A 53,774-nucleotide genomic window follows, 5' to 3' on the forward strand; every position below is an offset into this window, starting at 1 on the left:
CGGGGAATGTGCATTCCACTTGAATGTCTTTGATCATGTCAGGTACACCTTCCATGACTTGATCTGCACTGAGCACCGTTCTGCCTTCGCTCATCAGTTGAGCAACTGTTTTGCCGTCACGTGCGCCTTCCATAATGGCGCAGCTTATTAGGGCAACGGCTTCAGGGTAGTTCAGTTTTAACCCACGGGCTAAGCGTCTTTCAGCGACAAGGCCTGCGGTAAAAAGCAATAACTTATCTTTTTCTCTTGGGGTGAGTTCCATTTTTGCTCCTAAAACGAAAAATTTATGTTGCCCAAATACGGGGAGGTTCTGGGCAATAACCTAGCCAATACTGCCGAGTGGTTTGCCAAATATGGGCAAAACACGCCATCATTGGCTCAGTTTGCGTGCCTAATAATCGAAAAACTAAAATGCCATCCACATCTGTTAACCCATACTCAATAGGGCTATCCGCTGGGGATACAAAATCACGTAAATACTGTTGAATTTTTTCTTTTAATTCATCATTGGCAGGGTAAATGTACATCGACCCCATCATGGGATATTCGCGCATGACGGCAGACTGTTTTTGTGTGCCATCGATAAACAGGGATTCAGTCAGCGTGAGGGTGTCATCAATATAAAAATTAAAGCGCCCACGCACATCGCCATTTTCAAACCATTCCCCTAAAACAGGGCGGCCTAAACATTGGATTTCCCAGCCGATAAATTTTGATGACGCGGTGACGTGGATATGGGTTTCGAGTCGAACCTGCGCATCAGGAAAGAAAATATTTTCCTGCGGTAGCCACTCTAAAAAACCATCAGCGGCAACGGTTAAATTCTGTACTTGACGGGCAACACCACCTGCGCTGCGATAAAATTTGGTCGCACCCGGGGTGGTCAGCAGCGAATGAGCGTGTGGCTGCACGTCAATGTTAATCAGGAGTTTATCTCCACCGACCACACCACCAGGGGGATGGAGTAAATAGGTGTGGGCAACCCCTTGTTCGGGGTAAAATGGCCTTTGCACCATTAAAGGGCCGATATGTTGTTTATCGGTCAGGCGTGTTGCACCCCGTTTGAGTTCATAGCGTAAAAAAATCTCAGCTAACCAACCTGATCCTGAAAACTCAGACATACTTTCTCCTGCAAATCAGGCAATGAACAATACGCGAACATGTTTAGTTATACCCCTCACCGAATGGTTGGGTTCTAGGCTGTATAAGCTAATGCAAGTAGGGTAGGATGTGTATGAACACGAAAAATAATTATCTATAATGATGCGTTATAGGCTCGCATTCATCTGCCGCGCGATTTTACACCTTATATCGAAAATTGCCTTTCAATTAAATAGCAATTTATTTAGAAAAACTCACAATACGTAAAATAACAGTAAAAAATGAGCGGATCTCTATATTGCGATTTTAGCCTAACAGGACTATATTCTGAGCCGCATTCTAGCGAAGTAGCAGAAGCCATCAACTAGCGTAATTATTTGCTATTTATCTGAATGGCTGAATTTCTGTCTGCCCATCAAGCTGCTTTTTCTAGCAGATGATTTCTGACTTTGACCAAAGTTTATTGAGATTATGGAATATAAATATTTTCTTTCATCAAGCCAAATGGTGTTAAAAGCGTTTTATATTGAAAGCGCGATGATTGCCATGCTGCAAGGTGCAAAAGGGAATGTGGTGATTAATGGCCAATCCATTGATGTTCAAGCTAATTTGACGCTCATTATTCCAAAATACAGCCAAGTCTCCTGCAATATTGAGTGCGTATCTAATCAATCAATTGAGTTGCATACATTGTCGATTACGGACTCAGAGTTAGAATCGGTCTTTTTATTATTAAAGACCTTAATGAAGTCTGGTGCGCCGCTGACGAGCCATGTGCCTGCTTTTCAGGTATTAACCCCCGAAACGGTTAGTGATAATTTCAGTTTGCTCAAACAATGTTTGCCATTAAAAAAACAGAGCCAATCCCAAGAAGCATTGTTAATGAAGCAAAGCCTGTACTTTATTTTATTGGCGATATACCAAGCGGGTGTCGATATTCTCAACATTTTCCGCTTTAATTATGATGAGCCGAAAAACCAAGCTATTACCCATTTAATTACCCAAGAACCCCAGAAAAAATGGCATTTAGAGGATGTGGCGAAGGCATTATTCACCACGCCATCGACGTTGCGCAGGCACCTTAATCGAGAGGGGGTATCATTCCGCCAATTATTATTGGATGTGCGAATGGGCATGGCATTAAATTATTTAACCTTCTCAAATTATTCTGTATTTCAAATTAGTCATCGCTGTGGGTTTGGTAGTAATGCCTATTTTTGTGATGTTTTTAAGAAAAAATACGCCATGACACCCTCGCAATTTCGGTTGCAATCAAGGCAGTCGAATGACCCGTCTTTTATTACCGATTTATCGTTAAATTCAGCGCCTATTGAATTTGATAAAGACGTGGAAGCGTAAAATTTACTCTTTGATTTATTAAGGTAAATCAAAGAGGGGCTCAGTTTTTGCGAATTATTCATTAAATTCGAAGTTCTATTGATATAGAACGTAGAAAGCGTGGTTTAAAATTTAATATAACTAAACATTGCTACTCTACGCACAGTGAATATCTCACCAATAGCGGCTATTAATGGTCACCAATATCATTAACTGCCTGATGATGTTTCATTTTTATTTAGTGATAAAAATAAAACCAAACTATCGAGGGATGTATGATTAAAAATATCGTTGCGGCTATGTGTTTAATGGGGCTGACGCTACCATCACACGCCGCAGAACCGGCTCATTCACAAACATTACGCTTAGCCATTGGCGCAGAACCGACCGAAGGTTTTGACCCGATGCTAGGATGGAGCCACGGTAGCTACCTTCTGTTACACAGCCCATTACTCAAACAAAAAGCCGACCTTTCATGGCACAGCTATATGCTGGAAAACTATCAACACAATGCCGATGGGAAAGAGTGGACATTAACGCTAAAAAAAGGCTTAAAATTTTCAGATGGCTCGCCGTTAACTGCCAAAGATGTGGTATTTACCTACAATAATGCCGCTGCAAGCGGTGGCAAAGTGGATATGGGTAACTTTGCCAAAGCTGAGGAGATTGACCCATTAACCGTCAAAATCACTTTATCTTCCCCGCAAAGTACTTTTATCAATGTATTAGGCTCCCTTGGAATTGTCTGCGCCGATAAATACGATGCAAAAACCTATGCGCATAACCCAATTGGTGCGGGCCCATACCGCTTAGTGACTTTCCAGCCGGGGCAGCAATTAATTGTTGAGCAAAACCCGTATTATGCTGGGCCAAAAAACGATTTCAATAAAATGGTTTTCGTCTTCCTTGATGAAGATGCAGCATTTGCTGCGGCACAAAGTAACCAACTGGAAATTGTCCGTATTCCCGCTGCGGTGGCAACCAATGCTAATGACGTCAAAAACATGAAACTGGTAGAGCGTTATAGCGTGGAAAACCGCGGTATTTCGTTCCCAATTCCACCAGCGGGTGGAAAAGATGCACAGGGTAATCCTGTGGGGAATGATATCACTTCTGATATTGCGGTGCGTAAGGCGATTAATTACGCTTTTGACCGTAAATTATTAGCTGCGTCTGTCCTCGAAGGTTTTGCGGTTCCCGCTTATACTGGTGTGGCAGGGTTACCGTGGAATAGCCCTGATTCCGCCTTTAAAGATGGCGACACGGAAAAAGCTAAAGCCATTTTAGAAGAGGCTGGTTGGAAGCTGAATAAAGATGGCCTGCGTGAAAAAGACGGTAAAGTGGCAAAACTGACGCTCTGGTACGCCAGTGGTGATACCACACGCCGTGATTTAGCCCAAGCTATCCGTTCAAGTTTAAAACCTATCGGCATTGAGATGGATTTAAAATCAGGCAGTTGGGAAACCGTTGAGCGCCATATGCACGCCAACCCAACCTTATTTGGCTGGGGCAGCTTAGACCCGATGGAAATTGTTCATAACTACAGCAGTAAAGCCGCAGGCGTTGGTTTCTATAATCCAGGTTATTATAAAAATGCAGCAGTTGATGAGTTAATTGAAGAAGCGCTGCGCCAGCCTGACCAAAATGCGGCAATTCCATTATGGCAAAAAGTGGACTGGAATGGTACAACGGGCGTGGGCATTAAAGGGGATGCCGCTTGGGCTTGGTTGATGAACTTACAACATATTTATTTACTGAATAATTGTGTGGATTTAGGCACCAGCGCACCTGAAATTCATGGCTCTTGGTCAGTGTTAAATAACGTTGATGAATGGGCATGGACCTGCCAGTAATGCGAACGACTCTTGGGCTTTTATTGCGTTTTATCTGTTTATTGACCGTGACGGCGGCGGGTATCTTTATCCTGCTAAGCTATTCGCCTATCGACCCAATAAAAGCCTATATCGGTAATGATTTATTGCATGTCCCCCCCGAGCAATATGCCTTAATCGCAGCTCGTTGGGGGCTTGACCAGCCGCTATGGGTACAATTTTGGCGCTGGTTTTCTCAAATGTTACAAGGGGATATGGGCTATTCCATGTTGTACAATACGCCCGTTGTGCAAGTGATAGCGGACCGCCTTGTTCCCTCGTTAGCGCTACTTATCTGTGCTTGGCTTTTTTCGGGTATCGTTGGCTTTGCGTTAGGCTTAGTGGCGGGGCGGTATCTTAACCGCTGGCCCGATAAACTGATTTCAACGCTCAGCTACCTTTTAGCGTCTATCCCAGTATTTTGGGTGGGTTTACTGCTGCTTTCGCTGTTTGCTGTGTCATTGCAATGGGCGCCGATTTGCTGCGCATGGCCCATTGGCTTAGATGAAGAAACGGCGACATTTGGCCAAAAACTTCATCACCTCGTTTTGCCTGTAATTGCGTTAGGGATGCTGGGTGTCGGGAATATAGCTCTGCATACCCGCGCAAAAGTGATGGAAGTGATGAACAGCGAGTTTATTCATTACGCCCAAGCGCAAGGGGATAAAGGCTGGTCAATGATAGGTTTTCATGTACTTAAACATGCTATCACGCCAGCCATTTGTTTGCAGTTCGCGTCTGTGGGCGAGTTACTCAGTGGGGCGCTTCTTGCAGAGAAAGTGTTTGCGTATCCAGGGTTGGGGCAAGCGACCATCGATGCGGGTTTGAGGGGGGATATCCCCTTGTTGATGGGGATTGTGATGTTGTGTGCCACTTTGATTTTTTTCAGTAATACGGTTGCCGATGTCTTATTGAAAAAAGTGAATAAGGGAGTGATGAGGGACGCATGACCTACAATCCGAATCGAGCGCTATTTAAATTAATTATTTCGCTAACGTTACTGGTTATTTTAGCGAGCTATGCAGTCTGGTTGTCATCAACCGACATTGAAATGAACCTGTTGGATAGGCGGCTTGCTCCCTCTTGGGCACACTTATTCGGTACAGATAATTTAGGCCGAGACCTTTTCGAAAGAACATTCCAAGGCGTCGCGACCAGCTTACAAATTGGTTTTATTGCGGCGGTATCCAGTGGGTTTATTGCCTTGGTGATGGCTGGGCTGTCTTCTGTGAGCAAGGTGATGGATTACGTGGTGCGTGGTGTGATTGATGCACTATTAGCATTGCCGCATCTTTTGTTACTCGTACTAATTTGCTTTACCTTGGGCGGTGGAAAAATGGGTGTGATCTGGGCTGTTGCCCTTACGCACTGGCCTAAACTCACCCTAATTTTGCGTTCCGAGTTATTGCGAGTAAAGCAAGCGGATTACATCATGCTATCCCAGCGTATTGGCAACAGCGCCGTTTACCGTTGGCGTTACCATTATTTGCCGATGATTTTACCGCAGTGGATGGTTGGTACATTGTTGATGTTCCCACATGCCGTACTTCATAGTGCGGCACTGAGTTTTCTTGGCTTTGGGCTATCGCCCCATGAACCGTCATTGGGCATTTTATTGTCCGATGCATTACGTTATCTCAGTACAGGGGCATGGTGGCTGGTGGTGTTTCCCGGTGTTGCTTTGATGGGACTTGTGTTGTTATTTGACCAGTTTGCAAAAGCCGCGGCGCAGCTATGGCTGAAGGGGGCAACATGTTAAGCTTAGATAAGCTGACTATCGATGTCGCAAAATTTCGCTGGTTAGGTCGTAAGCAATGGTCGCCATTACTGCAAGATATCACCCTCGATATTCAACCTGGAGAAATGGTGGCATTGGTTGGTGGCAGCGGTGAAGGGAAAAGCCTGTTATTACAAAGCGTTCTTGGCCTACTGCCGGATAATATGCGTTGCCAAGGAAACATCAGTTTGAATGGAAGCGCATTGACGGAGAAAAATAAGCCGCAGCACCGTGGTAATTCCTTGTGCTATATTCCTCAAGGCGTTAGCGCACTGAACCCCTTGATTCAAATTGGCCCCCAACTTGAACGGGCGGCAGTACTGAGTGGTCAACACATTAAAATACATGATGTAGCGCGTCATCTTCAGCAATATAACTTGCAAGAAAGTTTGGTGAATAGCTATCCAAGCCAGTTATCGGGTGGGATGGCGAAACGGGTACTGGCAAGCAGTGCAACATTATCCCGTGCACAATATATCCTTGCAGATGAAATTTCGTCTTGGTTGGATGATGAACATGCGCTGCAACTGCTTGAAAATATGAAATCTCTTTGCCGTAATGGGCGAGGAATTTTATGGGTGACTCATGATTTATCCATGGCAGTACGTTTTGCTGACCGTATTGCGTTACTGCGCAATGGGGCACTAGAAGATGTGTTAAGTAGCCAAACCTTAAAACAAGGCGGTGGCGGAAAATGGCTGCAATCCTTGTGGAATGCATTACCAGAACATCAATTTATGGCAATGAAATGAAGGATATTGAACCCATTTTAGCTGTTAAAAACTTGCGTATTGATCAAGGGGGAAAAGCCCTTTGGCGGGACTTTAGTTTTTCCCTTGCGCCAAATGAACGCCTTGGTATCTCTGCGCCCAGTGGTTTTGGTAAAACAACGCTGGGTCGTGTTTTAGCACAGTGGCAAGCACCTTCTAACGGTTCGATTCTATTCGCAGGAAAACCGCTTTCTAAACAAGGTTACTGCCCCATTCAACTGGTTCCACAACACCCTGAAAAAAGCTTTAACCCATATCGTACGGTAGGCGCGAGTTTACGTGATGCATGGCAACCTGACTCAGACTGGCTTGAACGTTTCTCCATCCAACCACAATGGTTAGAGAGGCGGCCTAATGAGTTATCTGGGGGCGAGCTAGCGCGGATTGCATTGTTACGGGCTCTTGACCCGCGAACCCAAATTTTAATTGCGGATGAAATTACTGCGCAGTTAGATGCGCACTTACAAAAAGAGATTTGGCAGTTTTTAATTCAGCTTTCAGAAGAACGCCCTTTAGGAATGATTATTTTTAGCCATAACAAGGCGTTGCTTGAAAAGGTTTGCACATCCGTCTTAACCCTTGAAGGGGGAAATGCCGCCACGTGATAGACGGCGGCTTGAGAATATGAAAGCTACGCGCTTTCGGGTAAATCTGACTCGCGGATGATGCTATCAACAACATCCAACAAATAATCCACATTTGGGCGATAGCCAATACCGTGTGCGACTCCTTCGGCATAATCTGATGCACAAATAACGGTGCGCATTTGCCATGGGGATAAAATCGCCCCTTGTTTTTTTGCATGATCTTGAATTAATGCTAATGCGCCTGAGCATAGCGGTGTTGCGCTTGATGTACCTGAATAATCACGCGAATAATTGCGATTATTACCCGGTAGTTTTTGCAGTGAGCTATAACCAGTTGTCGTCACGCTCCAGTCTCCCCAAGAGTTCACAAAAGCAACATCGCGGTTGTAGTTCGAAAAATAGGCTCGAGCGCCATTATGGTGGTTGCAGGCACCCACTAAAATACCACCGCTATCACCGAAATCTTGCATTACGTCTGGTTGACTTAAATCTAACCCACCATTGCCCGCTGCAAGAATAACGGTCGCACCTTTATCCACAATGATTTTAATGCGTTCCCACCAGCCACGTATTGCGGTGGCAGGGAGCAGTTTTCCAGCAACACTAAATTGCACATCTAGGCTGACAATATCGCCAGGCTGCGCATGATTGGCGATTAAATCTAGGTCACCAGTGTCATAGAAAAAAAATAGGCAGTTATGGGCAATACCAGTGACACCAAACTCATTGTTAGTTGCCACGATACACCCTGTTGATGCTGTTCCATGATTACAGTCTTCAGTTTCAAAGCGGCTATTGACGACAACAATCTTTGAGTTAATTAAATCTTCGTGGTTGCGGTAGATGCCAAAGTCCAAGTGACGTACGACTGCTGATGAACCATCAATATTTTTCGCCCATGCATCGCGGATGTTCATTCCTTTCGGTGCATCAAGGTAAGTTTGTCTTGGCGTAAAATCAGGGGTAATAAAATCGTCACTTTCGCTTTCAATATCGTCAATTTGTTCGGGGTTTACAGGTAGTTCTGGGGCTAGATATCCCGTGGTATCTGGCATGACGGAACAATACTCGACATAATCTAAGTTCTCTATTTGTTCAGCTAGCTCAACTAAAGTTTCAAAATTATGTTCTTCGCGGAGTGTAAAATAATCGTAATGATTTAATACATCATGAATTAATGAACTTTTTAATTCTAAAGTGGGGAGCTTTGAATAAAAAGCTAGATCTTGCTTTATTTTATCTTGATTGTTCTTTTTGACTTTTATATCTAAATAATAATGAGAAATACCCGTTATTTTTTGATTGATTGTTTTTTCTTTACTGGCGGGTTTTACTTCATATTTTCTTTCGCCCTCACTGATATGGAAATAAATTTCCTTTGATTGGATGTTAGCTATACATTCTGATTTTTGACTGATTTCTACACGATAGTAACCTGATTTATCGATGAAAAACAAATGGCTTTCAGCAGCAGTTTCCACGCTTTCTATTACTTCATTATTTAAAAGTAAATGAATGGATAATAATTTATTGTCTTTATTATTAAATTCAACAAAAACGCCATTAGTATACATATCAATAAATTTAAAAATTTTAATATTCATGATTTCTCTTTTAATTAAATTAATGTTTAGAATGAACTATTTAATAATTAATAAAATATTTAAATACGAGTTCTCATTTAAAAGAAAAATAATATTTATGACAATATTAATAATTGGTTTTAATTTAATGTAAATTAATACTGATATTTTGAATAAGGCTCAATTTATTTTCGTTTTTGACAAATGTCATAGGGAAACGGTTTTTTTTCACCTATTTTATACCTTCAAATGAAAATGATAACCATTACTATTAATAAGGTGAATATATGTCTTATCCACTAAAACGGCATAAATTGGCTCATTGCATCACACTGATCTTGGGATTAGGGCCTTTAACTCACGCAGTGGCAGCGCCAACATCAACGGCGCACGATACTCTGGTTGTCACTTCAGCGTCAGGGCAGAGCCGTTTAACACCAACGGAACAACAGGAAAAAGAAAAGCTCGAAAAAGTGGCGGGGGGGACAAACTTAGTTGTGATTGAAAAAGACACGCGCCTTGCCACATTACAAGATGCGCTGGATTACCAACCGGGGCTGGTTATCCAAAACTTTTTTGGTGGCATAGACCAACCGCGCCTAAATATTCGGGGTTCGGGGGTGCAAAGTGCGCCATTAGCGCGAGGGGTTTTATTATTGCAAGATGGCTTACCCGCAACCGATGCTGATGGCAGCTTTCATATTAGTACCTTGGAAATGCGCGATGCACGGATGGTAAGTGTTCGGCGTGGGGCAAATAGCCTGAACCCACAAAGTAACAGCTTAGGTGGTGAGCTCGATGTGTTGTCTTATACAGGGCGAAATGAACAAGGGCGGTTGCGCTATGAGTATGGCTCCCATGGCCGTGAAGGATTACAAACTGCGTTCGGTGGTGTTTCAGATGACGGGGTATTTGATGGGCGGGTAAATTTCACCTATGACCATTTTGATGGTTACCGCAAGCATTCAGCTTCTCAACGAAAAACATTGCGTAGCAATTTCGGCTATGTCACAGATAACTTTGAAAATCGTACTTGGTTAAATTGGACCGATTTACGTTTTGATGTCGCAGGTCCTGTCTCTGAAGAGGTATTGAACAATAACCCAACAGATGTTTACCCCATGGTATGGCTACGTGACCCGCACCGTAATGTGGAGCAATTTCGTGTCGCAAACCGCTCTGATTGGCAGGTCGGCAACCAAGCAATTGGTGCCGGGCTATGGCATATTCGCACTCATGATAATTTCACGACGCCCGCATACTACCGCTTTAGCCGCAGCCACAGTGAAGGGTTACAGCTGACTTATAACATTGAAACCGAGCCTGTGACCTATCGCACCGCAGTGGCGTGGGATCAAATGACATTGCAAACGGAATTAATGCAAAACCGCAAAGGCACGCCCGCTGATAAGAAAAAAATTGGTAAATATGATGGGCGAGCAGAGAACGTGTATGGCAGTGTGGGCGTTGACCTGCATGTCACGCCGACAGTCACAGTAAACTTTGATGTGAAAGCGACTCATGCCCGCCGTGATGTGGAAAAACGCCAAAGTTCTGTTTCATTAGACCAAAATTGGACATTTTGGACACCGAAAGCAGGGGTTATTTGGCGGCCAACAGAAAGCCAACGTTATTTTGCCAATATCAGCTCAAGCGAAGAACCCGCTACGTTTTGGGAAATTATCAATTCAAGTGATGGCAAACTCACCAAACTTTCCCCACAAAAAGCCATCACCTATGAAATTGGTGGTGAAGGTGATGTGACTGAGGGACTCAAATGGAACCTTGCGCTATATCGCAGCCAAATTAAAGATGAATATATCACCACGTATGACAGTGCTGGCACCGTCGTTGGGGTCTTTAATTATGGTGCAAAAACTCGTCATCAAGGGCTAGAAGCTGGGCTTGCAGGGCGGATTGGTGCGGGCCCTGGTGATGTGAATTATCGTGTCTCTTGGACGTATAATGATTTTCGTTTTATGGGTGGCGAGTACAAGGGAAATTACATCGCTGGTATTCCACGTAATATTGTGGCGGCTGAGGTGCTGTATGAACTAGGAGATTGGAGCTTCGGACCTAATATTCATTGGGCACCAACAGATATGGCCGTTGATCACCAAAACAACCTTGATATTCAAAAACGTAAACATTATGCCGTATTAGGGGTAAAAGGCAGTTATAAACCGACAGACCAATGGTCAGTATATTTATCGATGGATAACTTAACGGATGAACGTTATGCAACGACATCAGTGGCTAACCAAACAGTGACCGCCAAAGACAGTACATTATTCCCCGGTATGGGCTTTAATGTGAACGGGGGAGTGACCTTTAACTTCTAATCAATAATTGGCGTATTATTTAACGGTAATGCACGAGGGGCTGTTTATCTTTGCTACTGATTTTTACAGCTAAAATAGGTCAAAAAACAATTCAAAAATAGATAAATGTGTCAATCAAGCTGGCTTATTATTTGAGTTAAGATTTGTACTTAAATGCTGCCCTACGGGTTCGATTAAAGCGCGTTTCACTCATTTAATGCTGCGTTAAGAGGCTCTTGCCTAGTTGACTAGGCGGCGAACCTCTCGCCTTGCCTAAAATGGCTTTAATTCGAATAAAAATTGACTATCAAAGATAAACAGCCCCTAGGGCTAAAAGGGGCGCTGTGCTGAAATAGAAAGTTGAGTCAGATAATTTTCGTTATAAATATGCACAGTGTCTTTTTCGATGTTAATAAACCCTTTTTGACGCCAACCTGAAACTAACCGGCTCAAGGTTTCATAACGCATTCCCAATTTTGCGGCTAACTGCCCGCGGGATAATGGCAAAATAATATTAGAGGTAAGTTGTTTGTTTTTTAAATCAAGAATATAAGCGGCAAGCCGTTGCTCTGCGGAGCTTGATGTCAGCCAATCTATATGGTTAATATTTTCATACAGCTTAGCACTAAAGCGCATGAGTAATTTTTCCATAATCTGCGGACAAGCGTGGCAAAGGCGCAAAATATCCCGTTTATCAAGAAGTAATGCATCACCCTCTGTTTTTGCTCGTAGGCTCATTGGATAACGGTTATGGGGCATAAATACCGCAGCAATGGCGACAATTTCGCCTTCTGCAAATAAACCAAAAATTTTCTCTTCACCTAAGTAAGTGTGGCGATACACCTCCATCTGGCCGTTTATCATTAAGGGGCAGTGTTTAAAAGGGTCGCCCTCATGGTTTACTATTTCACCGCTTTTAAATTGAATATAACCACAGTTTTCAAGTAATAACGCCAAGTTTTTTTCTTCAATGCCCACAAATAATGGGCACTGCTTTAGCGCGTCGATAGATTGAGTGTAGGGAAAAACGTTTTTGACAAATGTCATAGGTCATCCTCTTCGGGCACCTTAGAATAGTTTGAGTATAAATGATAATCATACACATTATCAATTAAGTTATTAGCGGAGCGTTAAATAACCCTATGATAAATAATGTTTTTAAAATTGCAGTCGCTGCGTGTACTTTGGGGATGGTAGCGAATGTGGGTGCATCCCAAGCGGTTGATTTTACGGATATGTCGGGTGATGACATTCACCTTTCCGCTCCCGCTAAACGTATAGTCGTGATCCCCATCCCTGCTGCATCCATGCTTGTGGGCATGGATGCAAGTAGCGAAAAACTAGTGGGGATGCATCCTTTTGCTAAGGTCGCCGCGAGGGAAGGGATGCTAGGAAAAATGTTCCCCTCTGTGTTGCAGGTTAATTCCAATGTTGTAGGGAATAATTTCACCCCGAATATTGAAGCATTGCTGAATGTTGAGCCTGATCTCGTGTGGCAATGGGGGCATCGTGGTGATGACATTATTTCTCCAATGCGTGATGCAGGGCTAACCGTTGCAACACTTGGCTATGGGCAGGAAAGCTATACGCAAGAGTGGATCCGCTTGATGGGAAAAACATTGGGCCATAATGAAAAAGCCAGTCAGATGATCCAATGGCGCCAACAGGTGGTGGAGGCTCTTTCTGCCTCAACGGCAAAAATTCCTGAGTCAGAGCAACCTAAAGTCCTTTATCTTTCACACTTTAATCAAAGTATTCAAACATTTGGTTCGACATCACACAATAATGCGGATTTTGCATTAGCTGGTGGGTTGAGCTTAAATCGTGATTTAACTGGGCCAAGGACACTAAATATTGAGCAAATCTTACTGTGGGATCCCGATATTATTTTACTGGGTAATTTCGAAGAGGGTCTAGCCCCTGCGGATGTGTACCGTAATCCCATGCTGAGTGATGTTACCGCGGTTAAAAACCAGCGAGTATACAAGTTGCCCATTGGTGGGTTTATTTGGGATGCGCCTAACCAAGAAACGCCATTATATTGGCAGTGGTTATCCATGGTATTTCATCCAGAAACCAGCAATATTCCTTTGCGAGAAGAAATTCGCCTGCGCTACCAGCAGCTTTATGGTTATGACGTCACAGAAGCGGAAATTGATGGCATATTGCAAATTGAACTGAACAAAAATAGCCAGCATTACCTGAAATTAATGGGGAAGCCGAATGCATAGGCCGAGTCTGCTTTGGGTTATTTTCACGGTTGGCTTAGTGCTCACGCTGTTATTGGCGTTAAGTTTCGGGCGCTACCCTGTCTCGTTTTCTTCGGTATTTCATATTCTCTATGATGCAACATTCGGGAATGACGCGGGGCTGAGTTATAGCCGTACTGAGCAAAATGTGGTGCTGAACGTACGTTTGCCGCGCGTGTTAATTGCGGGGATTGCAGGCGCAGGGCTTGCTGTCGCTGGGGCTGCGTTGCAAGGGATTTTCCGTAACCCATTAGTGGGGCCGCAAATTATTGGTGTTTCTTCTGGTGCTGCATTGGGCGGTGCCTTAGCTATTTTATTATTCTCGTCATTGCTGATAACTATCTCATTTGCTTTTATGGGGGGGGTAGTCGCGATTATTTTTGTTTTCCTACTGGGGTTGAATCGCCAAGGAAGTCAGCTACTGATGCTGATCCTCGCTGGGATGATTATTAACGCCTTTTTTGCTGCACTGATTTCGTTGATTACCTATTTTGCAGACCCAAATAATACACTGCAAACCATTGTATTTTGGTTGATGGGCAGTTTTGCCAGCGCATCCTATTTAAAGCTATCCATTGTTTTTCCTGTTGTTTTAGTCTCGGTCTTAGTGATTTTCGCGTTACGTTTTCGCATCAATGTGTTGTCTCTAGGGGAGGAAAATGCGCAGGCGTTAGGGATGAAAATTAATCGGACACGTTGGGCCGTGTTACTTAGCGTCACATTGATCACCAGCGCCACGGTGGCGGTATCAGGTACGATTGGTTGGGTCGGGTTAATTGTGCCACATATTGCGCGTATTGTTGTCGGGCACGATCACCGCATTTTACTCCCTGCCAGTGCCGTGATTGGTGGAATTTATATGATTGCCGTTGATACTTTTGCGCGCAGCATCACGAATGCAGAAATCCCCCTCAGTGTTATCACTGCATTGATTGGCGCACCTATTTTTGCGCTTCTAATTCACACGCTGAATAAAAAGGTGGCTGACTTATGATCCATGTAGAACAGCTAAATTTTTCAATCGGCCAGCGCCAGTTATTCACTGACTTAAGTTTCAGGCAGCCGAAAGGCAGCATCGGCGCTATTTTAGGGCCAAATGGGAGAGGGAAAACCACCTTGTTACGGTTATTGCTGGGGTTACAAAAAGGGGCAAAAGGGCAAGTCTCATTAAATGCTCCAGTGGCCTATGTGCCACAGCTTAGCGGTTCGCTGTTTCACTATTCTGTTCGTACGATGGTGAGCTTAGGGCGTATTCGCCATCTACCTTGGTATGCTTCTCCCAGTAAAAAAGACCAGCAAATTGTGGCGCAATGTTTGGATTACTTGGGTTTAAATCGTTTTGCTGATCAACCCTTTAACCGACTCAGTGGTGGCGAGAAGCAAATGGTCATGATTGCCAGAGCATTGGCAAGTGAGCCACAAATTTTAGTGCTTGATGAACCGACTTCTGCACTCGACTTAGCCAACCAAGACAATGTGCTCAGCGTACTGCGTGATTTAGCTCAACAACGGGAAATCACCGTGTTATTTACTAGCCATTACCCGCAGCATGCACTGCATATCGCTGACCACTCGCTGTTACTGTTTAACGAGGGGCACTATTTATTTGGCGATTCACAACAAACGTTAACCGAAGAAAACCTTGCTCAGCTTTACCAGTTGCCTGTCGCTATTACGCCAATTTGTGAACAAAGCCGCCAAACACAAGGGGTTATACCTCTGTTTAGATAATTTTTGAATTAATACATTAAACTCATCGGGTTAAGGAATATTAAATTATGAGCGATAACACCATTACGCCAGCTGAAGCGCTGAATATCAGCACATTAATTAACTATACCGAACAAGGCATTGCCAGCCGAGTACTTGCTAAGAATGGGGGCGGAAACATCACATTATTTGCCTTTGATAAAGGACAGGCGCTGTCTGAACACAGTGCCCCTTTTGATGCCATTGTGATGGTGGCAGAGGGAAGTCTGCTGCTTACCATTGATGGTAAGCCTGTAACGGCTAAACCAGGTGAAATAGTACGAATGCCAGCTAATATCCCCCATGCCGTTGATGCGCCAGAGCCTGCTAAAATGCTACTGGTGATGTTACGTGAACCAAATCATGAGTGCACCCATTAGCTCGGAGGTAATGTATGGATCAATCATTTACAGCACACGAAGCGGGGCATAAGTTTTTAGCTCGCCTTGGAAAAAAACGCTTACGCCCCGGTGGAAAAATTGCGACTCAGTGGTTATTGAACCAATCTGGTTTACATAAAGACAGTCAAGTGCTTGAAATTGCCTGTAATATGGGGACGACTGCAATCGAAATCGCTTCACAATTTCGCTGCCATATCACGGGTATTGATATGGATAAACAGGCACTGGAGAAAGCGAAAATGAATGTAGCTCAGCACGGTTTAAGCGATTTAATTACGATTCAAATGGCAGATGCTTCAAAGCTGCCTTTTGCAGATAACAGCTTTGATGTGGTAATTAACGAAGCGATGCTCACGATGTATGGCGATAAGGCCAAAGCGAAGTTATTACAGGAATATTACCGCGTACTGAAACCAGGGGGCTGCCTATTAACCCATGATATTGCATTTAAAAATGCAGAAAACCCACAAGATATTGCATCACAAATGCACGAAGCTATCCATGTTAAGGCTCAGCCACTACCCCAAGCGCAATGGATTGATTTATTTAAGCAAGCTGGCTTTCAACATGTGATGTCCAGTACAGGGCCAATGACCTTATTATCGCCAAAAGGGTTGATTTATGATGAAGGTCTATTGGGCACCATGAAAATTATTCGTAATGCATTAAAAAAAGAAAACCGCCCGCAGTTTTTACGTATGTTTCGTCATTTCAGGCAAAATCGCGGGAAACTCAACTATATTGCAGTAGCCAGCGTGAAATAAGGAAGACACATTCATATGCGCAAGGATGCGTTTAAAACGATACCTAACACAAATAACCTTTTAATTCATCATTGTAATGATAATAATTATTATATCTAACGTGATTATCAGTTACTATTGCGAATAATTTTTCTGCAACATAGTTAGCGGTGATTTAATCATGTGTTGTTATTAGTTCTGGCACTGATAACGATGGTATTAATAATTATATTTAAAGGTTTTAACTCAATGAAAATAAAACATCTTTTTATTCTCTCCCCTTGCTTGTTACCTTTTATGTCTCCCTCGGTATTGGCCGCTGATAACAAAGAAGAAAAAATTACGGTCTCTGCAACTCGTGGTTATAAATCAGTTTCAGAAATGGCACAAACCACTTGGGTGATTGATAACGCCGAAATTGAGCAGCAAGCAGAAGGTGGGAAAGAGTTAAAAGATATTTTATCACAGTTAATTCCGGGAATGAGCGTGAGTGGCCAAGGGCGTACTAACTATGGCATGAACATGCGTGGTCGTTCCATGATAGTGATGGTAGATGGTGTTCGCCTTAACTCTTCACGTAGTGATAGTCGCCAGTTAGATTCAATTGATCCGTTTAATATCAACCACATTGAAGTCATTTCTGGTGCGACGGCAATGTACGGCGGCGGCAGTAGCGGCGGTTTAATTAATATCGTGACGAAAAAAGGCCAAGAAGAAAAACAAGTTTCCCTGCAATTGGGCGGGAAAACGGGTTTTAACAACGGCAAAGATCACGATGAAAATGTCGCAGCAGCAGTGAGCGGTGGTAATGAAAATGCACATGGTCGAGTGTCAGTCGCATATCAACGTTATGGCGGTTGGTTCGATGGCAAAGGTGACGCGATTAATATTGATAATACCCAAACAGGGTTACAGTTCTCTGATCGCCTTGATGTGATGGCATCAGGCACTATCAAAATTAATGAAACACAACAATTTCAAGCGACCTATCAGCATTATAAAAGCGAGTCCGATGGGAAACACGGCCTGTATTTAGGCAAAGATTTTTCCGCGGTTAAGGGCGATGGGAAGGCCTATAACAGTGGCAAATTAAGTTCAGACCGTTTGCCGGGAACTGAGCGTAACCTGCTTAACTTACAATATTCAAATGCGGATGTGCTTGGGCAGGATTTTGTTGCTCAGGTTTACTACCGTGATGAATCACAAAAGTTTTATCCGTTCCCAACGTTGACAGGGAAAGAGGTTTCGAGCATTAGCTCCTCTGACCAACAAACCAATTTCTATGGTACTAAGCTGACATTTAATAGCCAGCCCCTTGATGAATTGACGTTAACTTATGGTGTGGATGCGGAGCATGAGCAATTTCGTGCAAACCAAATGTTTTTTGATTTGGATCGTGCGAAAGAGTCTGGGGGAATGGATCTCACCAAAGCGTTTCAAATTGGCCGCTATCCAAGTTATACCACCACAAACATGGCGACATTCTTACAAAGCAGCTATGACATCACGCCAATGTTTACCTTAAGCGGTGGTGTGCGTTACCAATATACTGAAAACAAAGTGGATGATTTTGTTGGTTATGCACAGCAAGAAGCCATTGCGAATGGCAATGGTAAATCCGCAGACGCTGTACCTGGTGGGAAAACTGATTATAACAATTTACTGTTTAATGCAGGGTTGTTGGTTAACCTAACTGAAGAGCAACAAACGTGGTTTAACTTCTCCCAAGGTTTTGAAATTCCTGATATTGCAAAATATTATGGCACGGGTGATTACGGTGAAACTCCGGATGCGAATGGCCATTGGAACCTAAATAAAAGTGTGAATATCAATGATACTAAAGTCAAAGGGATCAAAGTTAACTCCTTTGAGTTAGGTTGGCGCTATACAGGTGAGAACCTACGCACGCAAGTTGCCACTTATTATTCCTTGTCTGATAGAAGCTACGGCATTAATAAAGATGACATGACCATCTATATGAAGACTGATAAGCGCCGTATTTATGGGGTAGAAGGTGCCGTTGATTACTTCTTTGACGATTCAGACTGGAACGTGGGGAGTAATTTCAACCTGCAAAAATCAGAAACCAAAGTTAATGGTAGCTGGGAAAAATGGAGCGTGGACTTCGCTAGCCCATCAAAAATTAACGCTTATGTAGGCTGGGAGCCGAATGATTGGTCATTACGCTTACAGAGCCAGCAAACATTTAACTTAACGGATGCAGCGGGTAAAAAGCTGGATGGTTATAATACCGTTGATTTATTAGGTAGTTATATGCTGCCTGTTGGTAAAGTGAGTTTTGCCGTTGAAAACTTACTGGATAAAAACTACTCCACTATTTGGGGGCAGCGTGCACAAGGTCTGTATAGCCCTAAATACGGTGCTCCAAACCTGTATGACTATAAGGGACGCGGTAGAACCTTTGCACTTAACTACAGCGTGACGTTCTAACCTGACGTTTTAGTCGATGACAAAGCCACTTAACGGTGGCTTTATTTATTCAGAATTAATTAAATTTAAAGTAAAGGATACCCCATGAAATTATTTCTCACAGGGTTATTGTGTTTACTGAGCTTCTGGGGGCAGGCAAAAACGCCAACAGTGATCACTGACCTACAAGGCCGTGAAGTTACCGTTAATCTTCCCGTCGAAAAGTTATTTTTAGTGGATAGCCGAGATATTTTATCAGTGGATATTGCTGCGGGTAAAACGGGGATTTCCCGTATTACGGGGTGGAGTGATTCATTAACCCAGTATGCTCCTGATTTAAAAGAGGCCTATTTTAGTGTTTTACCTGAATTAGCAAAAATTCCAACACTAAAGAAAACCCGTGAAGCAGGGCTACAAGTTGAAAAGCTGATTGAGCTTGCCCCTGAGGTTATCATCATGCATAAAGCCAACTATGGTGCGATGCATGATAGCCAAATTTTACCGCAGCTTGAAGCGGCAGGTATTCAGGTTATATTTATCGATTTTCGGATGGATATCGTAAAAAATACCCCAAAAAGTATTTTGTTATTAGGGGAATTATTAGGTACTCAAGAACGGGCTACTCAGTTTGCGACGCTATACCAAGAAAAATTGGCGGCAGTAGAATCCCAACTGGTTAAGCCATTTCCTTCTGTGTTAATTGAAGCCAATGCAGGATTATTTGCAGATAATTGCTGTCAGCTCTATGGACGTTCAGGTTATGGCGTTTTAGCGTCTTTAGCGGGGGGAAATAACCTTGTGGCAGACAGTTTCCCTGCAAAAGGGGCTGAAAGCTCCATTGAGAATATTATTACATTAAACCCTGAATTTTATTTCTTAACGGGCGCGGATTGGCATAATTTCAATCGCCGTTCAATCGCCGTCAGCTTAGGATTCCGTGCAAACAAATTAAATGCACAGAAGCAACTAGCCGTATTATTAGATAGGCAAGGGATCTCTTCATTAACGTCGGTAAAAGAAAAGCGCGTAATGGCGATTTACCACAATTTTTATAATAGCCCAATGAATATATTTGCCATTGAAGCTATGGCAAAATTTATGCATCCCGAGACGTTCGGTACGTTAAACCCTGGACAAAACTTAATTGACTTCCAAACGCAATTTACTCAGTTGCGCTCAGATGGCGTGTTTTGGGTAACGCAGTAGATAAAATAAACCCCTAACTTTTTGTTGGTGTGATTAGCTAACAAAAAGTTAGGTTCAGAGCTTTATTATTTCTAGGGCTGTTGATCTTTTTAGGTTTTTTTGAACGGTATGGTGATGATGTATAATCAGTTTCGCCAAAAAGTAACCTACAAATAATCACCATGCCAAGAACAATGGTAACAGAGAAACAGTGGACTACGCTATTCCAACTTATGCGAAGTACAGGACGTGTTTATAATAAGTACGAACATAGAATGACTTTTGACGGAGTTTTATATCGCATGAGGGTGGGAGGTGGCGAGATATTCCAAAAATATTTGGTGAATGGAATACGATTTTTAAGTGGTTTAATCTGTGATCTCGAAAAGGAAGTATTCGATTAATGTTCAATAAATTATCTAGCTTCTCTGACAAAAAAATATCTCTTTATTGATGGGGCTACTGGCCGTGCTCACCAACATTCCACTAGTGTGGCAACAGAATAAAGTGAAAAATAGGAAAAAGCAGAGGAGGTAATTCAACGAAAACTCATCTTGCTATTGATAGCCATGGATACCCTGTTAATTTTGAAACTTCAGGTGGTCATCGAAATGGTATTGTTTTTGCAGAAGAACTTGTTGAAAACAGCCCAACATGTGATTTATCATTGCTAATAAGAACCATAATAGTGAAAAATTTCTAGCGCTACTTAGCGAATGTAAAAAGTTTAACACAGATGGTCTCACGACGAAAAATAAACCTGTCCAATAACTAATATGCTAGAGTCATATTAAGCCGATATAATAAGTTGGCAAAGAATGACTCATCGATGGTGGCTGTATCTCTGATTATGATGTGGTTACCAAAACACCGATGAGTGATTTTTATACAAGAGTCAACAGCCTCTAGTGATGGTGATTAATCATGGCTTACAGAGAATATGTGCTTGAACACCAAAATCTTTGCATGCGCTAATAAAAGTATTAATTAACCATATAAGCTGAATATAATGCGGCTTGCATTTTTCTCCATTAGCGAGTTTTTGGAGCTGTAATGCTAAGTCTCCTTTTTTTAGAAATGGTGTTGCGAGAATTATTTTTCTTATTGAGTTTGGATTTTGATAAATAACATCTAATGCTTTAGATAGCTCGGACCAATCTTTGGCTCCTCTTACTCTTTTTATCTTGGTATTTTCATAATTATTAACCCATTCTTTGTTATATTTATCTTGGAATAATTTTTTTCCGCTTGAGTTCGTCCAATATTTTTTAGTGCTTGAGCTACGACATCATGAAATTTACTTGCCCCAGAGGATGCTTTTTTTGTATATTTGGAATGGATAAAGGCAATAGAAGGTAATGAGCTATTGTAGTCTATAGCAATATGATCTGCCCATTCATCATTCATATCATCGCAAATGGTGATATCATAATTAGAACAGAACGTATCTTCCACTGCCCTAAAAAGTGATGTATCTGGGAATCTGATTAATTTAGGTAAGTGTGGTTTTTCTTTTTCAGAAATAACATTAGAAAAATCATATTGGTCATCAAAAATTTTCAAAATGGAATTAATGTTATTTAAAAGGTGTTTATCTTCAAAGCAAGATTTTGAATAATATGAATAATTAGGTGAATCAAAAACAGCTGAAAATGGTTTTTTTTGATTTATATAAGATTCAAGGGTAATATCCTCATGACCAGCCTCAGTAACTAATATTTCGCTTAGAATTGCATTCTTAATTGTGATTAGATTTGTAGATGTTTTTAATTTCCCTTTTAAATTAATGGCTTTGAATTTTAATGTATTATTGAATACTAATATTGGAGACTGTAAACTTTTGAATAAATAGCGAAGCTCTTTATTAGATAGATTGTTTCCGCTTACACTTTTTAAAATACATTTACCATTTTTTATTTTTTCATCTATCTCACTTAGGTCAATTAAAATTGCTGTAATTTTTATTCCTTTATTAATAATATCTTTCAAGCATATAGGGCTTGCGAAATTATTTAAAAAATCACTAGATTTATTGCTGTTTTTTATTTCATCTTTTATATCAACTATCCAATCAATTAGCCCTTCTATGTTTGATTTTTTATCTCTGTGACTAATTCGAGATGAATTTGGTGACAAAGTGTAAGAACCATTTTGAGCTTTCATTCTAAAACTACTTGGAATTGCTCTGCTAGAAGAATTTGAAGGGATAATGCCATTTAAACTTTTTGCTTCTAGTGAGCGAGATCTAATCACTGCATCAGATATGCTCATATTCTTCATAGTCATTTTTTCGTATTCAGGGTTGCTACTTCCTAAGAAATGGCAAAATTGATCATAACTAAACTCTTCAATGAAATCATTAAGTAACTTTTCAGGTGAGTCAACATGTTTTTTTGAATAACTAAAGTATCTAAACATTCAACTATAAGTAAATATGCATATTTAATTTCTTTTATAGTTGAGTTTTCAAGAAAGCTAGGCTCTTCTTCAAATTTATATGCAACAATTGAGTATTCTGTTTTTAGGCCTGATGTTGTTGTATATATTTTTTTAATTTCATTAATAAGGAAATTTCCGATTTTTTTTCGGATATGTCTGTGAATGCTTTCTTTATAGATGTTTTAGTTAGTTTTTTATTTAAAATATAAAACTGTGCATTTTTACTTAGAGTTAGCTTCATTTTATCGTCTCTTTATTTTAAATTGGATGTTTTTTGTTCTCATTCTAGTTTAGACTGTTCTAATTAAATAATACAATAAAAATTTATTTATTCTTTATTGAAAAATTTTAAACTGAAATGATTTCGAGATTTATTAATTCTATTTTTAACTCATATTGAATTTATATAGCGGGTAATGAATGCTAAGCTTTAATTTTCTAACATCATGAAATAATACCTAATCTTTCGGCTAAGTAATCAATAAAAGTACGCGTCTTCGCGGGTAAAGCGGAGGTACTTGGATAAAGCAACTGAATGTTTTGCTTGGGTAAATTGTATTCGGGAAGAACGCGGACTAAACGTTTAGCATTTAAATCCTCATTCACCAGCCAAGCAGGGCAAATAGCGATGCCTAAAGAGGCTAATACCATTTGGTGGATTACTGCCGCAGAATTTGACTCATATTGGCTTTTAATTAAGGGAAAACTAAATTTATCTCCTTGGTCATTTTGCAAAAAATATTGTGTATCTTGCCAATTTAACAGGGAATGGTTGACCCAAGGAACATGTGCAAGGTCAGAAACCTGATTAATTTGGTATTTTTGAACAAATCCGGGGCTGGCAACTAAGTAAATGTCGTAATCACCTAATTTTTTCATTTTAAGTGATGAGTTTTTTAAATTACCAAGGCGAATAGAGACATCAAGTTTTTCTGTAATTAAATCATCGAGGGATGAATTAACGGAATATTGTAACTTTAACTTAGGATAAAGGCGGCAAAATTCAGGAAGTAAGGGAAGAATAAAGCGTTGACCAAATTCACTTGTCGATGAAAAGCGTAATAAGCCTGAAATATTGGTACCTAAATTTTGGCTTTTTTCAAAGGCTTCATCAATTTGGCTCTGAATGTGCTTAAAGTCTTCGTAAAAATGTTTTCCAACCTCGGTTAGGGCAATACTGCGGGTATTTCGTGTCAGTAAGCTCACATTCAGCTCAGTTTCTAATTGCTTTATGTCTACGCTGACCATAGAGCGACTTAGCCCTAAAATATCCGCCGCTTTAGTGAAAGACCCCGAATCCACGACCTGAAGGAAACTGATAATTTTTTTAAGGTTCTTTTGCATAATGGCATTTATTGTTCTGCTTTATTAAACAATGAGTTTACTTCTCTTGTATCGACAAAGAAAGGGCTAATCCTTATTCTTTGCCGCTGGAGGGGTTGTTATGTCTTATCGATACAAAATTGCGACCGTGTTTTTACTCGGTTTTTTTATTGATTGCATTAATATTTTTATGTCTGCGATATCTTTGCCTGATATTGCATCGTCATTTTCAGCGAGCCAATCACAGGTTGCTTGGGTTGCTAATGCGTATATTTTAGGGTTAGTGTTAGTGATGCCGATTAGCCTGTGGCTAGCTGGGCGGCTGGGTAATCAAAAATTACTGTGTTATTCGATGCTACTTTTCACACTAGCAGTCTGGTTAAGTGGTTCAAGCCAGTCTATTTACAGCTTAATTTTTTGGCGTTTTGTTCAAGGGATGGCTGGAGGGTTATTAATTCCTGTTGGACAAGCTCTCGTTTTTGCATTATTTCCTAATAATGACCGCCAACGTATATCGACATTAATTATGACAGTGGCACTTATTGCACCTGCATTTTCGCCTGCAATTGGTGGCTTAATTATTGATTCGTTATCTTGGCACTGGATTTTCTATTCTAACATTCCATTTTCTTTATTAACGGCTGTACTTGCTTGGGTTTGGATAAAAAATGATGGGCAGGTATCACGGGAAAAGCCAGATATTTTCGGCCTTATATTAGTGAGTATCAGTTTACTTTGCTTATTATTGTCTTTCTCGTTGTATAACGATTATCACAGTATTGTATTGGCCCTTACCAGCTTTTTGAGCTCAGTTGTGGTGTTTGTTTTTTACCTTAACTATGCCAAAAAATGCCGTGAACCTATTTTAAATTTTCAGCTATTAAAAAATAGCAATCTGCGTAATGCCTTTATTGTTTATTACGCAGTGCCTGGCATTTTTACTGGGGTAAATTTACTGAATATTTTTAACTTGCAAATTAATTTGGGCTTTAATGCAGGGCAAACAGGATTATTTATGATTTTGTATGCCGCTGGCGCTGTTGTTTCAATGGTTTCTGGCGGGCGTCTTTATTTTCGTATAGGGAAAAAATGTTTATTTGTTCTCGGTATTGTATTGCATAGCTTGGGAATATTTTTACTTTATTGGGTATCAAGTTCAGCACAATTAAGCTTGTTGGTGATGGCATATTTATTAATGGGCATGGGGGGCGGATTAAGTGCAAACATAGCCCAAATCAGTTCATTGATAGATTTTAAAGATAAAGATTTATTGCAAGGAAGTGTGTTGTGGAATATTAATCGCCAAGTCGCTTTCAGTGTAGGTGCTGTCGTTTTGATTTCCATATATAGCCTAATGCCATTTTCGGATCAGCTATCTAACTACCAATATACTTTTTTAATTGCCTCTATTCTTGGGCTATTTTCATTAATTTCAGTCAGTAAGGAAAAATAAATGCGTGATCCAATGCAAAAGGCACTGCAAAGTGTTATCGACGTACATGTGTTAATTGAAGATGTTTTCACAGGTCGCAATAGCGATCAAAGTGTTGCGCCATTATTAGCCAGTTTTACTGAAAACTTTAAAATGGTCACCATAGGTGGGCAACGAATTGGCTTAACTGAGGTGACTGGGCTATTCAGTCAAAACGTCGGTGCAAAACCCTCATTTCTGACAGTGCCATTTGAGGTTATTCCGTTATTCGAATCCAGTGAGCGGTGTTGGGTTCAATATCAGGAACGACAAGAAAATGAAGGGATCACAACATTAAGGACATCGACAGTCTGTATTCGAGTTGTTGATAACCAATGTTATTGGGAATATCTGCATGAAACTCCCGTTCTGAATAACTAGCTTTCTCTTTTATTAATAAACAACGGCTGATTAGGCCGTTGTTTATTTTTGGTATAAAACGTTTTATTCGCTGACATACAAATAATGATATTCATTCTCATTTAAATTGACCGTCGGTCGGTCATATTTTATGATGTTGTCATAAACGAAGATGAGGTAGATGAAATGAGACGGATATTTTTGGTCCTTGCCGTGTGTTTAGGCACATTTATGGCAACATTGGATATCAGTATTGTGAATGTGGCGCTCCCTGCAATTGGTGACGATCTGGGGGCGAGCTTATCGATGTTACAGTGGATTATTGATGCGTATGCATTGTGTTTGTCGGCATTGATCCTTTCTGTCGGCCCAATCAGTGATCGCTACGGGCGTAAAAAAGTATGGCTGCTGGGGATTGTTATTTTCACTTTAGGCTCAGCGATTTGTGCATTCTCAGTGTCTTCTCAGATGTTAATTATCGGGCGTATTATCCAAGGGATAGCCGCTGCGGCATTGATCCCTGGGGCACTTTCAATCATTACCCAAGCTTTTCATAATGACATTGAACGCATTAAAATTATTGGAATTTGGTCAGCGGTGAGCGCACTTTCATTAATTATTGGCCCAATCTTGGGGGGCTTTTTGGTTGATACCTTTGACTGGGAGACTATCTTTTTAATCAATATCCCAATTGGTTTGTTGACCCTATTATTAGGGTGGATAGGGATCGATGAAAGTGCCGATCCTGATAAGGCAGCGTTTGATCCTTTGGGACAGCTATTGAGTATTGTGGCATTAGGAATCGTAACTTTCGCCTTAATTGAAGCAGGCGATAAAGGCTGGGGAAATTATTTAACACTGGGAGGATTAATCATTTTCCTCATGGCGGTTTTAGCATTTATATGGGTAGAAAAATGGGTTAAAAAACCGCTATTACCGTTTTTCCTTTTTAAAAAGAATCCTTTTTTCTTTCAATATAATATGGCCTCTTTTGCTCTTGGTTTTGCCACTTACAGCAATGTGTTTTTTATCGCCTTATTTTTGCAAAAAGGCCAAGGGTGGGGGGCCTTTGAAGCGGGTATCCGTATGGCACCAGAATTTATTGCAATGGCAATATTTTCATTTTCATTTGGCAAATTATCCCGTTTTATAAGTGTACGTAATTTAATGATTGTTGGATTTATTTTAATTGCGAGCGCTTCATTATTATTTACGCAGGTAAATTCTGAAACCCATTATCTGCCCATTGCAGTAATATTATTTATTTTAGGCGCAGGGATGGGGATGTCGACACCTGCAATTGGTGCTTTAGTGATGGCGAGTGTTGAAAAAGCCTATTCGGGGATTGCTTCAGCCATTATGAACGCGTTAAGGCAGACAGGGATGACACTAGGGATTGCCTTACTTGGCACGCTAATGACACACCGAGCTGTGAGCCAATTGCTTCATAATGATAGGTTGAATAGTGCGATGTCTACTCAAGAAATCGAACGTTTAATTCATAGTTCTGGTTCGATGCCATCGTTGCTAGTTGAGCAACTGGCGCGTTCTGCTTTTGTTTCAGGGTTTAATCTGGCGATGTTTGGCGGAGCGATCGCGATTATTGCAACGTTATGCTTAATGATGAAAAATAAAATAACAAAATGAAATAGCGCCCATAAAAAAACACCTGCCAAGGCAGGTGTTTTTGTCAATAAGAATAATTAAGTCTTATTCATCAAGGAAGCTGCGCAGAACTTCTGAGCGGCTTGGATGACGCAGTTTACGCAGTGCTTTCGCTTCAATCTGACGAATACGTTCACGGGTAACATCAAACTGCTTACCAACTTCTTCAAGAGTATGGTCAGTGTTCATGTCGATACCAAAACGCATACGCAGGACTTTCGCTTCACGTGCTGTTAAACCAGCTAAAACTTCGTGAGTTGCAGAGCGCAAGCTTTCTGACGTTGCAGAGTCTAAAGGCAGCTCTAAAGTCGTATCTTCAATGAAATCGCCTAAATGTGAATCTTCATCATCACCGATAGGGGTTTCCATTGAGATTGGCTCTTTCGCAATCTTCAGAACTTTACGTATTTTGTCTTCCGGCATCAGCATGCGTTCTGCCAGTTCTTCTGGCGATGGCTCACGGCCCATTTCTTGCAGCATTTGACGAGAGATACGGTTCAGTTTATTGATGGTTTCAATCATATGAACCGGAATACGGATAGTACGTGCTTGGTCGGCGATTGAGCGAGTGATAGCCTGACGGATCCACCATGTTGCATAAGTTGAGAACTTATAACCACGGCGATATTCAAACTTATCAACGGCTTTCATCAGGCCGATGTTACCTTCTTGAATCAGGTCAAGGAATTGCAAACCGCGGTTGGTGTATTTCTTCGCGATAGAAATAACCAGACGTAAGTTTGCTTCAACCATCTCTTTTTTCGCACGGCGCGCTTTCGCTTCACCGATAGACATACGACGGTTGATGTCTTTAACCTGTTCGATAGTCAGGCCAGTTTCTTCTTCAATTTGACGCAGTCTTTGCAGACAACGCAGAATTTCTTCTTCAACTTCAAGCAGTTTTTCAGACCAAGGCTTATTCATTGCTTTTGCAGCTGTTAACCAAGTCTCGCTGGTTTCGTTACCGCTGAATAAGGTGATGAAGTTTTTCTTCGGCATTTTGCACTGTTCAACACACAGCTTCATGATAGTACGTTCTTGCAAACGAACGCGGTCCATCATTTCACGCATGTTATTGACCAGATAGTCAAATTGCTTTGGTACTAAACGGAATTCTTTGAACACTTCGGAAAGTTGTTCAATTGCAGCGGCAGTTTTTGTATCGCTGCGTCCATATTGTTTAATATGTTGACGCGTAATTTCGTACTGCTCACGAAGATCAGAGAATTTTTGGCGCGCTAGCTCAGGATCGATGCTGTTATCGTCTTCGCTATCGTCTGCGTCTTCATCTTCTTCATCTTCATCATCGTCTTTATCTAGCTCTTCTTTTGGTAATTCAGAGCCGACGTGGGTGGCAGTAGGGGCTAAATCTTCTTCCGCGTTAGGGTCAACAAAGCCAGTAATCAAGTCAGATAGACGGCTTTCACCTGCTTCAACACGGTCGTATTGTTCAAGAAGGTAAGTGATAGCCTCAGGGTATTCAGCAACAGAACACTGAACCTGATTAATACCATCCTCGATACGTTTTGCGATGTCTATCTCACCTTCACGGGTAAGAAGTTCGACAGTCCCCATTTCACGCATATACATGCGAACAGGGTCAGTGGTACGGCCAATTTCACTTTCAACACTGGATAAAACTTGTGCAGCGGCTTCTGCTGCATCTTCATCTGTATCGGAAGTATTCTCAGCCAAAATCAAATCATCGGCATCAGGTGCTTCTTCCATGACCTGGATGCCCATGTCATTAATCATCTGAATGATATCTTCAATCTGATCTGAATCGACGATATCTTCCGGCAGATGGTCGTTGACCTCAGCATAGGTTAAGTAACCTTGCTCTTTACCCTTGGTGACGAGTAGCTTAAGCTGCGACTGCGGGTTTTGCTCCATAAGACGGTATCCACACTTCTGAGTATTTAGATTGGTGTCGGTCGGCGAAACATTCGGCCAACAAGAACATACAAAGGGAAATATTTATTATTTGCTACGCCCTTTATTTTCGCAGCATTTTACAGGCATCTGCCTTGTGTTTAGCGGCACTTAAGCCGTTTTATATACTAATTCTGTTTTGGGTTTGTATTATGTTTTTACTCGCGACAGCGTAATTAAGTGCACCTCTTCGCGCTCTTGCGGGGTCAGACTTTGTGTGCGAGCTTTCGCCATTAAATAGTCGAAACGTTCGCTGAGTGCGCTATTAAATAGATGATTTAATGCATCTATAAAGGTATTTTCCGCTATCTCCTCTATTTCTATATCGTTCCATGTTGCTAGTTTTTCAAGCTGTTTCGAAAAATTATTATCTCGATAACGCTCTAGCAACTGCCCAGTCGTCATTCCGGGGGTGGAACGGCATACATCGACCAATTCCTGAAATAGAGAAAGCCCCGGCATTTGGATATGGGCAATTCCCTCTAGCGAGGGAACAAGCTCCGAAAAGTTCGGATTTTGCACTAACAGTGCGATAAGAATTCGCATTGTTGTCGGTTTTAATTTTGGCGCCTGATAATTAACTTGCTCGGTGTTCTCTCTATCAATAATAGCAAGAACCTGAGAAATATCTGGTATACCAATAAAATTTCCTAGCTCTTGCGCCATATAAAGGCGCAAAGTCTCACCCGGTATCTGTTTAATCAAAGGGATAGCAAGCTTACTAAATTTTGCTTTCCCTTCTTGGGTGGTTAAATCAACTTGTGGTACGAGTGAATCAAATAAAAAACCTGACAGCGTTTGTGCTGTTTGCATTCGCTGCTCAAAGGCTTCTTTACCTTCTTTGCGTACCAATGAATCAGGGTCTTCACCATCAGGTAAAAACATAAAGCGTAGTTGGCGGCCATCCGTCAGATAAGGCAGGGCGGTTTCTAATGCGCGCCATGCTGCTTCGCGGCCAGCTCTATCACCATCATAACAACAGATAACAGTATCTGTTGAACGATAAAGTAACTGAATGTGTTCTGAGGTGGTTGAGGTTCCCAGTGATGCTACCGCATAGCGGATGTCATACTGAGCCAATGCCACTACATCCATATAACCTTCGACAACTAATAACTTCGCTAATTCACTGCTATTTTGTGTTGCTTCATAAAGGCCGAATAATTGGCGTCCTTTATGGAAAATATCTGTTTCTGGCGAGTTCAAATATTTGGGTAATGCATCCCCTAATACTCGCCCACCAAAGGCGATAACTCGACCTCGTCTATCCCGAATGGGAAACATAACGCGCTCTCTAAAGCGGTCATAGACACGGCCATTATCATTGGTCACTAACATGCCTGCATCATCAAGCTGTTTGCGACTGTCGGGGTTTACTGCGAATTTCTTGAGCAAATTGTCCCAGCCTGGGGGGGCGAAACCAATAGAAAAATGCTCAATAATTTCTGCGCTCAAACCACGTTGGCTTAAATAATCTTTGGCTTTATTTGCCGAGGGATGATTTAAGGCAGCGCAGTAAAATTGGTTAATTTTTTCCATCAACTGATACAAGTTTTGTCGTTGATGTAATTCTATTTGGCTTGTACCTGTTCCTTTTTCGTAGGGAACATCAAGGCCATGTAATGCAGAAAGCTCTTCAATTGCTTCGACAAAATCGAGTTTGTCGTAATTCATCAAAAAATCGATAGCGTTACCGTGGGCACCACAACCAAAACAATAATAAAACTGCCTTTCACCGTTAACGGTAAAAGATGGGGTTTTTTCGTTATGGAACGGACAGCAAGCGTGATGGTTTTTACCCTGTTTTTTTAACGGGACTTTTGCATCGACTAAATCAATGATGTCAGTTCTCGCTAACAAGTCATTGATAAATGAACGCGGAATTCGTCCAGCCATAAGCCTCTTTTTCGCCTGTTGATGAACGATAATAAGCCGCGCTTCCTTTAGGAAAGCACGGCCTTTAACTGCTTAGCTATGACTACTACAAGAAAAAAATAACTGCGAGAGTGACTCAATTCTTATATTAGCTATCGTCTGTCATGAATGCGGTTAACACCGCAATCAATTAGTACAGACGAGTACGGCGTGCGTTTTCGCGAGCCAGTTTCTTAGCGTGACGCTTAACAGCTGATGCTTTAGCGCGTTTACGTTCAGTCGTTGGTTTTTCATAGAATTCACGACGACGAACTTCAGCTAAAACACCTGCTTTTTCACAGGAACGTTTGAAACGACGCAGTGCAACGTCGAATGGCTCGTTTTCACGTACTTTAATTACCGGCATGTGCCTCTCACCTCGATAGAAATCGGTTTGTTGCTGGTTTTTGTTCACCAGCCATCATTTAAAATGGTGCGGAATTTTACTTCAATGAGTACGGGTTTGTAAAGTGCCGTATAAAATTGAATCACACAAGATCACCTGATTTGCAGCTCGTTCGATGAAAAAGCAAACAAAACCAGACGATAATGAGAATTAGCCACACGAAATTTTTATTACAGGGGGTTGATTATAGACTATACAACAAGGAAAGTCAGCCTTTTGGCAACATAAATTACGCGATAGTCCGAAAATAGTGATAGACTTGCGCCTATGAAATAAACAAGGGTAGTGCAATGCGTGTTTTAGGTATCGAAACTTCTTGCGATGAAACTGGTATCGCAATCTATGACGACGAGCTTGGCTTGCTAGCCAACCAATTATACAGCCAAATTAAAGTCCACGCTGATTACGGTGGTGTTGTGCCTGAACTGGCATCTCGCGACCATATTCGTAAAACGGTGCCATTAATTCAAGCAGCACTGAAAGAAGCCAATTTAACCCGTGAAGACATCGATGCCGTTGCGTATACTGCAGGCCCTGGTCTGGTGGGGGCATTGATGGTTGGTGCAACAGTAGGACGTTCGTTAGCATTTGCTTGGAACGTACCGGCAGTGGCTGTTCACCACATGGAAGGGCATTTATTGGCGCCTATGTTGGAAGAAAAAAGCCCCGAGTTTCCATTCGTTGCATTGCTCGTTTCAGGCGGTCACACACAATTGATTAGTGTGACAGGCATTGGCGAATATGAGCTATTAGGCGAGTCTATTGATGATGCCGCAGGGGAAGCCTTCGATAAAACGGCGAAACTGTTAGGGTTAGACTACCCCGGTGGCCCAGTTTTATCGCGTATGGCCCAGCAAGGTACCGCAGGGCGCTTTGTTTTCCCAAGGCCTATGACGGACAGACCGGGTTTAGATTTCAGTTTTTCAGGGTTAAAAACCTTCGCGGCGAATACGATCCGTGAAAATGCTGATGATGACCAAACTCGCGCTGATATCGCGCGTGCATTTGAAGATGCCGTGGTTGATACACTGGCTATCAAATGTAAGCGTGCGCTTGAGCAAACAGGTTTTAAACGTCTGGTTATGGCAGGGGGCGTTAGCGCTAACCGTACACTTCGTGCCAAAATGGAAGAGGTGCTGAAACAGCGTGGCGGTGAAGTGTTCTATGCGCGCCCTGAATTTTGCACCGACAATGGCGCGATGATTGCACTTGCAGGGCTGATTCGTCTAAAAGGTGGCACAACGACAGGCTTAGGGGTGACAGTGCGTCCACGTTGGCCGCTGGCAGAATTGCCACCGTTAGAAAAATAGCGTGCATCTATATCAACATGAAGGGCTGTTTAACCACAGCCCTTTTTTATGGTGTCAAAAATTAATGTAGAACAATCACTGCCTCTTCAAGGCGTATTGATCGGTCTTTCACCATATTGGATGTTTCTGTACTTTGTTCAACCAAGAGCGTACTTTGCTGCGTAATGGTTTCTAATTCACTGACCGCTTGAGTGATATCAGAAATACCAGCCGCTTGTTCAGATGTTGCTTGGCTAATATGCGTGATTAACTGGGTCACATTTTGTACTTGGTCAACAATGTTTTTCATTGTATTTCCTGCAGTATGCACTTGGTTTTTCCCAGAATTGACCTTTTTCTCACAGTCATTAATCAATTCACGAATATCATTGACGGCGCTTGCGCTTCGGCTTGCTAAGCTGCGAACTTCATTAGCCACCACGGCAAACCCTTTGCCTTGCTCCCCTGCGCGGGCGGCTTCCACCGCGGCATTAAGCGCTAATATATTGGTTTGGAAGGCGATGTCTTTTATGACATCAGTAATTGAGTTGATTTTATTAGTGCTATGAACAATTTCGTCCATGGTGCCAACTACGGCTTCCATCATTGCGCCACCACTCACTGCAGTTTCACTGGTCGCATTCGAAAGTTGGTCAACTTGGATGGTGTTGTCTGCATTCATTTTTACCGAAACAGCCATTTGGTTCATCGTCGCCACGGTTTGCTGCATATATCCGACTGTTCTTTGGGTATGAGTATCTAACTCACTACAGTCGGCGACTAAAGATTGGCTACCTTTTCGTACGTTATCCACTTGTTCAGAAACATCTTTTATCAACCAGCGGCACACAAGGCCAAGTTGCCCGACTGAGCGCAATAGCTGGCCAATTTCATCTGTGCGCTGCATATGATTGACGCTGTGGCGATTGCCGCGGGCGATACCGAGTGCTTGAGTCATAATGTTTTCAAGGGGAGAGGCCAAAATTCGTTCAAAGATAATATTACTAATTAGCAGCGTAGCGAAGGTGCATAAGCTCGCGATAAGTAACGGGGTGTTTTGTAACCCAGCTAAACTCGCTATCGCCATCCAAAATGCAAATAACAGACTTATGGTGAGCCGAATTCGCCAACGCGTTGAGAGGGTTGAAAGATGAAAAGGCCATTTTTTAGAAAGCACAATCCCTTTGAATATTTTTTGTTTGCTCCTATTTTCACTCATAGCTGCATAGAGGGGTTCCACAGTGGCGATCTCTTGGCGGGTAGCACGTGTCCGAATCGACATATAACCCGTAATAACACCTTTGCGCTCCATGGGAATAATATTGGCTCTCACCCAATAATGATCGCCATTTTTACGCCTATTTTTGACAATGCCAGTCCACGGTTCGCCTTTTTTCAGGGTTGCCCACATATCCGCAAATGCCTGCTTTGGCATATCAGGGTGCCGGATAATATTATGGGGGCGTGTTAATAATTCATCTAATTCATAACCACTAACTTGAACAAAGAAATCATTAGCGTGAACAATGTTTCCTTGTAGGTCGCTAGTGGTCATAAGTGTAATATCTTCATCTAAGATATGTTCGTTTTGAGTGATATAAGGGGTTCTGCTCATGATAAATACCATTATTATTGTTTAGTTTTCCTTTTATATAGTCGACAGTTTTTAAATATTCATTAGTAATAAATTTGCAATAAATTAACTTTTTTTTAAAAGTGTGCGCTAGTTATGGCTAAAATGTAACAACAGCACAAATTGCTACTGGTACAGTTTTAGGAAAGGATTAAACGCTATTGTTTTTTTGAGGTGTTTTTTTAGGAAATTTTTAGCAAGTGTTAGGGCATAAAAAAAGAGCTGATTTTCAGCTCTTAGACAGCTGACAAACCGGTTAGGTTTGGCAGCAGGTTGGATAGGTTTTGAAAATAGACGAGGAAAATCAATTCACTGATTTTCGGCTGATAACACAAAGCAGGAAAAACCACGCTTTTATCCTGCTTTGTCAACAACCTAAGAGCTGATTTTCAGCTCTTTTCAAGAAAGCGGAAATGGGGACTTAGTCGTCTAACTCTTTTTCTTTGGTTTCTTGGGCGATTTCTTTATTGGTTTTTTGCTTTTTATTTTTTAATTTCTGCCAAATACGGCTTTCTTGCCCGCGCCATAAGCGTTGAATATTGCCGTGGTGACGCACTAAGACTAAGCATGACAGCATGGCAACAGGAAAGGTAAATTCAGGCTTAAACCACCAAACGTAAAATGGTGCTAGCAGCGCACTAACAATTGCGCCTAGAGATGAATAGCCACTGAGTAGGACAGTGAGTAACCATGTTCCTGCCACTAACCCTGAAAGATCCCAGCCAATAGCGGCGATAGAACCAAATGCTGTGGCTACTCCTTTTCCGCCTTTAAAGTGAAAGAAAACAGGATAAATATGCCCAAGGCAGGCTGCAATTGCGACAAAGCCAAGATAGAATGGGGGCACATTGAGATAATAAGCCAGCCAAACGGGGATCATCCCTTTTAAAACGTCGCAAAGTAGTACGGCGGCGGCGGCGGCTTTGCCTCCAACGCGTAAGACGTTAGTTGCACCGGGGTTACCAGAGCCGTGTTGACGGGGATCGGGTAGTCTCGCTATACGGCAGATCAGTATTGCACTGGAAACTGATCCACAAAGGTAAGCGAAGATTATCATGCCAAGCGCGGTTGCACTCATAGCTAACTCCAAAACGGTTGAGGCCATATATTCACTTCAGCCTTGGATAATACGCATATTTTTGCTGAAGTGGTATTAATTCAGTACATAAACGAGAAAATGACGTGATGGATATCGTATTTATTGAACAATTATCAGTCATCACCACGATTGGTGTATATGACTGGGAACAAACTATTGAGCAGAAATTAGTGCTCGATATCGAAATGGGATGGGATAACAAACGCGCGTCTTTGAGCGATAATGTTGAACACTGCTTAGATTATGCGCAAGTCAGCCAAACCCTTATTAGCCATTTAGAAACAAACAAATTTGGTTTAGTTGAACGTGTTGCTGAAGAAGTCGCCCAACTTTTAATGACAAAATTTAATAGCCCATGGGTACGCATTAAAGTTGCTAAACCAGGCGCAGTTGCACGCGCTCACCAAGTTGGTGTTGTAATCGAAAGAGGTACAAAAACCGCGTAAAAGATGACTGGCGGCGTTTTACCGCCAGTATCATTCATATCTATAGGTTCATCTCAATAATTTGCTGCTGTTGTTGCCAGCGGACAATATGCTCAATACGCTGGCGTGTCAATTCTTGGCGTATATCAGGCCCTTTAAACCCTTGATCAATGATGGGTTTTACCGCGACAGACTGTGCGATAGCAAATGCTTCGCGTAGAAACTCGCCTTGTGGATAGGTGTGTTGTTCAAGGCCCAGTCGGCCTCTGGCATCGGCTTCGCTGATTAAACTGAGCTGCATAATACGCTCTGGCTTGCGCCAACTATCTAAGCCATCAAAAACCGCCACTAAATCACTCGCTGATAACCGATTGATGACGTGAATTTTATCGTGATACCGAGCTGCTAAGCGGGCTAAATCTCGTGCATCAGTTGGGACTCGAAGCCGATTACAAAGCTGCTCAATAAGTGGGATCCCTGCTTCTCCATGATTAGGATGACTTGGCCAAACATCAGGGGGCGTAAGCGCTTTTCCGAGATCATGGCAAAGTGCGGCAAAGCGAATGTCCACATCATTGGACAACGTGGCAATCACTTTCATCACCATCAACGTGTGAACCCCTGTGTCGATTTCAGGATGCCACTTTTCAGGGGCAGGAACGCCAAATAGATTATCGATCTCGGGGAATAGCACTGCGAGCGCACCACATTGGCGTAAAACGTCAAAATAAATCTGAGGTGCGTTCGATTTAAGGGCCTTTTCTGTTTCTACCCAAACGCGTTCTGCCGTTAAGTGCGATAACTCTCCCGTTATCGCCATTGACTGCATTAATGCCAGTGTTTCTGGAGCAATCGTGAAACCTTGCTCGAAGTAACGTGCTGCAAAGCGTGCGACCCGCAAAACGCGCAGTGGGTCTTCTGCAAATGCATCCGAAACATGGCGTAGAACCCGTTTTTTAAGGTCATTTACGCCATTAAATGGGTCGATAATCTCCCCTGAATCACTTTGGGCGATGGCATTAATGGTGAGGTCACGACGTAATAAGTCATCTTCAATAGTGACATCAGGTGCGCTGTAGCAGCTAAACCCAGTATAGCCCGCACCCGTTTTACGTTCTGTTCGGGCTAACGCGTATTCTTCATGAGTTTTTGGGTGCAAAAAGACCGGGAAATCTTTCCCAACCTGTTGAAAACCTTCTGCCAGCATAGCTTCAGGTGTCGTACCAACCACCACAAAATCCCTATCAGAAATAGGCAGTTTGAGGAGTTGGTCACGTACGGCACCGCCAACCAGATACACTTTCATCGCAATAACCTTAATTACACCCAGCCATCATTACGTTTTTTACGACGTGGAATGAGGTGCGGTAAAATTAAACCTAAAATTAAGCCTGCGCCTGCCACACCACCACCATACATAAACCATTGTAAAATCAATTCACGGCGGCGATCATCAAGGTTCACCTCAGCAATTTCGAGTTTTTTACCAGACTTAATTAATTCATTCTTTAATTTTTCATTTTCCGCTTTCAGTTGGCGAACGATATTGTCATTGTCTGCCACTTTTTGTTGCATATCGGCGGTGCGAGTGTTCCACGTACCATCAATATTATCTAACTGCTGACGGAGTTTTTGATTTTCGGCTTCCAATTCGGGAATCCGGGTTTTCATACTTTGTTTATTACTAAGCTGATCAACCGGTAGCCAAACTGTTCTGCCTTTATCATCACGTACCTGAGCAAACTTGCTATCAGTGGAAATCAGCTCAACTTCTTCCCCTGCGTTAAGCGTTCCTACGATACGATATTTTGTGCCAGGGCCGCTATGAACATATGTTGATAAGTCATCTGAAACATAACGTTTTTCTGCTGCTTGTGTGTTGAAGGAAAGGCCTAGCCCCATGATTGAAATTAATAATAATGGAATTTTTCGCATGGTATTTACAGTCTTTTGGTGGTGAATGAATGTGGTATTCATTGAATACTAATAAGTAAAGTGGCAGGGTGCAAACCCTAAACACCGATGTCTTGGTCCTCTAAAGGATAATGAGAACTATCCTAACTGTCTAAATTACCCTTATTTTTACCCTTTTTTCAAGATAACTCTCTAAAAGAAATCTGGCAGAGAGAATTTTTGATTTCAATACAGATTCTTTTCTCAGCATCGCTTGATTGGGGTAAGATGAGTGCAGTGAAATTATCAAATAAGGATATGTATGAGCCACGTCGAGGTTGAACTCAAATTAGCCGCCAAAAGTGAGGCCATAGAGGCTGTTCGTCAGAGTATATCGACATTGCCCCATCAATACAGTGAGCCAACGAAGTTAACCAATATTTATTTTGACACGCCACAAAGGCAATTACGTCAATGGGATATGGGGCTACGTATTCGTGGTTGCGATGGGCGTTATGAAATGACGATGAAAACGGCGGGGCAGGCGATTGGTGGTTTACATCAACGCCCAGAATACAATGTCGATATTGATTCCCCTGAGCTGGATCTTGGCGCTTTCCCTGACGAAATTTGGCCAGAAGGCACGGATGTTGCAGCATTACAATCTGAACTCAGTGTGTTGTTTAGCACCAACTTTACGCGTGAAAAATGGCTAGTCACCTTTGAAGACAGCGAAATTGAAGTGGTGCTTGACCAAGGTGAAATCTGTGTAGGTGCAAAAGATCTGCCTATTCAGGAGTTTGAGTTAGAACTCAAAAAAGGTTTCATTGCGGATGTGCTTAATTTAGCGAAAAAATTTGCTGATATTGATGGGTTATATTTGTCTTCCTTAAGTAAAGCGGCTCGAGGTTATTCCCTGCTTTCACCGACTAAAGCGCTATTAACACGCCCTGATTCACTATTTGATTATGAAGAACAGCCTATTGAAAAATCGCTGACACATATGCAGTTATTGTGCCAGCAACATGAAACGTATTGGTTAGCTGGTGAAAACGATGCGCGCCACGGTTTTGTGGAGTTCTTGCGCTTTGTTCAAGCTTTTTTGGTGCATTATCAAAACTCAGCCCCACATTTTATCCATGACATACCGTTAGACCAATTACGCTTGGATATTGCGAATGAAGACATCAGTGCAGATGATTTTTGTTATAGCAGTCAGTGGTTAAAATGTAAGCTGGCCTTTATTCAATGGTTAAGTGCATTAACTTACCAAGAAGATCACTAGGATCCGAACAACATGCATCCACAGCCTGATTTACTCCGAGCCCAAAAAGAACGTGTTTTAAATCAGTTAGCTGGCCAAGCGCCTGATTTATTGCCTTTGAGTGAAGATGAAGCACAAGTGCTCTCTTTTAGTGATTTTGCACTTAAACAGGTTCTTGCGCATTCACAGTTTCTATTGGATATCCGCGCGAACCCACCGAAGGCAGACGAATGGCAACATTATGAGACTTGGCTAGCGGACAGTGTTTCATCTGTTTCAAGCGAAGATCATTTAATGCAGGTGCTGCGCACGTTCCGTCACCAAATATTAGTACGCTGTACGTGGATGCAAGTATTGGCAGTGTGTTCGCAGCAAGACACCATTTATCAACTCAGTGTGTTAGCGGAAACCTTGATTGTTGCAGCAAGGAATTGGCTGTATCAAGAATATAGCCAGCAGTGGGGAACGCCTTGTAACCACGAAGGAAAACCACAACCGCTGTTAGTTCTGGGAATGGGGAAGTTGGGTGGGCGAGAGCTGAATTTTTCTTCCGATATTGACCTTATTTTTGCCTATCCTGAAAACGGTGTTACGCAAGGTGGCCGTAAAGAGCTCGATAATGCGCAATTCTTTACCCGCTTAGGGCAAAAACTGATCCGCATGCTCGATCAAGTAACCGCCCACGGTTTTGTTTATCGAGTGGACATGCGTTTGCGCCCGTTTGGCGACAGTGGTCCGCTCGTGTTCAGCTTTTCAGCGCTGGAAGATTATTACCAAGAACAAGGGCGTGATTGGGAACGTTATGCGATGGTCAAAGCGCGAATTATGGGGCCCGATAGCCTGCATTACGCCGAAAGCTTGCGTAAATTATTGCGTCCGTTTGTTTATCGCCGCTATATTGATTTCAGCGTGATCCAGTCCCTGCGCAATATGAAAAATATGATTGAGCGAGAGGTTCGCCGCCGTGGTTTGGTGGATAACATCAAACTGGGGGCTGGAGGGATCCGTGAAATTGAGTTTATTTCCCAAGTTTTTCAGTTGATCCGCGGAGGGCGTGAACCCGTTTTACAATCACAATCACTATTTTCCACGTTTCAAGGGATCCGCGAACTTGCTTTATTACCAGACAATCAGGTCAATATCTTGCAAGATAGCTACATTTTTCTGCGTAGAGTGGAGAATTTGCTGCAAAGTATTGACGACCAACAAACTCAGACACTTCCTGACAATGCACTCAATCAAGCGCGTTTAGCATGGGGAATGAATTTTGCCAACTGGGCGGATTTTTACGCATTGCTAAACCAAAAAATGGCGGCAGTTCACCACATATTTGCGGAGCAAATTGGGCAAGATGACGATGGTGAAGATGCGGGTAATTTCGATGAAATTTACATCACATTGTGGCAAAGCGACCTATCTAAAGAAGAACTTGCCGCCTACTTACCTTCCCAGAGTGAGGATATTGCGCAGCGGATCATTCATGGTATTTTAATGTTCCGCCATGACTTGAACAAACGCACTATAGGGCCTCGAGGACGTGATGTTCTTGATGAGCTCATGCCCAAGTTATTGGCAAAAATTGGTGAACGCGATGATGCAGGGCAAGTCCTTGAGCGTATTACGCCACTGTTGCTAAGCATTGTCAGCAGAACCACTTACCTTGAGTTAATGCTTGAATTTGACGAGGTGCTGACCCACGTTATTCGTTTGTGTGCTGCCTCGCCAATGATTGCTGAGCAGCTCTCTCTCCATCCTTTGCTTCTCGACGAATTACTTGACCCACAATCGCTTTATCAGCCTCTTCCATTAACAGCGTATCGCGATGAATTACGCCAATATTTGATGCGTGTGCCTGAAGAGGATGAAGAGCAGCAGTTGGAAGCATTGCGCCAATTTAAACAAGCACAACTCTTGCGAATTGCTGCGGAAGATATTTCTGGCGTGCTGCCTGTCATGAAAGTCAGCGATCACTTAACCTACCTTGCAGAAGCGATTATTGATGCTGTTGTTCATCAAGCATGGCAAAAAATGGTGAAGCGCTACGGTGAACCTGCCCATTTAGCGCAAGGTGATAGCAAGCAATATGGCTTTGCTGTATTAGGCTACGGTAAGCTGGGGGGCTGGGAGTTAGGCTATAGCTCTGATTTAGATTTGGTTTTTCTGTTTGATTGCCCCTTGAATGTGGTCACTATTGGTGAGCGCTCTATTGATGCAAGGCAGTTTTATTTGCGTGTTGCACAGCGCATTATTCACTTATTCAGTACGCGTACGGCATCAGGGGTTCTCTATGAAGTGGATGCCCGATTAAGGCCATCAGGGGAATCAGGGATGCTAGTCAGTACTATTCAATCCTTTGATGATTACCAAAAAAATGATGCGTGGACATGGGAACACCAAGCGCTTATTCGTGCTCGAATGATATTTGGTGATGTTGAATTACAACAGCAATTTACCCGAATTCGCCATGAAACTCTGTGCTTGCCAAGAGAGGCGCACACACTGCAACAGCAAGTGCGGGACATGCGAGTAAAAATGCACCAGCATTTAGGCAGCCACCAAGCCAATGAGTTTGATTTAAAGGCTGACCCTGGTGGGATCACGGATATTGAGTTTATCGCGCAATATTTGGTGTTGCGCTTTGCCTCACAAAACAAAGCATTAACGCGTTGGTCTGACAATGTGCGTATTTTTGAACTGATGGCACAGTACGATTTTATGTCGGATGAAGAAGCTAACACATTAACTCAGGCCTATGTCACCATGCGCAATGAATTGCATCACTTAGCTTTGCAGTCATTACCTAGTCGTGTAGATATGAGCCAATTTGCAGAGCAACGTGAGCAAGTGTTAGCCAGTTGGCAAAAATGGCTAGGTGAATGAGTTAAAACGTATTTTATTTAGCTAATTAGCGTAATATGCTAATTAGCTAATTATGATCAAATTTCCTTTTTAAAACTGGAGTGCAGGATGAAAGTAACTCTTCCGGATTACAAAAAAGCCGGTGTGCTGGTAGTTGGCGACGTGATGTTAGACCGTTATTGGCATGGCCCTGCAAACCGTATTTCCCCCGAAGCCCCTGTGCCAGTGGTGAAAGTCACGATGGTAGAAGAACGCCCAGGTGGCGCGGCAAACGTCGCGATGAATATTGCATCATTGGGGGCAAACTCTCGCCTTGTCGGCTTAACAGGGATTGATGATGCTGCAAAAGCATTAACGGAAAACTTAAATGCTGTACAAGTTCGCTGTGATTTTGTTGCTATCCCAACACATCCAACGATTACAAAGTTACGGGTGCTGTCTCGTAACCAGCAGCTAATTCGCCTTGATTTTGAAGAAGGTTTTGACAACGTCGATGTGGCGCCTGTTTTAGAGCGTATTGAACAAGCTTTGCCTCACATCGGTGCATTAGTGCTATCTGATTATGCGAAAGGCGCATTAACCCACGTTGAAAAAATGATAGCGTTAGCGAATAAGGCGGGTGTGCCCGTATTGATTGACCCGAAAGGCAGCAATTTTGAACGCTACCGTGGTGCAACATTATTAACGCCAAATATGTCTGAGTTTGAGGCCATCGTTGGGCCTTGCAAGACAAATCAAGATGTTGAAGAAAAAGGGATGGCGCTACTTAATTCATTGGAATTAAAAGCGTTATTGATCACGCGTTCAGAGCAAGGCATGAGCCTGATCCGCCGTGATGAAGCGCCATTGCATCTGCCAACACAAGCACAAGAAGTGTTTGATGTCACGGGGGCGGGGGATACGGTCATTGGTGTATTAGCGGCATCAATTGCATCTGGTCGTCCATTACACGAAGCTTGTGCGTTAGCAAATGCGGCAGCGGGTGTTGTTGTTGGTAAACTTGGGACATCCACCGTTTCCCCTATCGAATTGGAAAATGCGATCCGTGGCCGTGCAGATACGGGCTTTGGTGTGATGACCGAAAGCGAGCTCAAACAAGCGGTTGCCAATGCAAGGCAACGTGGTGAGTGCGTGGTGATGACTAACGGGTGCTTTGATATTTTGCACGCAGGCCATGTTTCGTATTTAGCTAATGCACGTAAGCTGGGTGATAGACTGATTGTTGCAGTAAATAGTGATGCATCAACGCGTCGCCTTAAAGGTGAAACTCGCCCAGTGAACCCATTAGAGCAACGCATGATTGTTTTAGGTGCGCTAGGGGCTGTCGATTGGGTCGTGGCTTTTGAAGAGGACACGCCGCAACGTTTAATTGCGGAAGTTCTACCTGACATTCTGGTTAAAGGTGGCGACTATCGCCCTGAAGATATCGCAGGCAGTGCTGAGGTTTGGGCTGCGGGTGGTGAAGTCAAAGTGCTTAATTTCGAAGATGGTATTTCAACGACAAACATTATTAAAAATATTATGAAAACCAGCTAATCACTGATTAGTTCCTTAATGATTGATGACCCAGCTTTGGTGATATGCCGAAGCTGGGTTTTTTATTATTTAATGGTTTTAAATAACAATGACGTCATCTATTGACGTCATTTGTGTTTTTATCTTAATTTGATATCAGTTAATGACGTCATGGAATAGACGATGATCAAAATCAGGGAATTGAGTGCTAAGCACCGGAAAACCATGGTTGATATACTGACCATCTCACCTAAATCAGCCATTAGGTGGGATGATGTACTCAGTTTAATCAATCATCTAGGTGGTCAAATCAAAAAGGGTAACGGCTCACGACGCAGGTTTATTTTATGTGGTTCGTTGTTTCTGACACACCAACCTCATCCGGGGAACACAATGGATAAAGGCGCGGTTAATGGATTACGTGAATGGTTAGAAAACATAATAGGGGGGAATATGATTAAAAGCAGTAATGTCATGACAATCAATGGGCATCCTGCTTCTGTCACCTATGAAGCAGACATTAAAGCATTTCGCGGTCAATTTTTAGATGTGAGTGGTTATTGTGATTTTGTTTCCGATAGTATTGAAGGGCTGAAAAAAGAAGGGCAAATCTCATTAAGTGACTATATTGAAAGCTGTCGTGAGGAAGGAATACCGCCATTTAAAGATGAAGATACCGTGAAGTCATTCACGTTGCGTTATCCTAGCCGCTTGGAAGCTTATTTAAATGCTGCAACAACAGCCCATAAGATCTCTAAAAATCAGTATATCGTACAGTTATTAGAACGCGAATTAATGTCTAATTAGTAAAATGTGACGCCAACGAGGGCGTCACAATTCGGTTTATTCAGCTGTTTTTTCTTCAGTACTTAAGCTGGCTTCAAGGGCACTGATGCGTTGTTCCATTTTAGCTAACTTTTCGCGAGTGCGTAACAACACTTGAGTTTGAATATCAAACTCTTCACGGCTGACTAAGTCTAATTTGCCGAGTTGTGACTGTAACAGTGAGCGCAGTTTTTTATCAAAGTCTTCACCTAAATCACGTACGCCTTGGGGTAATGCACCTTGAATTTGGCGAGCAACTTGTTCAAGTTTTTTCGGATCGAGCATTCGCGGGTCCTTAAATTTTTTAAGAAATGAGTTGGGGGTAGTGTAATACCTCTTGTCGTGGTAATAAACTCTTTTCCTGTTTCCAGATGATACTTGCGTACAAGGGGGCAAGGGGGAATGAGTCTGAGGGGAAAATGACCATCTTGAAGGTTGAATTATCCAAGATGGTCACTTTAAGGTTATTTCAATTCAGGTAAAAAACGGATGTCCATGTAGTATTTACTGGCATTACTTTTATCGAGGTAAATGGTCACATTTTCCCTATCAATATAAGGCGATGGGTCGAAATAAATATTCTCACTTTTATAACGCTTAATTGAATTTGTACTTTTATCATGCACATCTGCAATAATTTGGTAAGGAGAACGCCTATTCACTTGAATCAGGGTATTTTCTTCAACGCCCGTGATTTTGACTTGAATTGGCGTACCTTCACGCAACAAACGGGTGCTTTTTTTCTTACTGGCGGCACCGAGCAAAACAGGAATGCCGCCAATTAACGTAAATACACCGCCGAAAATCCCCAGAATAATACTCAGACCATATACGCCAAAGAGCGAATCAATAATGGCACCTTGTGGATTTGTAGGGTTATAAAGAATATCAATGGATTGACCGATGCTGTTTCGGTAACTGCTACTCCCCATTGATGAGCGAAACTCGATTTGTTGATTTTCTTGGGTGGTAAATTCGATAATTGGAAAATAGGTTTTTGATTTATCTTCCGAAACACTAATATCGAGATCAGTGATTATTCCTGTTGTTTTGATGCCATTTTTTGCCATATCCATACTGGAATAAAGCGCAAAAGCCGTTCCGATTAAAAATAAGATGCCGACCACTAAAAAAATAGGAAAAATAAAACGAAACTTTTTCACTCCAATATTCCTTAAATTGCGTTTTTATTGTTGGGTATTATTATACAAGTTAATAAATTATTTTAGTTAAGTATGGTATTTGGCCTGATATTTAGGACAATTTACGCCTTATTCTGCTTTTCATACCATAATAGGGACGTTGGTAATATCTGTACTTTTAATTACCCCTGATAACTCTAGGTTTTTATTCATATTTTTTGACCAAAAGTGTGAGAGGCTCGCCAATTTTGAAAAGCACCGTTGCGTAGTAGAATTATTGGCGTTATATTAATTGCGTTTATCTCAGGGCGGGGTGAAAGTCCCCACCGGCGGTAACATGCAACGCGCATGAAGCCCGCGAGCGCTTTATCATTTAGGTGATAAAGGTCAGCAGATCCAGTGTGAATCTGGAGCCGACGGTTATAGTCCGGATGGGAGAGAATTAACTGTATCTGCATCTTTGTGCGGCAATGCACAATAATGTTCTGCATACCTGAATAGGTAAGTTGCCATTTGTAGGTAATTTATATATTCATCATTTCTCGTAATCCTAAGACTGCCTTGATTCTGGTAACTAGTTAATAACTATTTAAGAGGTTTTTACCATGGATCATACGCTACTTTCCGAATTCGGTAATCCAATCGAACGTGTTGAAAAAGCTCTCGAAGCCTTACGTCAAGGCCAAGGTGTTCTTGTTCTGGACGATGAAGATCGTGAGAACGAAGGCGATTTAGTTTTTGCAGCAGAAACTATGACTGCAGAGCAAATGGCATTCACCATTCGCTATAGCAGCGGTATTGTGTGCTTGTGCATCACTGAAGAGTGTCGCAAAAAACTGGAACTACCAATGATGGTGGAAAATAACACCAGCCAAAATCAAACGGGCTTTACCGTGACGATTGAAGCAGCAAATGGTGTCACCACAGGGGTTTCAGCCGCAGACCGTATTACAACTATTCGTGCTGCGATTGCGGATAACGCAGTGCCAGCAGACCTAAACCACCCTGGCCACGTTTTTCCATTGCGAGGTCGTGAAGGCGGTGTATTAGCACGCCGAGGTCATACAGAAGCGTCCATCGATTTAGCTTCATTAGCAGGCTTCAAACCCGCAGGTGTGTTATGTGAGTTGACCAACGATGATGGCTCAATGGCTCGCACACCAGACGTGGCGGCATTTGGTAAGCAACATGGCCTGACGGTAGTGACTATAGAGGATTTAGTACAATATCGTTTGCAGCACGAAAAGAAAGCGAGCTGATCCTCGTCATATTTCGCGCTGTGGCGTTGTTGGCTTCACGCAGTCATCTTAGTCACATACTTGTGTATGCTCCTAAGAATGACTTCGTTCGCCGCCTAGCCACAACTCGAACTATTTAGAGGATGTCTTCGTCGTATTTCAAGCGGTGGCGGTGTTGGCTTCACTTAGTCATCTTAGTCACATACTTATGTATGCTCCTAAGAGTGACTGCGTTTGCCGCCTAGTCACAACTCGAACTATTTAGATGAATATCCTCGTCATATTTCGAGTGATCACTGCGTTGGCTTCTCTTAGTCATCTTAGTCACATACTTATGTATGCTCCTAAGAATGACTTCGTTTGCCGCCTAGTCACAACTCGAACTATTTAGAGGAATATCCTCGTCATATTTCGAGTGATCACTGCGTTGGCTTCTCTTAGTCATCTTAGTCACATACTTATGTATGCTCCTAAGAATGACTTCGTTTGCCGCCTAGTCACAACTCGAACTATTTAGAGGAATATCCTCGTCATATTTCGAGTGATCACTGCGTTGGCTTCTCTTAGTCATCTTAGTCACATACTTATGTATGCTCCTAAGAATGACTTCGTTTGCCGCCTTGCGCTAACTCGAACTATTTAGAGGAATGTCCTCATTGTATTTCGAGGAAGAGTTCGTTTTTTTAACTTAAATATGAATAGGCTAATTTAAGCTAAGTTATTTAATTTATTGGTAATACGTTAAGCATATAGAATCTTATTAAGGCCACTGAGTTGCACACCTCGTGGCCTTTTCAATTTTTTTGATGATCATACTCATAATTAGGCCACTGTGTTTTTCGCACAAAAGCGTATGCTGTAAGCAGAAACTAATTGAGTTGGAGTTGAAATCATCATGTCGGTAAATACTTCAGTCGTAAATAACAAGATCCCCGCGATTTTTATAGGTCACGGTAGCCCAATGAATGCTATCGAGGACAATCCTTATACCAAAGCGTGGGAACAGCTCGGCAAAACCTTACCCCGTCCAAATGCGGTATTGGTGATTTCAGCACACTGGTATACCCGTGGTACGGCGGTGACCTCGATGTTAAAACCTAAAACGATTCATGATTTTGGTGGGTTTCCAGAAGCTTTATACCAAATTGAATACCCAGCACCCGGTTCACCAGAACTTGCCCAACAGGTTGCAAATTTATTAGCGCCAGAACCTATTTACCTTGATAAGGAAGAGTGGGGACTTGACCACGGGACATGGGAAATTTTAGTGCGCATGTACCCAGAAGCGGATATTCCTGTGATCCAATTAAGTATTGATGGAACAAAACCTGCGATTTGGCACCACGAATTAGGTAAAAAATTGGCGGTACTTAGAGAGCAAGGCGTGCTTATCATGGGTAGTGGTAATGTGGTGCATAATCTGCGCGCCATGGATTGGCAAAATGCACAGGCAGAGCCTTATCCATGGGCTTTATCTTTTGAACAATTTGTCTACGATAACTTGCAAAGTAAAATGATCCCGCATCCGCTCACTAAAGGGCTAGAAAGGGAAGATGGCAAATTATCAAACCCATCGGCGGAGCACTACTTACCAATTTTACCAATCTTAGGAACTTGGGATGGTGAAGAAGAGGTAAGCACACCGATTGAAGGAATTGTGTCGGCATCGTTAAGTATGATGTCGGTCATCGTTGGCTCTTCCTCGTCATGCTTCAAGTGATCACTGCGTTGGCTCTTCCTCGTCATATTTCAAGTGATCACTGCGTTGGCTTCACGCCGCTACCCTAGTCACATACTTATGTATGCTCCTAGGGATAGCTTTGTTTTGCCGCCTTGCGCTAACTCGAACTATTTAGAGGAGTGCCTTCATTGTGTTTAGAGGCGTTTTATCTTTGCATTTCAAGGCAATCGTACGGATATTTTAGGTTGTCATATTTTTTAAGACATAAAAAAGCCCAAACAAAATCAATTGTTTGGGCTTTTATAATCTAGCTATTGATCAGTCGATGATTGTATGTGGATAGAAACGAGACAGATCTTGAGTGATCAGCTCTTTATCTTCACGAATACAAATTCCCGCAGGTTGATCATTCACCAACCAACTTCCTACTAAGGTATAACTACCTTCAAATTGCGGTAGTGGGTGGAATTGTTGAATAATCATCCCCTCTTCACCATATGGGCCATCCGCAGCGGCAATTTCTTTGCCATTTTCAATAATACGGATATTTGCACCTTCACGTGAAAACAACGGTTTAATCACATATTTATCGAGCTCAGGCTGTGTTTTGCCATCGGCAAAATAAGCCGGAAGCAGGTTTGGATGATCAGGGAACATTTCCCATAACATCGGTAGCAACGCTTTGTTCGAAATAATGCTCTTCCACGCAGGCTCTAGCCAACGAACGCCAGCATCTTGCAGCTTGGTAGAGAAAATTTCACGTAGCATAAATTCCCATGGATACAGCTTAAACAGATTACTGATAACCTGATCTTGTGTATCTGTGAATTCGCCTCTTTCACCTAAACCGATTTCATCAATATATAAGAACTCGGTGGCAACGCCCGCCTCGTTGGCACAGTCTTGCAAATATTGTACTGTGCCGCGGTCTTCTTCAGTGTCACGACAGCAAGACATGTGCAGCAAACGAAAACCGTATTGATCTTTAAGCTGAGTAAAACGTTCGATCAACTGTTCTTGAATGCTGTTAAATTGATCCGCATTTTCAGGTAGTTTGCCCGCTTCAATTTGATCTTCTAACCAGATCCATTGGAAGAATGCTGATTCATATAAAGATGTTGGCGTATCAGCGTTATTTTCCAGTAACTTTGGCGGATTAACGCCATCGTAGGCAAGGTCAAGCCTTGAATATAATGAAGGCTGTTCGCTTTTCCATGAGCTACGAACAAACTCCCAACAGTGCTTAGGAATTTGAAAGCGTGCCAGTAATTCGTCACTTTCAATAACACGTTCAACCACTTTTAAGCACATTTGATGCAGTTCAGCAGTTGCATCTTCGATTTCGTCGATTTGTGCCAGAGTGAATTGATAATACGCATCTTCAGACCAGTACGGTTCACCGTACATGGTGTGAAATTCAAAACCAAACTCAGATGCTTTTTCACGCCAATTCGGGCGCTCAACAATAGGAACTCGTTTCATTACGGATCAACCACCCATTGAACGGGAAGATGAAGTTGATTTTGCCGATGAAGACGAACGTTGTGCCATCGCTTGTTTATTGACGGTGTCACCAAAACCACCACGCGTTACGGTTGATGTGGTCGGTGGCTTAGGTGCCATTGCTGTTTTTGGTACGCTCATTGAACGGCCACCTGCAACTGCAGGACCATAGCTTTTACCTGATGCATCAACAAACTTACCGTTTGCTGGGCTTGCTGGATTTTTAGAGCTAAATAGTGGCTGAGATGCTGCGCTACCGCCCATCATACGACCCATCATGTAACCCATCATGAGTGGCATCCACATGCTGCCGCCGCTGCTTTGTGCTTGTGCTGTCTGCTCACCATTCGTTGAGCTAGTTCCTGCAAGACCTGCTTGAGCCGGGGCTTGAGTACACATAGACTCACCAAATTCAGCAATACAGTCAGCTTGCGTTTCATATTTAGGCGCAGTTTTTGCGGCTTCTTGTAATGCATTGTTGTAAGCGAGAGTACATTGATCCGCTTGAGATGGATTTGCTTGGCTGCAATCTTGTGCATTGGTATACAGAGATACCGTTTCATCGCTTTCTTCACAGGCAGAAAGCATAAATACCGCACTGACAGCGACTGCGACAGGCGCTAAGCGGTATGAACGCCAAGACTTGCGGAAGGCGTTTTGATTAATATCTTTGGTGCGCTTCATGGTCATGGTAATTACCCTGAATAAGATTTAAGTAAGATGTTTTATAAGTTATCTCTAGGATAGGGGATAACCGCCGAAAATTAAAGCAGAAATATGGCAGAAATAGATTGAAATTATCATTTTTGTAACTTTCTTATCTTTTTTGAGAAATGGTAGATTAAAACCGAAAAGAAAAATGAATATTTTCATTGAATATCAATTAATTAATATAAGGCTGTTTTTTGTGCGATTTGATAATAACTAAAGTGAGAATTGGCTGAATTTTACAAATGAGAGAAGGTAAAACGGTTTTAACTGATTCAATTCGAGCAGAACGAGTGATTTAAGTTGTTTTCTTTGAACTTTGATAAAAAATGACCCGCGAAAGCAGCGGGTCATTTTATTTGTCTAAACTAAATGAGTAAGTTATTTAATTTTAGGCGCATTAGTATTACGGATAATGCTGCTTGGCTCAGTGGAAATTTCTTTGCCTAAGTTCGCATTTAAGCGCGCAATGTCATCTTCGTTTAACGTACCGCGAGCAAATTCAATATTCAGCTGGTTAATCATATAATCATAACGCGCGTTAGATAGATTTTGCTTCGCTTGATACAGTGCGGTTGTTGATGTTAATACGTCAACAATCGTACGTGTACCGACTTGATAACCGGCTTCCATTGCATCTAATGAGCTTTGTGCAGAGACAACCACTTGTTTGTATGCATTGATGCTACTGATAGATGAAGAGACGTTATTAAATGATGAACGAACTAACTGAACTACATTACGGTAAACGCTTTCCAACTGCTCGCTTGCGCCTTGGAAGCCATATTGTGCTTGTTCAACTTGTGAGCTAGTCGCACCACCACTATACAGTGGAATACTTAAGTTTAAGCCAATGCTGTTTTGCCCATTATAGCTGTTGCTTGCGCCTTTACCTGTTAAGCTATTGTTGTAACCACTGCCGTGGTTATAGGTATTAGTCACCGCGGTTGACGCATCAAGGCTAACTGTTGGCATATGACCTGTTTCTGCTAAACGGATGTTTTCACGAGAAACGTCTTGAGCCAAGCGGGCACTTAATAGGCTAAGGTTACGTTCTTCCGCTTCTTTTAAGATAGCGTTGATATCGCCCAGCTCAGTAGTTTTAAAACGATCGATATTTAAAGATGCCAGTTGGTTATAGTACACACCGCTGACTTGACGCAGTTTTTCAATCGCATTTTCTAAGTCGTTACGACCCGCAACTTCTTGTGCGATAACGCTATCGTAGTTGGCACGAGCGTTTTGCACGTCAGTTATTGCAACAAGGCCAACGTTAAAGCGTTGGGTAACTTGGTCTAATTGGCGATAAACGGCTTCTTTATTCGCTTCAATATAAGATAGCGCATCAATTGCTTTTAGAACGTTAAAGTATGCAGTTGCCGTATCTAAAATTAATTGCTGCTGGCTGGTTTGGTAAGTGACATCAGAAATACCTGCTGTTTTTTCTTGCATGCTTAGCAAACGCCATTTAGACATGTCAAAAACAGTTTGTGTTAATTTCAGTGATGCATTTAAACCAGTGCTTTCGGTATTATTCGCATCACGGTAACCGCTGCCATAGCTAGCCCCTGCACCTAAACCTAATTGAGGTAATAATGGGCTACGAGCTTCATTAATTTTTTCAAAAGCCTGATTACGTTCAGCCAATGATTTTCTTAACTCAGGGTTACTTTCTTTCGATTTTTGGTAAACCTGCAGTAAATCGTCTGCGAAGCTATTGGTACTGAGACCCACAAAACTCATCGCAATTAAAAGGGGAAGCAGTTTCTTCATTTTGATTCCTTGATTAAACAGCAAATTATGTTGAGTCTGTTGCCTAAAACGTACCATGCCTAATTTAGGCGATTGATATAAAAAATGCGTTTTAGAGACAGTTATGAAAAAAACAGACCCTATTGTTGCTCTTAGATTTGAATAATGGCGCTTATTGTAGCAGAGGTTCGTTTGAATTAACGGTAGCCTTTTGTGCCATTTTGTCTCAATTTCATTAAACATTACCTCATCTGAGGTTAAAAAACCTTAAAAACAGTTTTAATCCACAATTATTTCCTTAAGATGGAAATTAATGAGTTTGGAGAATGCAATGACAAATAAAATAGAACAGCCAATTAAATTTGGCAAAAACGATGTTGAAATTATATCCAAGCGTAAATTATTTAACGGTTTTTTTCAAATGATTGAATACCGATTTCGCCATCGGTTGTTTGCGGGTGGATGGAGTAATGAAATTCGCCGTGAGGTTTTTGAGCGCGGTCACGCAGGGGTAGTTTTACCTTATGATCCCCAAACCGATAATGTCGTGTTAATTGAACAAATTCGTTTCCCAGCAATAGAAACGAGCGAAACGCCATGGTTGCTCGAAGCTGTTGCAGGGATGATTGAAGAAAATGAATCCCCAGAAAAGGTTATTCGCCGTGAAGCAATAGAAGAGGCTGGCCTAGAAATTCGCCATACAAAGAAAGCGCTCAGCTACCTTTCAAGTCCTGGTGGTACGACGGAGCGCATGCACGTGTTTATTGGTGAAGTCGATAGCACACAAGCGAAAGGTATTCACGGCCTAGCCGCAGAAAACGAAGATATCAAAGTACACGTTGTCAGCCGAGAGCAGGCCTATCAGTGGGTAGAAAATGGTACCATCGACAATGCAGCCACAGTCATTGCTATCCAGTGGTTACAGCTCAACTATCAAAAACTTAATGAAAAATGGATGAAACTATCTTAAAGAACAATTAATCTAGTGAAGTGTGTGCTGATTAGCAGATATTTAACTAATTAGTCGTCATACTCCAATTACTCGTCATACTTCAAGCTGCAAGTGTGTTGGCTGCACTGCGCAACCCAAGTCACATACTTATGTATGCTCCTTGGGATAGATCCGATAGCCGCCTTCTTGCAACTCGAATTATTTAGAGTAATTAAGCGTGTTGAATGAGAGACAGCGCAAGGTTTCACAGCAAGCTGCAAGTGTATTGGCTGCACTGCGCAACCCAAGTCACATACTTATGTATGCTCCTTGGGATAGCTCCGATTGCCGCCTTCTTGCAACTCGAATTATTTAGAGTAATTAAGCGTGTTGAATGAGAGA

Annotated in this window: 44 protein-coding genes, 1 pseudogene and 1 riboswitch (1 of these 46 only partly in view); of the genes and pseudogenes, 27 read left to right on the forward strand and 18 right to left on the reverse strand. The window is 42.2% G+C overall.

Features of this window, described 5'->3' with window-relative positions; genetic code table 11:
* Both ABWP91_RS14080 and ABWP91_RS14085 read right to left on the reverse strand, forming a co-directional pair.
* A protein-coding gene (locus tag ABWP91_RS14080; RefSeq protein ID WP_353243766.1) for an urease subunit gamma crosses the window boundary here: on the reverse strand, nucleotides 1–262 show its 5' portion. It extends 41 nt beyond the left edge of the window; only the first 262 of its 303 coding nucleotides appear in the window; it begins with the start codon at nucleotides 260–262; the stop codon falls past the left edge of the window.
* A 22-nt stretch (nucleotides 263–284) separates the two neighbouring features.
* Entirely contained in the window at nucleotides 285–1,121 is an 837-nt protein-coding gene (locus tag ABWP91_RS14085; RefSeq protein ID WP_353243767.1) for an urease accessory protein UreD, read from the reverse strand.
* A 451-nt stretch (nucleotides 1,122–1,572) separates the two neighbouring features.
* On the opposite strand from ABWP91_RS14085, the gene ABWP91_RS14090 reads away from it, so the two are divergent.
* From ABWP91_RS14090 to ABWP91_RS14115, 6 genes are all read left to right on the forward strand, one after another.
* Nucleotides 1,573–2,460, forward strand: a complete 888-nt coding sequence (locus ABWP91_RS14090) for an AraC family transcriptional regulator (RefSeq protein WP_353243768.1) — start codon at nucleotides 1,573–1,575, stop codon at nucleotides 2,458–2,460.
* 254 nt (nucleotides 2,461–2,714) lie between these two features.
* Nucleotides 2,715–4,292, forward strand: coding sequence for an ABC transporter substrate-binding protein (locus ABWP91_RS14095; RefSeq protein ID WP_353243769.1), 1,578 nt, complete (start codon nucleotides 2,715–2,717; stop codon nucleotides 4,290–4,292).
* Nucleotides 4,277–5,260 carry an ABC transporter permease gene (locus tag ABWP91_RS14100; RefSeq protein WP_502935813.1) on the forward strand — a complete coding sequence of 328 codons (984 nt, stop codon included), beginning with the start codon at nucleotides 4,277–4,279 and terminating at the stop codon, nucleotides 5,258–5,260. Before ABWP91_RS14095 ends, ABWP91_RS14100 begins: the two co-directional genes overlap by 16 nt.
* The gene (locus ABWP91_RS14105; RefSeq protein WP_353243771.1) at nucleotides 5,257–6,069 is read left to right on the forward strand and encodes an ABC transporter permease; all 813 of its coding nucleotides are present in this window, start codon (nucleotides 5,257–5,259) and stop codon (nucleotides 6,067–6,069) included. The genes ABWP91_RS14100 and ABWP91_RS14105 overlap by 4 nt, the downstream gene beginning before the upstream one ends.
* Nucleotides 6,063–6,839: an ATP-binding cassette domain-containing protein gene (locus ABWP91_RS14110; RefSeq protein WP_353243772.1), complete on the forward strand. Its 777-nt coding sequence runs from the start codon at nucleotides 6,063–6,065 to the stop codon at nucleotides 6,837–6,839. Before ABWP91_RS14105 ends, ABWP91_RS14110 begins: the two co-directional genes overlap by 7 nt.
* 14 nt (nucleotides 6,840–6,853) lie before the next feature.
* The gene (locus ABWP91_RS14115; RefSeq protein WP_353243803.1) at nucleotides 6,854–7,462 is read left to right on the forward strand and encodes an ATP-binding cassette domain-containing protein; all 609 of its coding nucleotides are present in this window, start codon (nucleotides 6,854–6,856) and stop codon (nucleotides 7,460–7,462) included.
* 26 nt (nucleotides 7,463–7,488) lie between these two features.
* Here the strand turns inward: ABWP91_RS14115 and ABWP91_RS14120 are convergent, their stop codons facing one another.
* Nucleotides 7,489–9,048, reverse strand: coding sequence for a S8 family serine peptidase (locus ABWP91_RS14120; protein ID WP_353243773.1), 1,560 nt, complete (start codon nucleotides 9,046–9,048; stop codon nucleotides 7,489–7,491).
* Between the two features lie 266 nt (nucleotides 9,049–9,314).
* Here ABWP91_RS14120 and ABWP91_RS14125 point away from each other — a divergent pair, with 266 nt between their 5' ends.
* On the forward strand, nucleotides 9,315–11,369 hold the full coding sequence (locus ABWP91_RS14125) for a TonB-dependent receptor family protein (protein ID WP_353243774.1): 2,055 nt from the start codon (nucleotides 9,315–9,317) through the stop codon (nucleotides 11,367–11,369).
* 309 nt (nucleotides 11,370–11,678) lie between these two features.
* Here ABWP91_RS14125 and ABWP91_RS14130 read toward each other — a convergent pair whose 3' ends face one another.
* Nucleotides 11,679–12,395 carry a Crp/Fnr family transcriptional regulator gene (locus ABWP91_RS14130; RefSeq protein WP_353243775.1) on the reverse strand — a complete coding sequence of 239 codons (717 nt, stop codon included), beginning with the start codon at nucleotides 12,393–12,395 and terminating at the stop codon, nucleotides 11,679–11,681.
* Nucleotides 12,396–12,490: 95 nt separating this feature from the next.
* Between ABWP91_RS14130 and ABWP91_RS14135 the strand changes: the two genes are divergently transcribed.
* The 7 genes from ABWP91_RS14135 to ABWP91_RS14165 all read left to right on the forward strand — a co-directional run bounded on the left by ABWP91_RS14135 (nucleotide 12,491) and on the right by ABWP91_RS14165 (nucleotide 20,126).
* Complete coding sequence (locus tag ABWP91_RS14135; RefSeq protein ID WP_353243776.1) at nucleotides 12,491–13,579, forward strand: ABC transporter substrate-binding protein; 1,089 nt, start codon at nucleotides 12,491–12,493, stop codon at nucleotides 13,577–13,579.
* Nucleotides 13,572–14,591, forward strand: a complete 1,020-nt coding sequence (locus ABWP91_RS14140) for a FecCD family ABC transporter permease (RefSeq protein WP_353243777.1) — start codon at nucleotides 13,572–13,574, stop codon at nucleotides 14,589–14,591. The genes ABWP91_RS14135 and ABWP91_RS14140 overlap by 8 nt, the downstream gene beginning before the upstream one ends.
* Nucleotides 14,588–15,328, forward strand: coding sequence for an ABC transporter ATP-binding protein (locus ABWP91_RS14145; protein WP_353243778.1), 741 nt, complete (start codon nucleotides 14,588–14,590; stop codon nucleotides 15,326–15,328). Before ABWP91_RS14140 ends, ABWP91_RS14145 begins: the two co-directional genes overlap by 4 nt.
* A gap of 47 nt (nucleotides 15,329–15,375) precedes the next feature.
* On the forward strand, nucleotides 15,376–15,726 hold the full coding sequence (locus tag ABWP91_RS14150; protein ID WP_353243779.1) for a cupin domain-containing protein: 351 nt from the start codon (nucleotides 15,376–15,378) through the stop codon (nucleotides 15,724–15,726).
* Nucleotides 15,727–15,740: 14 nt separating this feature from the next.
* The gene (locus tag ABWP91_RS14155; protein WP_353243780.1) at nucleotides 15,741–16,511 is read left to right on the forward strand and encodes a class I SAM-dependent methyltransferase; all 771 of its coding nucleotides are present in this window, start codon (nucleotides 15,741–15,743) and stop codon (nucleotides 16,509–16,511) included.
* Between the two features lie 228 nt (nucleotides 16,512–16,739).
* Nucleotides 16,740–18,941 carry a TonB-dependent siderophore receptor gene (locus ABWP91_RS14160; RefSeq protein WP_353243781.1) on the forward strand — a complete coding sequence of 734 codons (2,202 nt, stop codon included), beginning with the start codon at nucleotides 16,740–16,742 and terminating at the stop codon, nucleotides 18,939–18,941.
* A gap of 84 nt (nucleotides 18,942–19,025) precedes the next feature.
* Nucleotides 19,026–20,126, forward strand: a complete 1,101-nt coding sequence (locus ABWP91_RS14165) for an ABC transporter substrate-binding protein (RefSeq protein ID WP_353243782.1) — start codon at nucleotides 19,026–19,028, stop codon at nucleotides 20,124–20,126.
* A gap of 1,158 nt (nucleotides 20,127–21,284) precedes the next feature.
* Here ABWP91_RS14165 and ABWP91_RS14170 read toward each other — a convergent pair.
* Both ABWP91_RS14170 and ABWP91_RS14175 read right to left on the reverse strand, forming a co-directional pair.
* The gene (locus tag ABWP91_RS14170; protein ID WP_353243783.1) at nucleotides 21,285–22,376 is read right to left on the reverse strand and encodes a hypothetical protein; all 1,092 of its coding nucleotides are present in this window, start codon (nucleotides 22,374–22,376) and stop codon (nucleotides 21,285–21,287) included.
* Nucleotides 22,377–22,988: 612 nt separating this feature from the next.
* The gene (locus tag ABWP91_RS14175; protein ID WP_353243784.1) at nucleotides 22,989–23,888 is read right to left on the reverse strand and encodes a LysR family transcriptional regulator; all 900 of its coding nucleotides are present in this window, start codon (nucleotides 23,886–23,888) and stop codon (nucleotides 22,989–22,991) included.
* Between the two features lie 100 nt (nucleotides 23,889–23,988).
* Here ABWP91_RS14175 and ABWP91_RS14180 point away from each other — a divergent pair, with 100 nt between their 5' ends.
* The 3 genes from ABWP91_RS14180 to ABWP91_RS14190 all read left to right on the forward strand — a co-directional run bounded on the left by ABWP91_RS14180 (nucleotide 23,989) and on the right by ABWP91_RS14190 (nucleotide 27,345).
* Entirely contained in the window at nucleotides 23,989–25,320 is a 1,332-nt protein-coding gene (locus ABWP91_RS14180) for an MFS transporter (protein WP_353243785.1), read from the forward strand.
* Nucleotides 25,321–25,719, forward strand: coding sequence for a hypothetical protein (locus tag ABWP91_RS14185; RefSeq protein ID WP_353243786.1), 399 nt, complete (start codon nucleotides 25,321–25,323; stop codon nucleotides 25,717–25,719).
* 165 nt (nucleotides 25,720–25,884) lie between these two features.
* Nucleotides 25,885–27,345, forward strand: coding sequence for an MFS transporter (locus tag ABWP91_RS14190; protein ID WP_353243787.1), 1,461 nt, complete (start codon nucleotides 25,885–25,887; stop codon nucleotides 27,343–27,345).
* A gap of 63 nt (nucleotides 27,346–27,408) precedes the next feature.
* Here ABWP91_RS14190 and rpoD read toward each other — a convergent pair whose 3' ends face one another.
* The 3 genes from rpoD to rpsU all read right to left on the reverse strand — a co-directional run bounded on the left by rpoD (nucleotide 27,409) and on the right by rpsU (nucleotide 31,576).
* Nucleotides 27,409–29,340: an RNA polymerase sigma factor RpoD gene (gene rpoD, locus ABWP91_RS14195; protein WP_353243804.1), complete on the reverse strand. Its 1,932-nt coding sequence runs from the start codon at nucleotides 29,338–29,340 to the stop codon at nucleotides 27,409–27,411.
* A 105-nt stretch (nucleotides 29,341–29,445) separates the two neighbouring features.
* Entirely contained in the window at nucleotides 29,446–31,191 is a 1,746-nt protein-coding gene (gene dnaG, locus ABWP91_RS14200; RefSeq protein ID WP_206083680.1) for a DNA primase, read from the reverse strand.
* Nucleotides 31,192–31,360: 169 nt separating this feature from the next.
* Nucleotides 31,361–31,576: a 30S ribosomal protein S21 gene (gene rpsU / locus ABWP91_RS14205; protein WP_001144069.1), complete on the reverse strand. Its 216-nt coding sequence runs from the start codon at nucleotides 31,574–31,576 to the stop codon at nucleotides 31,361–31,363.
* A gap of 329 nt (nucleotides 31,577–31,905) precedes the next feature.
* On the opposite strand from rpsU, the gene tsaD reads away from it, so the two are divergent.
* Nucleotides 31,906–32,925, forward strand: a complete 1,020-nt coding sequence (gene tsaD / locus ABWP91_RS14210; protein WP_353243788.1) for a tRNA (adenosine(37)-N6)-threonylcarbamoyltransferase complex transferase subunit TsaD — start codon at nucleotides 31,906–31,908, stop codon at nucleotides 32,923–32,925.
* Between the two features lie 61 nt (nucleotides 32,926–32,986).
* On the opposite strand, the gene ABWP91_RS14215 is transcribed toward tsaD, so the two are convergent.
* Complete coding sequence (locus ABWP91_RS14215) at nucleotides 32,987–34,519, reverse strand: methyl-accepting chemotaxis protein (RefSeq protein WP_353243789.1); 1,533 nt, start codon at nucleotides 34,517–34,519, stop codon at nucleotides 32,987–32,989.
* Nucleotides 34,520–34,958: 439 nt separating this feature from the next.
* Nucleotides 34,959–35,615, reverse strand: coding sequence for a glycerol-3-phosphate 1-O-acyltransferase PlsY (gene plsY / locus ABWP91_RS14220; protein ID WP_353243790.1), 657 nt, complete (start codon nucleotides 35,613–35,615; stop codon nucleotides 34,959–34,961).
* Nucleotides 35,616–35,722: 107 nt separating this feature from the next.
* On the opposite strand from plsY, the gene folB reads away from it, so the two are divergent.
* Nucleotides 35,723–36,082 (forward strand): bifunctional dihydroneopterin aldolase/7,8-dihydroneopterin epimerase, encoded by a 360-nt coding sequence (folB, locus tag ABWP91_RS14225; protein WP_219249505.1) that lies wholly within the window; start codon nucleotides 35,723–35,725, stop codon nucleotides 36,080–36,082.
* A gap of 40 nt (nucleotides 36,083–36,122) precedes the next feature.
* On the opposite strand, the gene ABWP91_RS14230 is transcribed toward folB, so the two are convergent.
* Both ABWP91_RS14230 and ABWP91_RS14235 read right to left on the reverse strand, forming a co-directional pair.
* Entirely contained in the window at nucleotides 36,123–37,367 is a 1,245-nt protein-coding gene (locus ABWP91_RS14230; RefSeq protein WP_353243791.1) for a multifunctional CCA addition/repair protein, read from the reverse strand.
* A gap of 14 nt (nucleotides 37,368–37,381) precedes the next feature.
* The gene (locus ABWP91_RS14235; RefSeq protein ID WP_353243792.1) at nucleotides 37,382–37,996 is read right to left on the reverse strand and encodes a TIGR04211 family SH3 domain-containing protein; all 615 of its coding nucleotides are present in this window, start codon (nucleotides 37,994–37,996) and stop codon (nucleotides 37,382–37,384) included.
* A 280-nt stretch (nucleotides 37,997–38,276) separates the two neighbouring features.
* On the opposite strand from ABWP91_RS14235, the gene ABWP91_RS14240 reads away from it, so the two are divergent.
* The 5 genes and pseudogenes from ABWP91_RS14240 to ABWP91_RS14260 all read left to right on the forward strand — a co-directional run bounded on the left by ABWP91_RS14240 (nucleotide 38,277) and on the right by ABWP91_RS14260 (nucleotide 44,399).
* Nucleotides 38,277–39,239, forward strand: coding sequence for a CYTH domain-containing protein (locus ABWP91_RS14240; RefSeq protein ID WP_353243793.1), 963 nt, complete (start codon nucleotides 38,277–38,279; stop codon nucleotides 39,237–39,239).
* A 12-nt stretch (nucleotides 39,240–39,251) separates the two neighbouring features.
* The gene (gene glnE, locus ABWP91_RS14245; RefSeq protein WP_353243794.1) at nucleotides 39,252–42,098 is read left to right on the forward strand and encodes a bifunctional [glutamate--ammonia ligase]-adenylyl-L-tyrosine phosphorylase/[glutamate--ammonia-ligase] adenylyltransferase; all 2,847 of its coding nucleotides are present in this window, start codon (nucleotides 39,252–39,254) and stop codon (nucleotides 42,096–42,098) included.
* An 87-nt stretch (nucleotides 42,099–42,185) separates the two neighbouring features.
* A complete protein-coding gene (hldE, locus tag ABWP91_RS14250; RefSeq protein ID WP_353243795.1) occupies nucleotides 42,186–43,613 on the forward strand; it encodes a bifunctional D-glycero-beta-D-manno-heptose-7-phosphate kinase/D-glycero-beta-D-manno-heptose 1-phosphate adenylyltransferase HldE in 1,428 nt (475 codons plus the stop codon).
* A 162-nt stretch (nucleotides 43,614–43,775) separates the two neighbouring features.
* Nucleotides 43,776–44,039: pseudogene (locus ABWP91_RS14255) on the forward strand (type II toxin-antitoxin system HicA family toxin); the annotation flags it as partial.
* A gap of 6 nt (nucleotides 44,040–44,045) precedes the next feature.
* Nucleotides 44,046–44,399 (forward strand): type II toxin-antitoxin system HicB family antitoxin, encoded by a 354-nt coding sequence (locus ABWP91_RS14260; protein WP_353243805.1) that lies wholly within the window; start codon nucleotides 44,046–44,048, stop codon nucleotides 44,397–44,399.
* Between the two features lie 36 nt (nucleotides 44,400–44,435).
* Here ABWP91_RS14260 and ubiK read toward each other — a convergent pair whose 3' ends face one another.
* Both ubiK and ABWP91_RS14270 read right to left on the reverse strand, forming a co-directional pair.
* A complete protein-coding gene (ubiK, locus tag ABWP91_RS14265; RefSeq protein ID WP_206083691.1) occupies nucleotides 44,436–44,702 on the reverse strand; it encodes a ubiquinone biosynthesis accessory factor UbiK in 267 nt (88 codons plus the stop codon).
* 179 nt (nucleotides 44,703–44,881) lie between these two features.
* Nucleotides 44,882–45,580 carry a DUF3592 domain-containing protein gene (locus ABWP91_RS14270; RefSeq protein WP_353243796.1) on the reverse strand — a complete coding sequence of 233 codons (699 nt, stop codon included), beginning with the start codon at nucleotides 45,578–45,580 and terminating at the stop codon, nucleotides 44,882–44,884.
* A 274-nt stretch (nucleotides 45,581–45,854) separates the two neighbouring features.
* A riboswitch (FMN riboswitch) is annotated at nucleotides 45,855–46,006 on the forward strand.
* Between the two features lie 158 nt (nucleotides 46,007–46,164).
* Between ABWP91_RS14270 and ribB the strand changes: the two genes are divergently transcribed.
* A complete protein-coding gene (gene ribB, locus ABWP91_RS14275; protein WP_353243797.1) occupies nucleotides 46,165–46,818 on the forward strand; it encodes a 3,4-dihydroxy-2-butanone-4-phosphate synthase in 654 nt (217 codons plus the stop codon).
* 874 nt (nucleotides 46,819–47,692) lie between these two features.
* Complete coding sequence (gene ygiD / locus ABWP91_RS14280) at nucleotides 47,693–48,517, forward strand: 4,5-DOPA-extradiol-dioxygenase (RefSeq protein ID WP_353243798.1); 825 nt, start codon at nucleotides 47,693–47,695, stop codon at nucleotides 48,515–48,517.
* Nucleotides 48,518–48,796: 279 nt separating this feature from the next.
* Here ygiD and ABWP91_RS14285 read toward each other — a convergent pair whose 3' ends face one another.
* The 3 genes from ABWP91_RS14285 to tolC form a co-directional block, all read right to left on the reverse strand.
* Entirely contained in the window at nucleotides 48,797–49,960 is a 1,164-nt protein-coding gene (locus ABWP91_RS14285; protein WP_219244447.1) for a glutathionylspermidine synthase family protein, read from the reverse strand.
* A gap of 6 nt (nucleotides 49,961–49,966) precedes the next feature.
* Entirely contained in the window at nucleotides 49,967–50,671 is a 705-nt protein-coding gene (locus tag ABWP91_RS14290) for a DUF1190 family protein (protein ID WP_353243799.1), read from the reverse strand.
* A gap of 399 nt (nucleotides 50,672–51,070) precedes the next feature.
* Nucleotides 51,071–52,462 (reverse strand): outer membrane channel protein TolC, encoded by a 1,392-nt coding sequence (tolC, locus tag ABWP91_RS14295; RefSeq protein WP_353243800.1) that lies wholly within the window; start codon nucleotides 52,460–52,462, stop codon nucleotides 51,071–51,073.
* Between the two features lie 310 nt (nucleotides 52,463–52,772).
* On the opposite strand from tolC, the gene nudF reads away from it, so the two are divergent.
* Nucleotides 52,773–53,411 (forward strand): ADP-ribose diphosphatase, encoded by a 639-nt coding sequence (gene nudF, locus ABWP91_RS14300; RefSeq protein ID WP_353243801.1) that lies wholly within the window; start codon nucleotides 52,773–52,775, stop codon nucleotides 53,409–53,411.
* The last annotated feature ends 363 nt before the right edge of the window (nucleotides 53,412–53,774 follow it).

This window comes from Providencia sp. (assembly GCF_040396775.1).
Classification (GTDB): Bacteria; Pseudomonadota; Gammaproteobacteria; order Enterobacterales; family Enterobacteriaceae; genus Providencia.

What these genes read in the sequence shown, in the direction of transcription:
- ABWP91_RS14085 (WP_353243767.1), bottom strand. Translation starts at nt 1,121, where the DNA reads ATGTCTGAGTTTTCAGGATCAGGTTGGTTAGCTGAGATTTTTTTACGC.
- ABWP91_RS14090 (WP_353243768.1), top strand. Translation starts at nt 1,573, where the DNA reads ATGGAATATAAATATTTTCTTTCATCAAGCCAAATGGTGTTAAAAGCG.
- ABWP91_RS14095 (WP_353243769.1), top strand. Translation starts at nt 2,715, where the DNA reads ATGATTAAAAATATCGTTGCGGCTATGTGTTTAATGGGGCTGACGCTA.
- ABWP91_RS14100 (WP_502935813.1), top strand. Translation starts at nt 4,277, where the DNA reads ATGGACCTGCCAGTAATGCGAACGACTCTTGGGCTTTTATTGCGTTTT.
- ABWP91_RS14105 (WP_353243771.1), top strand. Translation starts at nt 5,257, where the DNA reads ATGACCTACAATCCGAATCGAGCGCTATTTAAATTAATTATTTCGCTA.
- ABWP91_RS14110 (WP_353243772.1), top strand. Translation starts at nt 6,063, where the DNA reads ATGTTAAGCTTAGATAAGCTGACTATCGATGTCGCAAAATTTCGCTGG.
- ABWP91_RS14120 (WP_353243773.1), bottom strand. Translation starts at nt 9,048, where the DNA reads ATGAATATTAAAATTTTTAAATTTATTGATATGTATACTAATGGCGTT.
- ABWP91_RS14125 (WP_353243774.1), top strand. Translation starts at nt 9,315, where the DNA reads ATGTCTTATCCACTAAAACGGCATAAATTGGCTCATTGCATCACACTG.
- ABWP91_RS14130 (WP_353243775.1), bottom strand. Translation starts at nt 12,395, where the DNA reads ATGACATTTGTCAAAAACGTTTTTCCCTACACTCAATCTATCGACGCG.
- ABWP91_RS14135 (WP_353243776.1), top strand. Translation starts at nt 12,491, where the DNA reads ATGATAAATAATGTTTTTAAAATTGCAGTCGCTGCGTGTACTTTGGGG.
- ABWP91_RS14140 (WP_353243777.1), top strand. Translation starts at nt 13,572, where the DNA reads ATGCATAGGCCGAGTCTGCTTTGGGTTATTTTCACGGTTGGCTTAGTG.
- ABWP91_RS14145 (WP_353243778.1), top strand. Translation starts at nt 14,588, where the DNA reads ATGATCCATGTAGAACAGCTAAATTTTTCAATCGGCCAGCGCCAGTTA.
- ABWP91_RS14150 (WP_353243779.1), top strand. Translation starts at nt 15,376, where the DNA reads ATGAGCGATAACACCATTACGCCAGCTGAAGCGCTGAATATCAGCACA.
- ABWP91_RS14155 (WP_353243780.1), top strand. Translation starts at nt 15,741, where the DNA reads ATGGATCAATCATTTACAGCACACGAAGCGGGGCATAAGTTTTTAGCT.
- ABWP91_RS14160 (WP_353243781.1), top strand. Translation starts at nt 16,740, where the DNA reads ATGAAAATAAAACATCTTTTTATTCTCTCCCCTTGCTTGTTACCTTTT.
- ABWP91_RS14165 (WP_353243782.1), top strand. Translation starts at nt 19,026, where the DNA reads ATGAAATTATTTCTCACAGGGTTATTGTGTTTACTGAGCTTCTGGGGG.
- ABWP91_RS14170 (WP_353243783.1), bottom strand. Translation starts at nt 22,376, where the DNA reads ATGAGCATATCTGATGCAGTGATTAGATCTCGCTCACTAGAAGCAAAA.
- ABWP91_RS14175 (WP_353243784.1), bottom strand. Translation starts at nt 23,888, where the DNA reads ATGCAAAAGAACCTTAAAAAAATTATCAGTTTCCTTCAGGTCGTGGAT.
- ABWP91_RS14180 (WP_353243785.1), top strand. Translation starts at nt 23,989, where the DNA reads ATGTCTTATCGATACAAAATTGCGACCGTGTTTTTACTCGGTTTTTTT.
- ABWP91_RS14185 (WP_353243786.1), top strand. Translation starts at nt 25,321, where the DNA reads ATGCGTGATCCAATGCAAAAGGCACTGCAAAGTGTTATCGACGTACAT.
- ABWP91_RS14190 (WP_353243787.1), top strand. Translation starts at nt 25,885, where the DNA reads ATGAGACGGATATTTTTGGTCCTTGCCGTGTGTTTAGGCACATTTATG.
- dnaG (WP_206083680.1), bottom strand. Translation starts at nt 31,191, where the DNA reads ATGGCTGGACGAATTCCGCGTTCATTTATCAATGACTTGTTAGCGAGA.
- rpsU (WP_001144069.1), bottom strand. Translation starts at nt 31,576, where the DNA reads ATGCCGGTAATTAAAGTACGTGAAAACGAGCCATTCGACGTTGCACTG.
- tsaD (WP_353243788.1), top strand. Translation starts at nt 31,906, where the DNA reads ATGCGTGTTTTAGGTATCGAAACTTCTTGCGATGAAACTGGTATCGCA.
- ABWP91_RS14215 (WP_353243789.1), bottom strand. Translation starts at nt 34,519, where the DNA reads ATGAGCAGAACCCCTTATATCACTCAAAACGAACATATCTTAGATGAA.
- plsY (WP_353243790.1), bottom strand. Translation starts at nt 35,615, where the DNA reads ATGAGTGCAACCGCGCTTGGCATGATAATCTTCGCTTACCTTTGTGGA.
- folB (WP_219249505.1), top strand. Translation starts at nt 35,723, where the DNA reads ATGGATATCGTATTTATTGAACAATTATCAGTCATCACCACGATTGGT.
- ABWP91_RS14230 (WP_353243791.1), bottom strand. Translation starts at nt 37,367, where the DNA reads ATGAAAGTGTATCTGGTTGGCGGTGCCGTACGTGACCAACTCCTCAAA.
- ABWP91_RS14235 (WP_353243792.1), bottom strand. Translation starts at nt 37,996, where the DNA reads ATGCGAAAAATTCCATTATTATTAATTTCAATCATGGGGCTAGGCCTT.
- ABWP91_RS14240 (WP_353243793.1), top strand. Translation starts at nt 38,277, where the DNA reads ATGAGCCACGTCGAGGTTGAACTCAAATTAGCCGCCAAAAGTGAGGCC.
- glnE (WP_353243794.1), top strand. Translation starts at nt 39,252, where the DNA reads ATGCATCCACAGCCTGATTTACTCCGAGCCCAAAAAGAACGTGTTTTA.
- hldE (WP_353243795.1), top strand. Translation starts at nt 42,186, where the DNA reads ATGAAAGTAACTCTTCCGGATTACAAAAAAGCCGGTGTGCTGGTAGTT.
- ABWP91_RS14260 (WP_353243805.1), top strand. Translation starts at nt 44,046, where the DNA reads ATGATTAAAAGCAGTAATGTCATGACAATCAATGGGCATCCTGCTTCT.
- ubiK (WP_206083691.1), bottom strand. Translation starts at nt 44,702, where the DNA reads ATGCTCGATCCGAAAAAACTTGAACAAGTTGCTCGCCAAATTCAAGGT.
- ribB (WP_353243797.1), top strand. Translation starts at nt 46,165, where the DNA reads ATGGATCATACGCTACTTTCCGAATTCGGTAATCCAATCGAACGTGTT.
- ygiD (WP_353243798.1), top strand. Translation starts at nt 47,693, where the DNA reads ATGTCGGTAAATACTTCAGTCGTAAATAACAAGATCCCCGCGATTTTT.
- ABWP91_RS14285 (WP_219244447.1), bottom strand. Translation starts at nt 49,960, where the DNA reads ATGAAACGAGTTCCTATTGTTGAGCGCCCGAATTGGCGTGAAAAAGCA.
- ABWP91_RS14290 (WP_353243799.1), bottom strand. Translation starts at nt 50,671, where the DNA reads ATGACCATGAAGCGCACCAAAGATATTAATCAAAACGCCTTCCGCAAG.
- tolC (WP_353243800.1), bottom strand. Translation starts at nt 52,462, where the DNA reads ATGAAGAAACTGCTTCCCCTTTTAATTGCGATGAGTTTTGTGGGTCTC.
- nudF (WP_353243801.1), top strand. Translation starts at nt 52,773, where the DNA reads ATGACAAATAAAATAGAACAGCCAATTAAATTTGGCAAAAACGATGTT.